This window comes from Pseudomonas sp. IT-P176, from assembly GCF_949767245.1.
Taxonomy (GTDB): domain Bacteria; phylum Pseudomonadota; class Gammaproteobacteria; order Pseudomonadales; family Pseudomonadaceae; genus Aquipseudomonas.
In genome coordinates, this window is the sequence record NZ_CATKPN010000058.1 from 1 (window position 1) to 43426 (window position 43426).

Here is a 43426-nt window from a genome sequence, read left to right on the forward strand (position 1 = left end):
GCGAGGTGCCGAGTGGTGGGGAAAGAGCGTTTTGCTTACTTTTGCGCTGTTCAAAAGTGAGCCGCCGTCAGGCGGAACCATAAGCCGCCCCGACCCCACCAACGGATATGCCCACAAAGCCAAGATCAAAAGATCGCAACCTTCAGCAGCTGCCAAAGGTTACCGATTCCAGAGGTCCAGCATCACACCAGACGAGCAAGCATCTCCTTGGCTTCGCCCTTCTGTCCGTCGTTGCCCTCGCTGAGGACCTCACCGAGAATATCCCGCGCGCCGTCCTTGTCGCCCATGTCGATGTAGGCCTGGGCCAGGTCCAGCTTGGTAGCGACTTCATCGGTGCCCGACAGGAAGTCGAACTCCGGTTCGTCGTTGTCCATCGCCAGCGCCGCGTCTTCGGCGGTGAAGCTCGGCTCGCCGATAGGCGGATGTTCGAGATCCTCGGCAAAACGGTCCAGTTCAGCGTGAACATCATCCAGGTCGGTGATGAAGTCATCCGATGTGGCGGGTGCATCCATCTCATCAGCCAGGGACAGGTCGAAATCCGCCGGCAACTCCAGGTCGTCAGGCGTCACTTCGGCTACCGCCGGCTCCTCGCTTACGGCCAGGTCCTGGGGCTCATCGTCCAGGCCCAGGACCGCGGCGTCCTCAGCCAGGACCGACTCCGGTACATCGCCAGCCAGGTCCAGGTCGAAATCCGCCAGGTCGGCCGGGCTTTGCGGCGCCTCAGCCGGCGACTCGAAACTCAGATCGTCGTCCAGCGGGAAGTCTTCCAGCTCGGCAACCGGTTCGGTCGCGACCACGGCCGGCGACACCGCCTCCAGTTCATCCAGACTGAGATCGAAGGCAGCATCGAGGTCGTCATCCAGCGCAACTTCTGCTGGCGCAACCGGTGCCGCAACCGGCTCCTCGGGCTGATCCAGGTCGAGATCAAAGGCGCTGTCGAAGTCATCTTCCAGCGCCGTCACTGCTGCAGCCGGCTCTACTTGCGGGGCGGCCTGTGGTGCGTCCAGATCGAGGTCGAAGGCACTGTCGAAATCATCGTCCAGCGCCGGTTCTTCAGCGCTCGGCGCAGGTTCTTGCGGCTCGTCCAGCAGCAGGTCCTTGACGTACTGCGCATCCAGCTCGGCCGCTACCGCCGCGGCAGCGATACCACCGACTGCAGCGACCGCCGCCATGGCCGGGAAGCGGCTCTTGAGCTCTTCGACTTGTGCAAAGTTCTTGCCATTGGCAACCAGCTGGCGCTCCTGCACCACGAACGCATCGCGATCGCCCTGCATGCCGTGGACTTCCATCAGCTTGAGGCGCAGCTCGCTGCGTTGTGGCTCTTGCTTGATGCCTTCCTCGAGCAGGCTGGCGGCCTGGTTCAGGCGCCCCTCATCGATATGGGCCTGGGCATGACCCAGCACGTCGTCCGCCCGCTCGCCGGCCGGCGCCACCAATGGCGCGGCAATCGGCGTGGTCATTACCACCGGGGTAACAACTGCCGCAACGACCGGCGCTGGCGTCGGCGCGGTGGCCAACTTGGCAGTCGGGGCCGGTTCTTCGAGGCCTTCGAAACTGCTCTCCGGCAGATCCAGGTCTTCGTTGAAATCCGATTCCTCGGCCAACGCACGCGCCATGCGCACATGCTTCTCGGCTTCCTGCTGCGCCTTGCGCCGGCGGGCCAGCAGCAACAGCAGCAACGCCAGGACAATCGCGCCACCCCCGATCAGCCCCATCAACAGCGGGCTGGTCAGCAGCTCGTTGTAGGTTTGCTCAGGTGTCGTCTTGACAGGTGTTTCGCCAGGGGCGGCAGTCGGTACAGCGTCAGTCACTGCAGGCGCAGTGGCCGGTACGGACTCAGCAGGCAGCGCCTCGGACGCAGCCGCCTCAGGCGTCGCGCCGCCTTCAGCCTGCAACTTGGCCAGTTGATTGTTCTTCAGTTCGATCAAGCGTTGCAGCTTGTCCATCTGGCTTTGCAGGTCGGCCACGCGGCTTTTCAGCTCGGCATTGTCGCGCCGGGTGGTGTCCAGGCTTTCCTGGGTCACCGCCAGTTTGTTACTGATGCCCTTGCTGTCGCCGACCGCGCCTTTACCGGTGTTTTTGCCCGACTCGGCCGAGACCAGGCTCAAGCTGTCGCGGGCCGCACCCTGCGCCGCGGCAGCATCAGGTGCACGACCGGTGGCATCCAGTTGCTGGGCCTGGGTCCGTGGCACATACCGACGGCCCTGGCGCCAGGCCTTGTTCTGCGCAGCCACTTCGGCAATGGCCTGGGTCTGCGGCAACTGGGTGATTTGCGTGGCATCCGGCAGGCGCAGGACCTGGCCGGCCTTCAAGCGGTTGATGTTGCCATCGATGAACGCATCGGGGTTCAACGCCTGGATTGCCAGCATGGTCTGCTGGATCGAACCGCCGTTGCGTGCCTTGGCGGCGATTTCCCAGAGGGTGTCGCGGGCCACGGTGGTGTGTTGTGCTGTCGCCCCGGTGACTGGCGCATTGATCGCCGGCGCGGCTTGCCCGGCAGCCTCGGCCGTTTGCGGCGAGAACTTGGACGGGTCGAGCAGCACGCTGTAGTCGCGCAGCAGGCGGCCGTTGGGCCACATCACCTGGACCAGGAACTTGACCATGGGTTCGGACAATGGCTGACTGGAGGTCACCCGCAGAATGCTCTTGCCATTGGCATTGAGCACCGGGGTAAAGGTCAGGTCATTGAGGAACGCCTGGCGATCCACGCCGGCCTTGGCGAAGTCATCGGCTGAGGCCAGGCTCGGCACCACTTCGGCCACCGTCAGGTCCTTGACATCGAGCAACTCGATCTCGGCCACCAACGGTTGGTTCAGGGTCGACTTCAGGGTCAGTTCCCCGAGCCCAAGGGCATGCGCCATACCGGAGGACAGCGCCGAGGCGGCCGCTATTGCTAACACCAGTTTGCGAACTTGAACCATAGCCTCATCCTTTGTTTGAACATTCCTCGGCCAGCGAGAAGGTGTTGTTTGTCGCTGCCACAAGGCATTGCGCACAGGCCTCGGATGAGGCTGTACGCGATTATTTCACTGACACGCCAGGGAGCCCCCGCAGGCGCTCCGCTTGCAAGCATAGCGCTCAGCTAGAATCATTCTGAAAATTGTTGCCAAGTATCTTTTACACAAGGGCTTTTATCAACAACTCGGCCACTTGCACCGCGTTGAGCGCTGCGCCTTTGCGCACGTTATCTGACGTCAGCCACAAATTAAGTTCCGTCGGGTCGTCGACCCCGCTGCGAACCCGACCGACGTAGACCACGTCCTGGCCAACCGCATCGCCGACTGGAGTCGGGTAATCGCCCGCCTCCACCAGCTCGACACCCTCGGCAACCTCCAGCGCAGCGTTCACCGCCGCCAGGTCAACCGGCTTGGCCGACGCCAGGGTCACGCTAAAGCTATCGCCAAAAAACACCGGGGCTTGAACGCAGGTTACGGAAATTTTCAATGCAGGCTGTCCGAGGACTGCACGCAGTTCGTGGACCAGGCGTTTTTCCAGCAGGGTGTGGCCTTGCGCATCCGGCGTGCCGACCTGTGCCAGCAGGTTGAATGCCATCTGCCGATCAAAAAAGCGCGGCTCCAATGGACGCACATTCAACAGCTCGGCGGTCTGCCGGGCCAACTCGGTCACCGCCTCGCGGCCCTGGGTGGACACAGCCAGGCTGGCGGTCAGGGTCACGCGCTGCACATCCAGCAGTTCGCGCAACGGCGCGAGCACCACTGCCAGGGTGGTGGCCGAGGCGCTCGGGCTGCTGACCTGGAACGGTTTTTTCAGGCTGGCCAGCACTTGGGCATTGGCCTCCGGCACCACCTGGGGCGCCTGCTCGGCCGGCAAGGCACCTGACAGATCGATCAGCGAGCAGCCGGCTGCCGTCGCACGCGGGGCAAAGCTCAAGGTGACCGCTGGGCCTGCGGCGAAGAACACCAGCTGGACTTTGCTGAAATCAAACTCATCGACCTCCCGCACCCGCACGTTCTTGCCACGAAACGGTACCGAATGCCCGGCCGATTCGCTGCTGGCGAGCAGGTGCAGGTTAGCGATCGGGAAGTCGCGTTCTTCGAGAATCTGGACGAGGGTTTCGCCGACAGTACCGGTGGCGCCGACAACGGCGATATCAAAGGACTGGCTCATGGTTCTACCTCAGGCGAAACGGGGGGAGCGGCACTTTACCGGGTGGGTGGCGCACAGGCAATTATGCAGTGTCTGTATCGACTCCATCGCGGGCAAGCCCGCTCCCACAGGGTTCAACGCATGCCCGCGATGACGGACTTTCGGTCGGCAAAAAAAACCCGCGCCTCTCGCAAGGCACGGGTTCTTTCACAACTTCAACCGATCAACGTTCCAGCAGGATCCGCAGCATGCGCCGCAGCGGTTCGGCCGCGCCCCACAGCAACTGGTCGCCGACGGTGAACGCGCCCAGGTACTGGGTGCCCATGTTGAGCTTGCGCAGACGGCCAACCGGTACATTCAGGGTGCCGGTGACCTTGGTCGGGCTCAGCTCCTGCATGCTGCTGTCGCGGTTGTTCGGCACCAGCTTGACCCATGGGTTGTGCTGGCTGATCAAGCCTTCGATATCGGCGATCGGCACGTCTTTGTTCAGCTTGATGGTCAGCGCCTGGCTGTGGCAGCGCATGGCGCCGATCCGCACGCAGATACCGTCCACCGGGATCGGGCTCTTGAAGCGACCAAGGATCTTGTTGGTCTCGGCCTGGGCCTTCCACTCTTCACGGCTCTGGCCGTTCGGCAGTTCCTTGTCGATCCACGGGATCAGGCTGCCGGCCAGTGGTACACCGAAGTTCTCGGTCGGATAGGCGTCGCTGCGCATGGCTTCGGCCACGCGGCGGTCGATGTCGAGGATGGCGCTGGCCGGGTTGGCCAGTTCATCGGCAACCGCGGCGTGGGTCGCGCCCATCTGCTTGATCAGCTCACGCATGTTCTGCGCGCCGGCACCGGAGGCCGCCTGGTAGGTCATGGCGCTCATCCACTCCACCAGACCGGCTTCGAACAGGCCACCCAGGCCCATCAGCATCAGGCTGACGGTGCAGTTGCCGCCGATGTAGTTCTTGGTGCCCGCATCCAGCTGCTGGTCGATGACCTTGCGGTTGACCGGGTCCAGCACGATGACCGCGTCATCCTGCATGCGCAGGCTGGAAGCGGCATCGATCCAGTAGCCCTGCCAACCGGCTTCACGCAGCTTGGGGAAGACTTCGCTGGTGTAGTCGCCACCCTGGCAGGTCAGAATCACGTCGAGGGTCTTGAGCTCTTCAATGCTGTAAGCATCTTTGAGCGGAGCAATATCCTTGCCCACGGACGGGCCTTGGCCACCGACATTGGAAGTGGTGAAAAACACTGGCTCAATGAGATCGAAATCCTGCTCTTCCCGCATCCGCTGCATGAGCACGGAACCGACCATACCGCGCCAACCGATCAGACCTACACGTTTCATCGCAACTACACCTTTTACAAAAAGTGGGCTCGCTTGCCGGCATCAGCAACAAGCGGGGCCCGAGAGATTACAGATTCCGCAGCGCCGCGACTACTGCGTCGCCCATTTCCTGCGTTCCGACTTTGGTGCAACCGGTCGACCAGATGTCGCCAGTGCGCAAGCCCTGGTCCAGGACCAGGCTGACCGCCTGCTCGATGGCAGCGGCCGCCGCTTGCTGGTTGAAGCTGTAGCGCAGCATCATCGACACCGACAAAATGGTCGCCAGCGGGTTGGCAATGCCAAGGCCTGCGATGTCCGGCGCCGAGCCGTGGCAAGGCTCGTACATGCCCTTGTTGTGGGTGTCCAGGGACGCCGACGGCAGCATGCCGATGGAGCCGGTAAGCATCGAGGCCTGGTCGGACAGGATGTCGCCGAACATGTTGTCGGTAACGATCACGTCGAACTGCTTGGGTGCACGCACCAGTTGCATGGCGGCGTTGTCGACGTACATGTGGCTCAGTTCGACCTCAGGGTAATCCTTGGCCACCTGCTCGACCACTTCACGCCACAGTTGGCTGGACGCCAGCACGTTGGCCTTGTCCACTGAACACAGCTTCTTGCCACGGACCATGGCCATGTCAAAACCGACACGGGCAATCCGGCGGATTTCGCTTTCGCTGTACGGCAGGGTGTCGTAGGACTGGCGCTCGCCGTTTTCCAGGGTGCGGGTGCCGCGTGGCGCGCCGAAGTAGATGCCGCCGGTCAGTTCGCGAACGATCAGGATGTCCAGGCCGGCAACGATTTCCGGCTTCAGGCTGGAAGCCTCGGCCAGTTGCGGGTAAAGGATCGCCGGACGCAGGTTACCGAACAGGCCCAGTTGCGCACGAATTTTCAGCAGGCCGCGCTCAGGGCGGATGTCACGCTCGATGGTGTCCCATTTCGGGCCGCCCACGGCGCCCAGCAGTACCGCGTCGGCCGCGCGCGCGCGCTCCAGGGTTTCGTCCGCCAGCGGTACGCCGTGCTTGTCGATGGCCGCGCCGCCGATCACGTCGTGGCTCAGTTCCAGGCCCAGGGCGAACTTGTCGCTGGCCAGCTCCAGCACCTTGACCGCTTCGGCCATGATTTCCGGACCAATACCGTCGCCTGGGAGAATCAGAATCTGCTTGCTCATGGGTTCCTCATGTCATCAGTCGGCGCGCCATACGAGGCACGCCCGGAAAAATTCTAGCGTTCGGCCATCAACACCAGCACGTCGGTGCTGAACGAACCGTCGGCTTCGATCTGGAAATACTCGCGCACTTCGCTACCCATTGCCTGCTGCAGCTCGCGGATCGCCCCGCGCATCACTTCAGGGGTGCGCATGCGCTCGACCCAGGAGCTGTATTCCAGGCGCAGCCGTTGACGGCTGGTGCTACGGGCAAACAACCCCGCCTCACTGACCTGGCGCAACCACTCGCCGGCGGAATAATCGCGCACATGGCTGGTGTCGCGCAGCACTTCGACGCTCTGCAGGTAAGTGTCGAACAACGGGCTACCCGGCGACAAGACATCAATGAACGCCGCCACCCCGCCCGGCTTCAAAACCCGCCGCACTTCGCGCAGGGCCAGGCCGAGATCGCTCCAATGGTGCGCCGAATACCGGCTGAAGACGAAGTCGAATTCAGCATCGGCGAACGGCAACCGCTCGGCGGCGCCCAGGACTGTCGATACGTTGCTCAAGCCACGCTCAACCGCAGCACCGGCGACCACATCGAGCATCTGCTGCGACAGGTCGTAGGCCACCACTTCCTTGACCAGCGCCGCCACATGAAAACTCACATGCCCGGCGCCGCAGCCCAGGTCCAGTACCCGCGCATCACCGCGCCCTGCCACTTCGCCCTGGAGCAGCGCGAACTCAGTGCCCTGGGCGTGCACGGCACTGCTCAGGTAGGCCGCAGCCTGTTCACCGAATTGCTTTTGTACGACTTGGGTGTGCTGGGTGGTGCTGGTCATGGGGACTTCCTTTTAGGCGGTTAGCCTTGTGGTGCCTGATCTGACCTGATCGCGGGCGAGCCCGCTCCCACAGGTTTTGTGACAGTGCAAATCACTGTGGGAGCGGGCTTGCCCGCGATCAGGGCGACACTACCTACCTGAATCTCGGTTCAATCACGCGTCACGAAACAACCACGGCTGGCTCGCCCGGTGCTTGGCCTCAAACGTGGCAATCGCCTCGTGGTCCTGCAAGGTCAGGCCGATGTCATCCAGGCCATTGAGCAGGCAGTGCTTGCGAAAGGCGTCGATCTCGAAGTTCAGCACCTTGCCGTCGGGACGGGTCACGGTCTGGGCCTGCAGGTCGACCTGTAACTGATAGCCCGGCGTGCTTTCCACCTGCTGGAACAGTTCGTCGACTTCAGCGTCGCTCAAGATGATCGGCAACAAGCCGTTCTTGAAGCTGTTGTTGAAGAAGATATCGGCGTAGCTCGGCGCGATGATGCTGCGAAAGCCGTACTCTTCCAGGGCCCACGGCGCATGCTCGCGGCTCGAGCCGCAACCGAAGTTCTCACGGGCCAGCAACACGCTGGCGCCCTGGTAACGTTCGGCGTTGAGCACGAAGTCCTTGTTCAGCGGACGCTTGGAGTTGTCCTGGTACGGCTGCCCGACATCGAGGTAGCGCCACTCGTCGAACAGGTTCGGACCAAAACCGGTGCGCTTGATCGACTTCAAGAATTGCTTGGGAATGATCTGGTCGGTGTCGACGTTGGCACGATCCAGAGGCGCGACAAGACCAGTGTGCTGGGTAAAAGCTTTCATGCTGCGCTCCTTCAGATCAATTCGCGGACGTCAATGAAACGGCCGTTGACAGCGGCCGCGGCGGCCATCGCCGGGCTTACCAGGTGAGTACGACCACCGGCGCCCTGACGGCCTTCGAAGTTACGGTTGGAGGTGGACGCACAATGCTCGCCACTTTCCAAACGGTCCGGGTTCATCGCCAGGCACATCGAGCAACCAGGCTCACGCCATTCGAAACCGGCCTCGAGGAAAATCTTGTCCAGGCCTTCCGATTCCGCCTGGGCCTTCACCAGCCCCGAACCCGGGACCACGATGGCTTGCTTGATGGTCGAGGCCACCTTGCGGCCCTTGGCGATCACGGCTGCCGCGCGCAAGTCTTCGATCCGCGAGTTGGTGCAGGAGCCAATGAACACGCGGTCCAGCTGAATGTCGGTGATCGCCTGGTTGGCGGTCAAACCCATGTACTTCAAGGCGCGGACGATGGAATCGCGTTTGACCAGGTCCATTTCCTTGGCCGGATCCGGCACGTTCTGATCAACCGCCAGTACCATCTCAGGCGAGGTGCCCCAGCTGACTTGTGGCTTGATCTGGGTCGCGTCGAGCTCAACGATGGTGTCGAACTTGGCATCGGCGTCCGACACCAGGTCTTTCCACGCTTCGACCGCCAAGTCCCATTCCGCGCCTTTCGGGGCGAAAGGACGGCCCTTGACGTACGCCACGGTTTTTTCGTCGGCGGCTACCAGGCCCACACGGGCACCGGCTTCGATGGACATGTTGCAGATGGTCATGCGGCCCTCAACGGACAGGTCACGAATCGCGCTACCGGCAAATTCGATCGCATGGCCATTACCGCCGGCGGTGCCGATCTTGCCGATCACGGCGAGCACGATGTCCTTGGCAGTCACGCCAAACGGCAAGGTGCCTTCGACGGACACCAGCATGTTCTTCATTTTCTTGGCGACCAGGCACTGGGTGGCGAGCACGTGCTCGACCTCGGAGGTGCCGATGCCGTGGGCCAGGGCACCAAAGGCACCGTGGGTCGAGGTATGGGAGTCGCCGCAGACCACGGTCATGCCCGGCAAGGTGGCGCCCTGCTCCGGGCCGATGACGTGGACGATGCCCTGGCGCACGTCGTTCATCTTGAATTCGACGATGCCGTATTCGTCACAGTTGTCGTCGAGGGTCTGAACCTGCAAACGCGAGACCTGGTCGACAATCGCCTCGATGCCGCCCTTGCGCTCCGGGGTGGTCGGTACGTTGTGGTCCGGGGTCGCGATGTTGGCATCGATGCGCCAAGGCTTGCGCCCGGCCAGACGCAGGCCTTCAAAGGCTTGCGGCGAGGTCACTTCGTGAATGATGTGACGATCGATATAGATCAGCGCCGAACCATCGTCGCGCTGCTTGACCAAATGCGAATCCCAGAGCTTGTCGTAGAGCGTTTTGCCGGCCATCAGACGTTTCCTCATCAGCTTGTTTCTATGCCCTGGGCCTTGAGCGACTCAATAACCCCTTGGCTTGTGAGGTCGATCCTATGGGGTTACATTAAATAACTCAAATTCATATTTTTTATGCTTTGGATAACCAACTGGAATACGAACATGGACCTGGCCAACCTCAATGCTTTTATTGCCATTGCCGAGACCGGCAGCTTCTCCGGGGCCGGTGAACGCCTGCACCTGACCCAGCCGGCCATCAGCAAACGCATCGCCGGCCTGGAGCAACAGCTCAAGGTGCGCCTGTTTGATCGCCTGGGTCGCGAAGTGGGCCTGACCGAAGCCGGGCGCGCCCTGCTGCCGCGGGCCTACCAGATCCTCAACGTGCTGGATGACACCCGCCGCGCCCTGACCAACCTGACCGGCGAGGTCACCGGCCGCCTGACCCTGGCCACCAGTCACCACATCGGCCTGCATCGCTTGCCCCCCTTATTAAGGGCGTTCACCCGCCAATACCCCGAGGTGGCGCTGGACATCCAGTTCCTCGACTCGGAAGTGGCCTATGAGGAAATTCTCCACGGCCGCGCCGAACTGGCAGTGATTACCCTGGCCCCGGAACCCCACACCCTGGTCAAGGCCACCCCGGTCTGGGACGACCCGCTGGATTTCGTGGTGGCCCCCGAGCATTCGCTGATCAGCAATGGCGCGGTCAGCCTGGCCGACATCGCCCTGCACCCGGCGGTCTTCCCCGGCGGCAACACCTTCACCCATCACATCGTCCAGCGCCTGTTCGAGGCCCAGGGACTGACGCCGAACATCGCCATGAGCACCAATTACCTGGAAACCATCAAGATGATGGTGTCTATCGGCCTGGCCTGGAGCGTCCTGCCGCGCACCATGCTCGACGACCAGGTGGCGCGCATCCCATTGCCGGGCATACAACTCACTCGCCAGCTAGGCTATATCGTGCACACCGAAAGGACGTTGTCGAATGCCGCGCGGGCCTTCATGGCTTTGCTGGACGCACAGATCGATTTGCCAGGGACTGATGGCTAACTTGTGCTACTCCTATAGAGCCGCAAAACCCGTGCCTAACGCCCCATTCAGCCCAAGGCCTGCTGCCAATGCCGAAATCTGTTGACCGCCCTCGTCCCCATACGCCATTGATGCCGCGTATCCAGGCGCTTGACCCCCACACTTCGGAGCAAAGTTGGGAAAGCGCTCCGCAGTTGCTGGCGGCGCTCAACGGCGCGCGCCTGGGTGCCTGGTATTGGGACATCGAGCGCGGGCTGATCAGTTGGTCGCGGGGCACCCAGGCATTGTTCGGCTTCGACCCCCGCAAACCCTTGCCGGCCGACCTTGAATACCTCGACCTGCTGCCCGCCGAGGACCGGCCCAAGACCTTGCGTGCGTTCAATGCGGTGATCGCCGGCGCGCCCCTGGAACAAGTGATGCACCACCGCATCCGCTGGCCGGATGGCAGCCTGCACTGGCTGGAAATCAGCGGTAGCCTGCTGCCGGACAAACAGGGCCGGCCACGGATGATCGGGGTGATCCGCGAGATCACCCATCAGCGCCAGCGCGAACAGGCCCTGAGCAGTTCGGAAAAACGCTTCGCCACGCTGTTTCACCTGTGCCCCAACATGGTCTTGCTGACCCGCCAGGAAGACGGCCTGATCACCGAGGCCAACCAGTATTTCGAGAGCCTGTTCGGCTGGCCGGTACAGGACGCCATTGGTCGTACCACTCTGGAACTGGGGTTGTGGGTGCACCCCGAGCAGCGGGCCAAGCTGGTCAAGGCGACCAAGGCCAAGGGCGAACTGGTAAGCATGGAAGTGCAGTTCCGTGCCAGCAATGGGCAGATCCATGACGGCATCCTCAGCGCGCAGAAGGTCGAACTCGAAGGCCAGCCCTACCTGCTGAGCACCTTTCTCGACACCACCGAACGCAAAATCGCCGAAGACGCGCTCAAGGACAGCCAGGAGCGCCTGGACCTGGCCCTGGATTCCGCCCAACTGGGCACCTGGGACTGGCACATCCCCAGCGGCATGCTCTATGGCTCGGCGCGGGCCGCCCAACTGCACGGGCTGGAACCCATCCCATTTCATGAATCCTTCGAGGAGTTTTTCGAAGGGGTTCCCGGCGAAGAGCGCGACAGCATGCGCGACGCCTACCGCAGCCTGCGTGAAGGTCCGGCCGGCAACTATCAACTGACTTACCGGGTGCAGTTGGCCGATGGCACCTCACGCTACCTGGAAAGCCGCGCGCGCCTGTATCGCGACGAAGACGGCCAGCCCTTGCGCATGGCCGGGACCTTGCTCGACATCACCGACCAGGTGGAGCGCGAGCAGCGCCTGGTGGCTTCCGAAGAGAAGTTCGCCACTCTGTTCCAGGTCAGCCCGGACCCGATCTGCGTGACCCGCCAGGACAGCGGCCAGTTCATCGAAATCAACAACAGCTTCACCCAGACCTTCGGTTGGACCGCCGCCGACGTGATCGGCCGCAGCGCCGACGACATCGGCCTGTGGGACGCCTCGGCGCAAAGCCTGCGGCGGATCGAACAGGTGATCCGCGAACAGGGCCTGAACAATGTGGCGATCATGGTCCAGCACAAGGACGGCCAGTCCCTGACCTGCGTGATTTCCAGCCGGCAGATCAGCGTCGGCGAACAACCGTGCATCGTCACCACCCTGCGCGACATAACCCAGCAACAGCGCTCGGAGGCCGCGCTCAAGGCCAGTGAGGAGAAATTCGCCAAGGCGTTTCACTCCAGCCCCGACGCCATCACCATCACTGAACGCGACACTGGGCGTTACCTGGAGGTCAACGACGGCTTCTGCCGCCTGACCGGCTACCGTGCCGAGGAAGTGGTCGGCAAAACCGTGTACCAGGTCGGAATCTGGGCCGAAGAAAAGCAGCGCTCGATGCTGCTGGCGGAGCTGCAACTCAAGGGGCGGGTGCACCACCTGGAAATGCTCGGGCGCAACAAGAGCGGGCAGTTGCTCACCGTCGAGGTTTCGGTGGAACCGATCACCCTCAATGAAACCGATTGCCTGCTACTGACCGCGCGGGACGTCAGCCTGCTGAAGAATGCCGAAGCGCAGATCCGTCACCTGGCCTACCACGACTCCCTGACCAACCTGCCCAACCGCGCCCTGCTGATGGACCGCCTGAGCCAGCAGATCGCCCTGCTCAAGCGCCACAACCTGCGTGGCGCGCTGCTGTTCCTCGACCTCGACCACTTCAAGCACATCAATGACTCCCTGGGCCACCCGGTGGGCGATACGGTGCTGAAGATCATCACCGCGCGCCTGGAAGCCAGCGTACGCATGGAAGACACCGTGGCCCGCCTGGGCGGTGACGAGTTCGTGGTCCTGCTCAGTGGCCTGGAAGGCTCGCGCAATGAAGTCAGCGATCAGGTCCGGGACCTGGCCGACACCCTGCGCGAGCTGCTGTCGGAGCCGATGTTCCTCGACGGCCACCGTCTGCAGGTCACGCCCAGTATCGGCGTGGCCTTGATTCCCGACCACGGCTCCACCCCGACCGACCTGCTCAAGCGCGCGGATATTGCCCTGTATCGGGCCAAGGATTCGGGGCGCAACACCACGCAGATGTACCACAACACCATGCAGAAGGCCGCCAGCGAGCGCTTGCGCATGGAAACCGACCTGCGCCTGGCCCTGTCACGGGGTGAGTTCCGGGTGCACTACCAACCCCAGGTCGATGCCCGCGGCGAGCGCATCGTCGGCGCCGAAGCGCTGGTGCGCTGGAACCACCCGCAATTGGGCGCCCAGTCGCCCAACGAGTTCATCAAGGTGCTGGAAGACAGCGGGCTGATCCTCGAAGTCGGCACCTGGATCCTCGATGAAGCCTGCCAGGCCTTCAAGCAGTTGATAGATGGGGGCAAGGTCGATCCGCTGAACTTCAGCCTGTGCGTGAACATCAGCCCGCGACAGTTCCGCCAGGCCGATTTCGTCGAGCGCATCGAGCGCAGCCTCAGCAGCCACGGCCTGCCCTGCTCGCTGCTGAAACTGGAAATCACCGAAGGCATCGTGATCCAGAACCTGGAGGACACCATCAGCAAAATGCGTCGCCTGAAAAAACTCGGCGTCAGCTTTGCCATGGACGACTTCGGCACCGGTTACTCATCGCTGACCTACCTCAAGCGCCTGCCGGTGGACACCTTGAAAATCGACCAGTCGTTCATCCGCGACGCCACCAGCGACCCCAACGACGCCGAAATCATCCGCGCCATCGTCGCCATGGCCCGCAGCCTGGGACTGGAAGTCATCGCCGAGGGCGTGGAAACCCCGGAACAGCTTGAGTTTTTGCAGGGCCTGGGCTGTCACTTGTACCAGGGCTACCTGCATAGCCGGCCGTTGCCGGTGGAGGAGTTTCAGTTGCTGTTGCAATAACCGGTGGCCAGGTCGCACTCGCCGGTTAGCTTGTCCCGCGCGGCTAGAAGCCAGAAGCCATCTACACTCACACCTCATATTTCCCGGCATTGCCTTGCCGCACGCTCCCTCGCCGAGACTCCTTGCCGTGCCCAGCATCTATCAGCTCAAACCTGCGTTTCAGAACTGCTTGCGACCGCTGGTCCGGCGCTTGTTCGCCAACGGCACCACGGCCAATCAGATCACCTTGCTGGCAGGCCTCGGTTCGGTGTTGGTGGGGGGCGCGATCAGCGCGTTTGCCCAGCACGCCTGGATGTTCGCCCTGATTCCCCTGTGGATGCTGCTGCGCATGGCCCTCAACGCCATCGACGGCATGCTCGCCCGCGAGTTCAACCAGCAATCACCGCTGGGGGCCTATCTCAATGAGCTGTGCGACGTGGTCGCCGACTGTGCACTGATCCTGCCCTTCGCCCTGATCGCCGACGTCAGCCTGCTGCTGGTAATGCTGGTCACCCTGCTTGCGGTGTTCAGCGAATACAGCGGCGTATTGGGCCCGATGATCGGTGCTTCGCGGCGTTATGACGGGCCGATGGGCAAGAGCGACCGGGCGTTGGTGCTGGGGCTCCTGGCCATGGCTATCGCCCTGGGTTGGGCCAGCGCCCCGTGGATCAACGGGGTGTTCGCGCTGATCGCGGTCCTGCTGGCCTACACCCTGTTTAACCGGGTCCGCCAGGGTCTCAAGGAAGTCCAGGAAAACGCCCCCTCAGTCTAAGGAAGCTGTCATGCGCCAAGCCCAGCACCAGACATTCACCACCCACGACGGTGTGCAACTGTTCTATCGCTACTGGCCAGGCACCCCGGCCCCCGGCGAACCGCGCAAAGCCGTGCTGCTGTTCCACCGGGGCCATGAACATTCCGCGCGCATCGCCCATCTGGCAGACGAACTGGACCTGCCTGAAGTGGATTTTTTTGCCTGGGACTCACGCGGCCATGGGCTGTCCCCGGGCGAACGCGGCGACAGCCCGAGCTTCGCCACCAGCGTGCGTGACGTGCAGACGTTCTGCGATCACCTGCAGGCGACCTACCAGATCGCCGAGTCGGACATGGCCGTGATTGCCCAGAGCGTTGGCGCGGTGATAGTCGCCACTTGGGTCCACGACTACGCCCCACGCATCCGCGCACTGGTGCTGGCGTCGCCGGCGTTCAAAGTAAAGCTCTACGTACCCTTCGCCCGCCAGGGGCTGGCCCTGATGCGGCGGTTTCGCGGTAACTTCTTCGTCAACAGCTACGTCAAGGCACGCTTTCTCAGCCATGACCCAGAACGGGTGGCCTCCTACGACAGCGACCCGCTGATCACCAAAGCCATTTCAGTGAATGTACTGCTCGGCCTGTATGACGCCGCCGAGCGCGTGGTGGCCGATGCCCAGGCGATTCAGGTGCCCACCCAGCTCCTGATCTCTGGTGCCGACTTCGTGGTACATCGCCATCCACAGGAGCAGTTCTTCGAGCGCCTGGGCAGTCTGCACAAGGAAAAACACATCCTGCCGGGCTTCTTCCACGACACCCTCGGCGAGCAGCGTCGCGCTATCGCCGTCGCCAGTGCCCGGCGCTTCATAGTGCAGAACTTCCAGCAACCGCTCGCACGCCCTTCGCTGCTGACTGCCGACCGCCTGGGCCTGACGTGCGCCGAATCGGAAGCCCTGGCCGCGCCCTTGCCGCACAACTCCCTGCGCGACCGCTACTGGCGCATGACCCGCGCCAGCATGCGTTTGGGCAGTCGACTGTCGAGCGGGGTCAAGCTGGGTTTCGACACCGGTTTCGACTCCGGCAGCACCCTGGACTACGTCTACCGCAACACCCCCACTGGCACCTCTGCGATCGGGCGGATGATCGACCGCAATTACCTGGAGTCGATCGGCTGGCGCGGCATTCGCCAGCGCAAACTGCATGTCGAGGAACTGCTGCGCCAGGCGATCGCCCAACTGCGCGAGCAAGGCAGCGCGGTGCGGATCGTCGACATCGCCGCCGGTCACGGACGCTACATTCTCGAAGCCTTGCAGGGGGTTACCCCGCTGCCCGAATCAATACTGTTGCGTGACTACAGCGACATCAACGTGCGCGACGGCAGTGCGTTGATCCGCGAGAAGGGCCTGGAAAACATCGCCCGTTTCATCAAGGCCGATGCCTTCGACCGCGCCGACCTGGCGGCCCTCGACCCGCAACCGACCCTCGCCGTGGTGTCCGGCCTGTATGAACTGTTCGCCGACAACCAGATGGTCGGCGGCTCCCTTGCGGGCCTGGCGGACGCGGTGCCCGTCGGCGGATACCTGGTCTACACCGGCCAACCCTGGCACCCGCAACTGGAACTGATTGCCCGCGCCCTGACCAGCCACCGCGAAGGCCAGGCCTGGGTCATGCGCCGCCGCAGCCAGGCAGAAATGGACCAGTTGGTGGAAGCCGCAGGTTTTCGCAAAATCACCCAGCGGGTCGATGAGTGGGGCATCTTCAGCGTCGCCCTGGCCCAGCGCGTGCAGGCATGAGCAACGCCATCACCGGGCAGCGTGAACCCGGCTTGTTGAAGCCCGCGGTGCTCTGGCTGCTGGTGTTGGCACCGTTGTTTTTTGCCACCTACGGCTTTGCCACCTGGGCTACTACCCAGCGCGGCGAAGTAGGCAGCCTGGTATTTGGTTGGGAAAACCACATGCCGTTCTGGGCGTGGACCATCGTGCCCTATTGGTCGATCGACCTACTGTATGGCCTGTCGTTGCTGCTACCCGACACTCGCCAGGAGCTCAAGCGCCATGCGTTGCGCCTGCTGACCGCGCAATTGATCGCGGTCAGTTGTTTTCTGCTGTGGCCATTACGCTTCACCTTCGAACGGCCCGAACTCGATGGGGTTTTCGGCTGGCTGTTCGAGGTCCTGGCCGGCTTCGACAAACCGTTCAATCAGGCTCCCTCCCTGCACATTGCCCTGCTGGTGGTGTTATGGACCTGCTACCAGCGACATCTATCGGGCCTCTGGCGCGGGTTGATGCATGTCTGGTTTGGCCTGATCGGGGTGTCGGTGCTGACCACCTACCAGCATCACTTCATCGATTTGCCCACGGGCGCCTTGCTCGGCTGGCTGTGTGTCTGGCTGTGGCCGCTGGATCGCCCGAGTCCGCTGTGCAGTGCCCGGCTGGCCCGCGACAGCCAACGCTGGAAACTCAGCCTGTGCTACCTGGCAGGTGCCGGGATCTTGGGTCTCTTGGCCTGGCGCATCGGTGGCGGCGGGTTGTGGTTGCTCTGGCCGGCGCTGGCCTTGCTGTTGGTCGCGCTGAATTACGCGGTGCTGGACGCCAATGGTTTTCAAAAGCGCGCCGAAGGGCGCCTGAGCTGGGCCGCACGCTGGTTGTTGGCGCCCTACCTGGCCGCGGCCTGGCTCAACTCACGCGGGTGGACGCGCCACCATCCGCAGCCCGACCTTGTGCTCGATGGCGTGTGGCTGGGGCGGATGCCGACCCGCCGGGAACTGCAGGACAGCCCGTTCAAGGCGGTGCTCGACCTGTGTGCCGAGTTGTCGCTGGACCCGGCAAACCTGGCCTACCGCTCGCTGCCCGTGCTCGACCTGACCGCCCCCACCACCGCGCAATGCCTGGAAGCCGCGCAGGCCATCGAAGACCTGCGCCAGCACGGTCCGCTGCTGGTCTGTTGCGCCCTCGGTTATTCACGCAGTGCCACTGCGGTGGCCGCCTGGCTGTTGCGCAGCGGCAGGGCTGCCAACCTCGATCAAGCGCTCCTGCAACTGCAACGAGCCCGCCCGGGCATCGTCCTGCGCCAGGCCCACCGAGTCGCCCTGACACCCTTGTGCTTGAGCACGGAGCCTGCCCATGACCACTGACATGGAACTGCATACGACCGCCAGCCTGCTGCGCCGCGGGGCCTCCCTGGATCAACTGTCCACCGGCCTCGCGCTGGTCGGCGCCTTGCTGGGCTTGAGCCAGTATCTGTTGGCCAGCCCCGGTGTCTGGGCGGTGCTGTGCAGTGCCGCCCTGCTGGTACTGGGCGTGCTGCAAAAATACTGGGCCGTGCGGGTCGCGCTCGACGCGGAACTGTTCCAGCGCATAGCCGACGGCAATCAACCCCTGCCCCTGCGTACCGAGGCCCTGGATCACGCCCTCGCCGCCCTCGGCCTGCAACCTGCCGCGCGGGGTGGTCGCCTGTGGAGCGAACGTACCGGCGGCGCCCTCAACCTGCTTCGGCGCCAGGCCCTGCTGGTGGCGGTGCAGGTGCTGCTGACACTGGGCTTCATCCTGGCCGGCCCCTGGCTGGCCTTCGCTGAATAAGGAACTTTCATGCTCGAACCCTTGGTCGCCACCCTCATCACCTCCGCGGCACGCACCATTACCGGCGCCCGTAGCCTGTGGCTCGGTTGCGCGCCGCAAGCGGTGCAGCGCATCTACTTCGCCAACCACAGCAGCCATGGCGACTTCGTGCTGCTCTGGGCCTCGCTGCCCCCGGCCCTGCGCAAAATGACCCGGCCGGTGGCGGGCGCCGATTACTGGCAAACCACCCCGCTGCGCCGCTACATCATCAATCGTGTGTTCAATGGCGTGCTGGTCGAGCGTGAGCGCAAGGAACCGACTGACAACCCCTTGCTGCCGATGCTCGAGGCCTTGGCCAACGGCGACTCACTGATCATCTTCCCCGAGGGCACACGTAACCTCGCGGACGGCCTGCTGCCGTTCAAAAGCGGGATCTATCACTTGGCCAAAGCACACCCCGAGGTCGAGCTGGTGCCGGTGTGGATCGCCAACCTCAACCGCGTCATGCCCAAGGGCCGGTTCCTGCCGCTGCCCTTGCTATGCACCACCCGTTTTGGCGCGGCGCTGACCCTCGATATTGATGAAAGCAAAGAACAGTTTCTCCAGCGCAGCCGTGCAGCGCTGCTGGACCTGGCTGAGGAGCCGGCCTGACATGGACAGACAAACCCTGATGCTGTTTGGCGGGATTGGTGCTTTCCTGCTGCTCGCCTCGCTGATCGGCTGGATCCTCAAGCTGCGCAAGCGCGGTACACCGGACCCGGTGATCGATAATCTCAACGCGCGGATCAACGCCTGGTGGGTGATGGTGGCGGTGATCGGCATCGCTTTCTGGCTCGGCACCAGCGCGGTCATCCTGCTGTTCTACGCCGTATCCTTCTACGCCCTGCGCGAGTTCATGACCCTCACCCCGACCCGGCGCAGCGACTACCCGGCCCTGGTGGCGGCCTTCTACCTGGCGCTGCCGCTGCAGTACCTGCTGATTTATTTCGACTGGTACGGGCTGTTCTCGATCTTCATTCCGGTCTACGTATTCCTGTTGCTGCCGATCCTCGCGTCATTGGGCGGGGACAGCACGCACTTTCTCGAGCGCGCCTCCAAGGTCCAATGGGGGCTGATGATTGCGGTGTTCTGCGTGTCCCACGTACCCGCCCTGCTGACCCTGGACATTGCTGGTTACGAGGGCCGCAACCTGCTGCTGATCGCCTACCTGGTGATCGTGGTGCAGATGTCGGACGTGTTGCAGTACGTCTGCGGCAAACTGTTTGGCAAACACAAGATCGCGCCCAACCTGTCGCCGTCCAAGACCGTCGAAGGTTTTATCGGCGGTATCCTCCTGGCTTCCGTGATCGGGGCCGCGTTGTGCTGGATTACCCCGTTCAATGCCTGGCAGTCGTTCCTGATCGCCCTGCTGATCAACCTGCTGGGGTTTGCCGGTGGCATCGTGATGTCGGCGATCAAGCGCGACCGTGGCGTCAAGGACTGGGGGCACATGATCGAAGGCCACGGCGGCATGCTCGACCGTCTGGACTCGGTGTGTTTCGCCGCGCCGATCTTCTTTCACCTGGTGCGGTATGGATGGACGTGAGTCCGGCGGCTCCTACAGACAGCCGATAAAAAAGGGCGCCATCGGCGCCCTTCTTCATTGCGGTGACTCAGTGCTGCAGTGCTGGTTTTTGCTCGCCGTTGATCGGGATGCGTTTGGCTTTCGCCTCTTCCGGCACGATGCGCAGCAGGTCGATACTCAACAGGCCATTGCGCAGGTCCGCGGCCTTGATTTCGATGTGATCGGCCAGGCGGAACGACAGTTTGAAAGCGCGCTGGGCGATGCCCTGGTGCAGGAAGGTCACGCTATCGTTGCTGTCGCGTTTGCCGCCACTGATGGTCAACACGCCTTTTTCGACTTGCAGCTCCAGGTCTTCTTCCTGGAAGCCGGCTGCCGCCACGACGATGCGGTATTGGTCGTCACCGTGTTTTTCAACATTGTAGGGTGGGTAGCTGCTGCCGGGCTCATTGCGCAGCGCAGACTCGAACAGATCGTTGAAACGATCGAAACCTACCGAAGAACGGAACAGTGGAGCCAGGGAAAATGCGGTACTCATGGTTCAAATCTCCTGAAAACAATCAGCAAGGTTTTTTGTCTCCGCGACCCGAATTCGGCATCGCGTAACCCTTAGATAGGGACCGCTGATTGCATTTCAAGAGGTTTTCTGCAGTTTTTTTCAGGCCGCCTCCGCGACCTGCAAACCCAGCAAACGCGAGACCTGGTCCAGTTCCGTCTCCCGGCGCATGAGGGTAAACAGCTCCACCGCCTCGGGATAATTGCGGGTCAACATCGCCAGCCATTGCTTCAAGCGACCCGGCGATTGGCGCGCGGTCATCTGCGCCTTGGCCTGCAGCCAGAATTCCTGGATCAACGGCAACAGCTCGGCCCAGGTCATCTCCACCACCTCTTCACCCGCCCGCGCGGCAGCGATCTGTCGCGCCAGGTCCGGGCGCGACACCAGGCCGCGACCCAGCATGATGTCTTCCACTGCGCTGATCTCGCGGCAGCGGCGCCAGTCGTCGACGCTCCAGATATCGCCATTGGCGAACACCGGCACCTTGACCACCTCCTGCACCCGCGGGATCCACTCCCAATGCGCCGGCGGCTTGTAGCCATCCATCTTGGTCCGCGCGTGCACCACGATATGCTCGGCGCCGCCTTCGGCCAGTGCGGTGGCACACACCAGCGAACCGTCCGGGCTATCGAAGCCCAGGCGCATCTTGGCGGTCACCGGAATGTGCGCCGGAACCGCACGCCGCACATGCTCGACGATCTGGTTGAGCAGCTCGGGCTCCTTGAGCAATACCGCACCGCCACGGGACTTGTTGACGGTCTTGGCCGGGCAACCGAAGTTCAGGTCGATCACCTGCGAGCCCAGCTCACAGGCCAGCGCCGCGTTTTCCGCCAGGCACACCGGATCGGAACCGAGCAATTGCACACGCAGCGGCACGCCGGCAGCGGTCTTGGCACCGGTGAGCAATTCAGGACCGAACTTGTGGAAATAGGCAGGCGTGAGCAGTTGATCGTTGATCCGGATGAACTCGGTCACGCACCAATCGATACCGCCAACCCGGGTCAGCACGTCCCGCAGGATGTTGTCGACCAACCCCTCCATGGGCGCCAAGGCAATTTGCATGGAAAACACTCAACAAAAATCGTGCGGCAGTTTAGCCGGTTTCGCCGATCAGGGCATGCCGTACCGGTGGACGGTTTCGCGGGGAGCGAAAGCAGCGGATCGAATGCAAAAAAGCACCCAAGGGTGTAACACCGATCAGCTAGGGGCAGACGGCCACTTGTGGGAGCAAGCTCCCACAAGGTGTGGGTCTATCTCATCTGACTGGCATTGCCCCAAGGGCGCCATCATTACTGTTTCGCCATTCCCACGCTTACTTACGCGCCGCCTCCCACGACTTCAGCAGTTCGGCATAACTCACGGTCTCGCCCTTGGGTTTCTCGTTGGCCAGTTTCGGTTTTGGTGCGCCCGGCTGGTCGAACCAGTATTGCGCGTCGCGTTCCGGGTTCATTTTCGGGCCGCAAACCGGTTGGACCTTGGAGCGTTCGAGGCGGGCCATGATGGCGTCCTGGTCCTTGGCCAGGCCGTCGAGGGCCTGTTGCGGGGTTTTCTCGCCACTGGCGGCTTCGGCAATGTGGCTCCACCACAGCTGGGCCAGGCGCGGGTAGTCCGGCACGTTGGTCCCGGTCGGGGTCCATTGCACGCGGGCCGGGCTGCGGTAGAACTCCACCAGGCCACCGAGCTTGGGTGCCAGGTCGGTCATGGCCTGGGAGTTGATGTCCGACTCACGAATCGGCGTCAGGCCGACGATGGTCTTTTTCAGCGACACGGTTTTTGAAGTGACGAACTGGGCATAGAGCCAGGCCGCCAGTTTCTGTTTCTCCGGCGTCGACTTCATGAACGTCCAGGACCCCACGTCCTGATAGCCCAGCTTCATGCCCTCCTCCCAATACGGTCCGCGCGGCGATGGCGCCATCCGCCATTTCGGCGTGCCGTCGGCGTTCATCACCGCCAACCCTGGCTTGGTCATGTCAGCCGTAAAGGCGGTGTACCAGAAGATCTGCTGGGCGATATTGCCCTGGGAGGGCACCGGCCCGGATTCGGAGAAGGTCATGCCGGCCGCTTCCGGTGGCGCGTAGGCCTTCATCCAGTCGACATATTTCTGTGTAGCGAACACCGCCGCCGGGCCGTTGGTATCGCCACCACGGGTCACGCTGGAGCCGACCGGGTGGCAATCCTCGACGCGAATGCCCCACTCATCCACCGGCAAGCCATTGGGCAGGCCCTTGTCGCCCCCACCGGCCATGGAGAACCAGGCATCGGTGAACCGCCAGCCCAGGGACGGGTCTTTCTTGCCGTAGTCCATGTGCCCATACACCCGCTTGCCGTCGATTTCCTTGACGTCTTCGGTGAAGAACTTGGCGATGTCCTCATAGGCCGACCAGTTCACCGGCACGCCCAGCTCATAGCCGTACTTTTCCTTGAACTTGGCCTTCAGGTCCGCCCGCTCGAACCAGTCGGCGCGAAACCAGTAGAGGTTGGCGAACTGCTGGTCGGGCAGTTGGTAGATCTTGCCGTCTGGCGCGGTGGTGAAGGAAAGACCGATGAAATCCTTGAGATCGAGGGTCGGCGAGGTGTAGTCCTTGCCTTCATTGGCCATCAGGTCGGTGATCGATTCGGTTTTGCCATAGCGAAAGTGCGTACCGATCAGGTCCGAGTCGTTGACCCAACCGTCATAGATGTTTTTGTCCGACTGCATCTGGGTCTGCAGTTTTTCCACCACGTCGCCTTCTTGCAACAGGTCGTGGGTCAGCTTGATCCCGGTGATTTCGTTGAAGGCCTTGGCCAGCACCTTGGACTCGTATTCGTGGGTGGCGATGGTTTCCGAGACCACGTTGATCTTCATTCCACGAAACGGCTCGGCGGCCTTGATGAACCACTTCAGCTCTTCCAGCTGTTGCTCGGCCGTGAGAGTCGAGGGTTTGAATTCGCTGCCAATCCATTTTTTCGCGGCGTCTTCATAGGCATCGGCCCAGGCTGCAACGCTCAACCCGCTGAGTGCCAGCATGGCTGCCACTGAAATGCTATGTCGCAGCTTATTGTTTTTCTCGAACATAGAGACCTCCTGTATTAGGTTTCGGAGCACGATTGCCGGGTGTCGGCTAGCCCCAACGCATCACGACCAACAGCCACACCAGGGACAGGCCGGTGGCCACCCAGATGCTCCAGCCGGTAGCGCCAATCACCAGCAAATGCAGGTAGGCGCTGCCGAGAAGACCGATAAACAGCCGATCACCACGGGTGGTGCTGATCGGTAAAAAGCCGCGCCGGGCGATGCTCGGCGAACGCAGTTCCCAAGTGGTCATGCCCACCAGCAGCAAGGCGATGGCGCCGAAGAACAGCGCGGTCGGCTGGGTCCAGTTCATCCACTCCATCATCAGCTCCTCACACTCGTCCCAGGGCAAAGCCCTTGGCCACATGGTTGCGTACGAACCAGATCACCAGCATGCCCGGCAGGATCGTCAGCACCCCGGCCGCCGCCAACACCCCCCAATCGATCCCCGAGGCCGACACGGTGCGGGTCATCACTGCGGCTATCGGCTTGGCATTGACCGAGGTCAGGGTGCGCGCCAGCAGCAGCTCGACCCAGGAAAACATGAAGCAGAAGAACGCCGTCACACCGATGCCCGAGCCGATCAGCGGGATGAAAATCTTGACGAAGAACTTGGGAAAACTGTAGCCGTCGATGTAGGCGGTTTCGTCGATTTCCTTCGGCACTCCGGACATGAACCCTTCGAGGATCCACACCGCCAGCGGCACGTTGAACAGGCAGTGGGCCAGGGCCACCGCGATGTGGGTGTCGAACAGGCCGATCGACGAATACAGCTGGAAGAACGGCAACAGGAAGACCGCTGGCGGCGCCATGCGGTTGGTCAGCAGCCAGAAGAACAAGTGCTTGTCGCCGAGGAACCGATAACGGGAGAACGCGTAGGCCGCTGGCAGCGCCACGCTCAGGGAAATCACCGTGTTCAGGCTCACGTAGTACAACGAGTTGAGGTAGCCGGTGTACCAGCTCGGGTCGGTGAAGATCACTTTGTAGTTGGCCAGGGTGAAGTCCTGGGGAAACAGGGTCAGGCCACCGAGGATTTCCGTGTTGCTCTTGAACGACATGTTCAGCAACCAGTAGATCGGCACCAGCAGGAACAGGATGTAGAGCAACAGAGGCAGCAGCTTGGTCTTGCTCATGTCGGGCCTCAGCGGTTGGCGTCGGAGTGGGTCATGGCGGTGTAGAACAGCCAGGACACCAGCAGGATGATCAGGAAGTACACCAGCGAGAAGGCCGCCGCCGGCCCCAGGTCGAACTGGCCGATCGCCATCTGGGTCAGGGTCTGGCTGAGGAAGGTGGTGGCGTTGCCAGGCCCACCACCGGTGAGCACGAACGGCTCGGTGTAGATCATGAAGCTGTCCATGAAACGCAGCATCACCGCGATCAGCAGCACACTCTTGAGCTTGGGCAACTGGATGTGGCGAAACACCGCCCAACTCGATGCCCGGTCGATCCGGGCGGCCTGGTAGTAGACATCCGGGATCGCCCGCAGACCGGAGAAACACAACAGGGCCACCAGCGAGGTCCAGTGCCAGACATCCATCACCAACACCGTGACCCAGGCATCCATGGTGTTGGCCGCGTAGTTGTAGCTGATGCCCATGGCGTTGAGGGTCGAGCCCAGCAGGCCGATGTCGGCGCGGCCGAAAATCTGCCAGATGGTGCCGACCACGTTCCATGGAATCAGCAGCGGGATTGCCAGGATGATCAGCACCAGCGACGACCAGCGGCCCTTGGTCGGCATGGTCAGGGCGATGCCGATGCCCAGCGGGATCTCGATCAGCAGCACGCAGGTGGAATAGATGAACTGGCGCAGCAGCGAGTCGTGCAGCCGTGGGTCCAGCAGCACCTGTTTGTACCAGTCGGCTCCGACGAAGTAGCGGCTGGACTGGTCGAAGATGTCCTGCACCGAATAGTTGACCACGGTCATCATCGGGATCACCGCACTGAACGCCACCAGCAGGAACACCGGCAGCACCAGCCACCACGCCTTGTTGTTCTGCACCTTGTTCATGGCTGCCCCTCGTTGCTGGCGTGCATGGGCAGCAGATATTCATCGGCGTAGACCATCAGCCACTGCGCCGGAAAGCTGATATAGGCGGTGCCCTGGGGCACCGGCTTGTCTTCGGCCAGGCGCACTTTGAGCGGCACGCCGCCCAGGTTCAGGGTCATGATCTTGTAGGTGCCCAGGTCCTCGACATGCACCACCGTCGCTTGCATTGCCTCATCGAAGGGCTCGTCCCAGACATGCACGAACTCCGGGCGGATGCCAACCTTCAGCGATTTGCCGGCGGCCTCGGCGATGCGCTGCTGCAGGCCTTCGGACAACGGCAAGTCGATGTCAGCGAAACCCACGCCCCCGGGACGTGGGCTGACCTCGATCAGGTTCATCCCCGGGCTGCCGATGAAATAACCGACGAAGGTATGGCTCGGTCGCTCGAACAGCTCGCGCGGGGTACCGAACTGGACGATCTGCCCGCCGTACATCACCGCGATCTTGTCGGCGAAAGTCGAGGCCTCGAGTTGATCGTGAGTGACGTAGACCATGGTGATGTTGAATTGCTCGTGGATCTGCTTGAGCTTGCGCCGCAGCTTCCACTTAAGGTGCGGATCGATCACCGTCAACGGCTCGTCGAACAGGATCGCCGACACGTCGTCACGCACCAGCCCGCGGCCCATGGAGACTTTCTGTTTTTCGTCGGCGCTGAGGTTGCGCGCCTTTTTCCCCAGCAGCGCCTGCAGGTCGAGGACCTCGGCGATTTCCTGGACCTTGCTGTGTACCCGGGCCTCGGCCATGCCTTGATTGCGCAGGGGAAAAGCCAGGTTATCGAACACCGTCATGGTGTCGTAGACCACCGGAAACTGGAAAACCTGAGCGATGTTGCGCTTCTCCGGGGTCAGTTGGTTGACCACCTTGTTGTCGAACAGCACCTGCCCTTCGGAGGGGCTGAGCAGGCCGGAAATGATGTTGAGCAAGGTCGACTTGCCGCATCCGGAAGGCCCGAGCAAGGCGTAGGCCCCGCCCTGCTCCCAGACATGGTTCATCTCACGGATCGCGTAGTCTTCAGGCCCCGCCGGGGTGCGGGTGTAGCTGTGGGCGAGGTTGTGCAAGTGAATTTCGGCCATCAGGCAACCCTCGCGACACGCCGGCCGGGCGCCTGCAGCAGGCGTCCCTGGCCGTCGAAGACAAACAGTTTGTGGGTCGGGATGTAGATGCGGATCGGCGCATCGACGTCGTACTCGTGCACCCCGGGCAAGTGCAGCACCAGCAGGAAGTGTTCGTTGCGCACATGCAGGAAGGTTTCCGAACCGCTGATTTCCGCCACTTCGACGGTCACCGCCAGTTCCAGGTCGTCGTCGTTGCTCGGCACCAGGGAAATATGGCTGGGGCGCACGCCAAAGCGGAACTCACCTTCACCCACCGGACGCAAGTCGACGTTCAGCGGGAAGTGCACAAAATTGGCGAAGCTGACTTCGTTGCCGGCGATGCGCCCCGGCATCAGGTTGATCGGTGGCTCGGAGAACAGTTCGGCGGCCAGCACGGTCTGCGGCTGATGATAGACCTCGGCGGTCTTGCCGCTCTGGATCACCCGCCCCTCGTGCAGGATGGTGGTGGTGCCGCCCAGGGCCAGCGCCTCGTTGGGTTCGGTGGTAGCGTAGATGGCGATGGTATGGCGCGCCTGGAACAACTCGCGCATTTCCTGGCGCAGCTCTTCGCGCAGCTTGTAGTCGAGGTTGACCAGGGGTTCGTCGAACAGGATCAGTTCAGCATCCTTGACCAGCGCCCGGGCCATGGCGGTGCGCTGCTGCTGGCCGCCCGACAACTCCAGCGGATAACGCTTGAGGAACTTGTCGATGCGCAGCATCTGCGCGGTCTCGTGCACCTTGCTCTGGATCAGCTCGGCCGAGACCCCGGCTTGGCGCAAGGGCGAGGCGATGTTCTCGAACACGGTCATGGTCGGGTAGTTGATGAACTGTTGATAGACCATCGACACGTTGCGCAGACGCACCGGGCGCTGGGTGACATCGACCCCGTTCATCAGGAGACGCCCGCTGTCCGGCTTGTCGAGACCGGCCATCAAGCGCATCAGGCTGGTCTTGCCCGACAGCGTGCGGCCCAGCAGGACGTTGAACGACCCGGGCTCGAAGTGCAGGTTGGCATCATCGATCCAGACTTGGCCCTCGACGGTGCGGCTGACATGCTCCAGCGTTAATGACATGGCTCGGCCTTTTTCTTATTGGAGTCAAGCGACCGAGGTGACAGAGCGACATTCGTGCCAGAAATTCCAAAGGCTTGATCTGCCTGGGCTTTGACGAAAAAGAACAGGATGATGGGTTCGCGCCTGAACAGAAATGAACAACTTCACCTGCGCAATTGAACAGTTGCCGAGTTGACTTTGAACAATTGTGAACAACACTCAATCGATTACGTCATTGCGTTCGTCCATAACAAAAACAATAAATGTTTGCCCAGGGACTGCCTGCCATGCCCGCGCTTGCCTCGCCCTTGCCCCACGACGCCATCATCCAGGACTCCTGGCGCCGCTGCCGCGCCTTCGGCCTGCAACATCAAAGCCCCCCGGCCTTCGACCAGCTCCCCGCCGCCGGCATCGCACGTCTGCTGGAAAGCCAGCACTCCCTGGTGCAGACCACCCACCAGGAAGTGCTGCCCTACTATGAGAACATCCTCAGCAACTCCAACTGCCTGATCATGCTGGCCGACAATCAGGGCCAAGTGCTGACCTCATGGGGTACCCAACGCTTTATCGAGCCGAGCCTGAGCCGTGGCTTCAACGCCGGTGCCAGTTGGCGTGAGCAATCCAGCGGCACCAACGCCATCGGTACCGCCCTGGCCTGCGAACAGGCCGTGCATATCGCCCACGATGAGCACTTTCTCAAGGCCAACCGCTTCATGACCGGCTCCGCCGCACCGATTTTCGATGCCGAGCGGCGGCTGATCGCCGTGCTCGATGTATCCAGCGACAGCTACCTGCCCCCGGACCACACCCTGGGCATGGTCAAGATGATGAGCCAGACCGTGGAAAACCGGCTGATCCTCAATCTGTTCAAGGGTGAACACTTCCAGTTGGTGTTCAACACCGGGCTGAACAACCTCGACAGCCAATGGGCCGGCCTGCTGATTTTTGATGAAAGCGGTCAGGTGCTCTCGGCCAATCGGCGCGCGGACAATCTGCTGGGCATCAGCTTGTCGCGAGTCAGCATCGACAGTCTGTTCCAGGTCTCGTTGCTGGAGTTGCTCAACCAGCCCGACGGTCTGCCCTTTGCCCTGCAGGCGGCCGGGCGCAATCGTTTCCATTGCCTGCTCAAGCGGCCGTTGCAGCGCCCGGTGCAGGCCCGGGTGTTTGCCCAAGCCCCCCTCCCCGCGCCACAGCCCATCAGCCTCGGCACCCTGCACTTTGGCGACAGTCGCGTGGAAAAGGCCGTGCGCCAGGCCGAGCGCCTGTTGGAAAAAGACATTCCCTTGTTGATTCACGGCGAAACCGGGGTGGGCAAGGAAGTCTTCGTCAAGGCCCTGCACCAGGCGAGCTCACGCAGCAAACAGGCGTTTATCGCCGTCAACTGCGCAGCGATCCCCGCCGAACTGGTGGAATCCGAGCTGTTTGGCTATGAAAAAGGTGCCTTCACCGGCGCCAATCAGAAAGGCAGCATCGGCCTGATCCGCAAGGCCGACAAAGGCACCTTGTTTCTCGATGAAATCGGCGACATGCCACTGCCGACCCAGGCCCGGCTGCTACGCGTGCTGCAGGAGCGTTATGTGCAGCCGGTGGGCAGCAGTGAACTGTTCGCGGTGGATATCCGCATCATCTCGGCCACCAACCGTTCATTGCGCGAGCAGGTGCAACTGGGGCGCTTTCGCGAGGACCTGTATTACCGCATCGGCGGCCTGACTCTGGAACTGCCACCGCTGCGCGAGCGCAGCGATAAGCAGGCGCTGTTCAAGTGTCTCTGGGAACAGCACCGCGAGGCGCTCCAGTGGGCCGGCTTGAGCCCGGAGGTACTGGCCCTGTTCGAACGCCATCCATGGCCTGGCAATCTGCGCCAGGTCAGCAGCGTGATCCAGGTGGCCCTGGCCATGGCCGAAGACCAACCGGTGCGGCCGGAGCATTTACCGGACGATTTTTTTGTCGACCTGGAGATGGAGCCGCTTGAGACGCCCGAGACTTTGGCGGTGGACTTGAATGATGCCGAGGATTTGAATCGGCAGTTGCAGGCAGTTGGGGGGAATATTTCGCATTTGGCACGGCGGTTGGGGGTTAGTCGCAATACCCTCTATAAAAGGTTGCGCCAGTGCGAGAGCTGACCGCTGCGCGGTCAATCGCGAGCAGGCTCGCTCCCACAGTGGTTCTGGGGTGCTCGCGGATTTTGCATGCGCCGAAGTCAATTTGTGGAAGCTGGCTTCGGCGCGATTTAGCAATGAAGCAACCAGGTGATTCTCAACTGTATGCGTTGATAAACCAGGTGATCATCGGGATAGCCACAATGTCGATCAGCACGGCACCGCACAGCGGCACGATGATGAAGGCTTTGTACGAGAACACTTTGTAATGGTCACAAATGGCGCCCATGTTGGCCACTGCATTGGGCGTCGCGCCCAGCCCGTGCCCCATGAAGCCTGCGCACAAGACTGCCGCGTCGTAGTTGCGGCCAAACAGGCGGAACAGGACGAACACGCACAGCAGAATCATGATCACCACCTGCACCACCAGAATCACCAGCAGCGGCAAGCCAAGCTTCTCCAGCTCCCAAAACTTCAGACTCATCATTGCCATGGTCAGGAACATGCCCAGGCACACATCGCCGATAGTGCTGACGGCATGGTCGGGCATCTCGATAACCTGAGCACGGTCATTGAGGTTGCGCAGGATGATCGCGACGAACATGGCACCCACATAGCTCGGCAACACGATACCCAGATGCTGTTGCAAGCTGGAGCCCAGCCAGAACCCAAGCACCATGATCACCACAATGCAGGTCAACAAGCGCAACAAGGTGGCAGCATCCAGCGCGGGCTGCGGGGTGTGGACCACTTCTTCGAACGCCTTGAGGCTGCCAACGGCTTCGGCCTTGACTACGAGTTTGTTGCGCTCGATCAACCAGCGCGCCAGCGGGCTACCCAACAAGCCGCCTGCCACCATGCCAAAGGTTGCAGCTGCCAGCGCTGCAGTGGTCGCACCGACCGCACCGAGGTTTTCAGCAATCGGCCCGAAAGCTGCCGCCGCACCAAAACCGCCTTCCAGTGACACCGCGCCGGCCATGATCCCCAGCAACGGGTCGATGCCCAGCAGCTTGGCGACACTGACACCCACCACGTTTTGCACCAGCGCCAGGCCCCAGCACGCACCCAGGTAGATAAACAGCAATTTGCCGCCCTTGCGCAGCAAACCCAGGCTACCACCCAAACCGACAGTGGTGAAAAACGCCACCATCAGCGGGGTTTGCAGGCTGGTGTCGAGGGTCAGGTTGAGCAGTTGCTGATCACGTAACAGCCAGATCACCAAGGCAAAACCAAAACCACCAATCACCGGTGCAGGAACACACAGGTGACGCAGCCAGTAGCTACGTTTTTTCAGTTGGGCACCCAGGCCCAGCAGGAGCAAAGCGAGAGCGAGGGTGCTCAGCGCATCCAGTTCGAATGTCAGCATGGCGAATTTCTCTTTTTCTTATGATTCAACAAGCGGTTTCAGGGATTTACGGAAAAACTTAATCGATCAGGCTGGCGAGCAGACGCGCGCCAATGCGGGCGGTTCGATTGTCGATATCCAGGCCGGGGTTGAGTTCGGCGATGTCGGCCATGCGCAATTTGCCGCTGGCCTTGGCATGACGTATCAGGTGCTCGACGATCTGCATGTCCACGCCATGGGCAGACGGCGCACTGACACCGGGCGCCTGGCTGGCGGGCAGGACATCAAGGCAGATGGTCATGTAGAGGTGATCGACGTCTTGCAAGAACTCATCGATCAGCGCTTCGCAGGCGGGTATGTCCCAGCTGTTCATTTGCCGGTCGAGGCGGTAACGCACATTCAGTCGCTGCGCCTGCTCAAACAGCGCCTGGGTGTTGTTCATCTGGCTGACACCCAGGCAGCAATAGGTGAACGGCATCTGCGCACGCTGGCAGTACTCGGCTATCTGGCGAAAAGGGGTACCCGAACTGCTTTGTTCACCATGGCGCAGATCAAAGTGGGCATCAAAGTTGAGAACGCCGATCCGCGCATGCGGGGTGGCCTGGCGCAGGTGATCGGCCAGGCCGCTAAAGCTGGCAAAGGCGATTTCATGGCCGCCACCCAACCCCAACGGCAAATGCCCCTGGTTGAGCATATAGCTGACGTGGTGAGCGTAAATCTGCTGCGCGCCTTCGAGGTTGCTGTCGGTGCAGCTCACATCGCCCGCGTCATACAGCGGCGCACGGCCGTGCCACGCCAGGTTGGTCAGCGCCTTGCGCAGTGCTGACGGGCCAAGACGGGCGCCGGTGCGTCCTTGATTACGTTTGACGCCTTCATCACAGGCCAGTCCAATCAGTGCTGCACCCGCAGACTGACCCTCGCAGAAGGGCTTGACCCATTGATGCCAGCGCAGCGCAGCCTGCCCTTCGCCAGCGTCGATACGACCTGTCCACAGGGGTATGTCAGAAACAGCAGTCATGCTTGAAATTCCAGTCAAATTCAGTCGAGCCGGGCGCTCAGGCGCAGGGCCACGTCCTGGGTCCAGCGGATCAGGCGTTCACTGCGGGTGTGCGCCCGGAAGGCAGGAGCCATGAGGCTGATGGCGCCGTGCAGGCGATTTCGGCTGTCGAGCAACGGCGCGCTGATACCCCAAATGCCGTCGTCGATTTCACTCACACTCACGGCATAACCGGCAGCGCGGATATCGGCAAAACTGCGTTGGTACGTGGCGACGTCCTCGCTTTCGACGCCTTGCGCCAAAAGAGCCGACAGGCTTTGCGCCTCATCCATATAGGCCAACAGCACTCTCGCCGACGCACCGACCAACAGCGGCTGGGCCAGCCCTTTTTGGTAGCAGCAACGCAGCGGTTGCGGGCTGTCGACCAGTTCGATGCAAATCGCCTGGCCATTGCTGGGCACCATTAACGCCACGCTTTCCTGGCTTTGCTCGGCCAGGCGCTTGAGTTCCGGCTTGGCGAGGGTCACCAGCACGGCTTCGCGGTCGAATTTCTTGGCCAGTTGCAAACAAGTTGGCCCCGGCAAATAGCGACCCTGACCGTTCTCTTCGGCAAGCCCCCAGCGCAGCAGGGTCTTGAGATGGCGATAAGTGCTGCTGAGCGGCTGTGCCAGTTGCTCGGACAGTTCTTTGGCGGAGATCGCCTCGCCGGATTGCCCCAGGGTGACGAGGATTTGCAGCAAGCGATCAGTGGGCGTGTTGTAGTTCATATCGGCCTCATGCTCTTGCGGGCATGGTGCACCGAGTTTTCCATTAACTGAAACCAGATTCCCACTGAGTGGGAAAAAACCCGCAAATAACGATCAGTGGTCAGCCCTTAGCCTCACGGATGATCTGCCGAATCGATGGCTTGCGATGCCGGTCAAAACAAAACCCGCACTAGGCGGGTTTGGTTTGTAGCAGCGCAGCAGTCAGTCAGCCAGACGCCAGGTCGTACCACCCTTGCCGTCTTCCAGCACCACGCCCATGGCGGTGAGCTGGTCGCGGATGCGGTCGGATTCGGCCCAGTCTTTAGCGGCACGAGCCGCCAGGCGCGCGGCGATCAAGCCATCGACTGCAGCCGCATCCACCCGTCCTTCGGCGCCAGCCTGCAGGAAGTCATCGGCCTCAAGCTGCAACACACCCAGCACGCTGGCCAGTTCTTTCAAGCGCGCTGCCAGGCCGGCCGCCGCATCGAGATCGCTCTCACGCAGGCGGTTGATCTCGCGCACCATCTCGAACAGCACCGCGCAGGCTTCCGGCGTGCCGAAGTCGTCGTTCATCACCTGGGTGAACCGCTCGACAAAGGCTTCGCCACCGGCCGGCGCCACCTTCGGCAGGCCTTTCAATGCGTGGTAGAAACGCTCCAGGGCGCCCTTGGCGTCCTTGAGGTTGTCTTCCGAGTAGTTGATGGCGCTGCGGTAGTGGCTCGACACCAGCAGGTAACGCACGACTTCCGGGTGGTACTTTTCCAGCACATCGCGGATGGTGAAGAAGTTGTTCAAGGACTTGGACATCTTCTCGCCATTGATCCGAATCATCCCGCAATGCATCCACGCGTTGGCGTAGGTCTTGCCGGTGGCCGCTTCGCTCTGGGCGATTTCGTTCTCGTGGTGCGGGAACTCCAGGTCGCTGCCGCCACCATGAATGTCGAAGGTCTCGCCCAGGCAGCAGGTGGACATCACCGAGCACTCGATGTGCCAGCCCGGACGCCCAGCGCCCCACGGCGACTCCCAACTCGGCTCGCCCGGCTTGACGCCCTTCCACAGCACGAAATCCAGGGGATCGTCCTTGGCTTCGTCGACCTCGATCCGCGCACCGATGCGCAGGTCTTCGATCTTCTTGCGCGACAGCTTACCGTAGCCCATGAACTTGCCGACGCGGTAGTACACGTCGCCATTGCCCGGGGCGTAGGCGTAACCCTTGTCGATCAGGGTCTGGATCATCGCGTGCATGCCCGGAATGTGATCCGTGGCGCGCGGCTCCATGTCCGGCTTCTGGATGTTCAGGCGCGCTTCGTCTTCGTGCATCGCCGCGATCATGCGCTCGGTCAAGGCTTCGAACGACTCACCGTTCTCATTGGCCCGATTGATGATCTTGTCGTCGATGTCGGTGATGTTGCGCACGTAGGTCAGGTCGTACCCGCTGAACCGCAACCAGCGGGTCACCAGGTCGAACGCGACCATGCTGCGGCCGTGGCCGAGGTGGCAGTAGTCGTACACGGTCATGCCGCACACGTACATGCGCACCTTGTTGCCATCGAGCGGCTTGAAGACTTCTTTGCTCTTGGTGAGCGTGTTGTAGATCGTTAGCACGTTAGTTCCTTGACTGAATCACTGACCCCAGGAGTCGCGCAGGGTCACGGTACGGTTGAATACCGGAGCGCCCGGTTTCGAGTCCTTGATATCCGCGCAGAAGTAACCTTCGCGCTCGAACTGGAAACGGTCTTCCGGCTGTGCATCGCCCAGCGAAGGCTCGGCACGACAACCGGTGAGGACTTGCAGTGAGTCAGGGTTGATGTTGTCCAGGAAACTGGCGCTGTCTTCGGCCTTCTCAGGGTTGGCCGAGCGGAACAGGCGATCGTACAGGCGCACTTCGCACTCGATGCTGGCAGCCGCCGGCACCCAATGCACCACACCCTTGACCTTGCGGCCTTCAGGGTTCTTGCCCAGGGTGTCTGGATCGTAGGAGCAGCGCAGCTCGACGATATTGCCGTCGGCATCCTTGATCGCTTCGTCGGCGCGGATCACGTAGCTGCCACGCAGGCGCACTTCGCCGTTCGGTTCCAGGCGCTTGTAGCCTTTTGGCGGCTCTTCCATGAAGTCATCGCGGTCGATGTAGATTTCACGGGCGAACGGCAGCTTGCGCACGCCCAGCTCTTCTTTCTGCGGATGACGCGGCAGTTCGAGGTTTTCGACCTGGTCTTGCGGATAGTTGGTGATCACCACCTTCAACGGACGCAACACGCACATGGCGCGCGGGGCGTTCGCGTCGAGATCCTGACGGATGCTGAATTCCAGCATGCCGAAGTCGACCACGCCATCGGAACGGTTGGTGCCAACCATGTCGCAGAAGTTGCGGATCGACGCCGGGGTGTAGCCGCGACGACGGAAGCCCGACAGCGTCGACATACGCGGGTCATCCCAGCCATGTACGTGCTTTTCATCGACCAGTTGCTTGAGCTTGCGCTTGCTGGTGATGGTGTAGTTCAGGTTCAGGCGGCTGAATTCGTACTGGCGCGGCTTGGCCGGCACCGGCAGCGCGTCCAGGAACCACTCGTACAGCGGACGATGGCTTTCGAACTCCAGGGTGCAGATCGAGTGGGTGATGCCTTCGATGGCATCCGACTGACCGTGGGTGAAGTCATAGTTGGGGTAGATGCACCACTTGTCACCGGTCTGGTGGTGGTGGGCATGACGGATGCGGTACATGATCGGGTCGCGCAGGTTCATGTTCGGCGAGGCCATGTCGATCTTGGCCCGCAGCACCCGTGCACCGTCCTGAAACTCACCGGCTTTCATGCGGGCGAACAGGTCGAGGTTTTCTTCCACGCTGCGCTCACGGAACGGGCTGTTCTTGCCCGGCTCGGTCAGGCTGCCGCGGTATTCCTTGGCCTGCTCAGGGGTCAGGTCGTCGACATAGGCCTTGCCCGCCTTGATCAGCTCGACCGCCCAGTCGTGCAACTGGTCGAAATACTGCGAGGCATAGCGCACTTCACCGGACCACTGGAAACCCAGCCACTTGACGTCGCTTTCGATGGCATCGATGTATTCCTGGTCTTCCTTGGCCGGGTTGGTGTCGTCGAAACGCAGGTGCGTGACGCCACCGAATTCCTGGGCCAGGCCGAAGTTCACACAGATCGACTTGGCGTGACCGATGTGCAGGTAACCATTGGGCTCTGGCGGAAAACGGGTGACGATCTGCGTGTGCTTACCCGAGTCCAGGTCCGCCTGGATGATCGGGCGCAGGAAGTTGACCGGCACGGCTGGGCCGTTCTTGGAATTCGAGGCAGGGTCGACAGTGGGCTTGCTCATAGGATCCTTGGGCGTACAAGTGCGTGGCCTACATGCAGGCCGAACAAAACAAAGCCGCTATCATAGCCGATGCGGTCAAGTGCCTGACAGAGCAGGCCGGAAAACTGCTGCTTTTAATCGAACCCAGATGAAAAAACAGCCTCGAAATTCGCGCCCGGCACGCTAAACTGCGCACCTTGGCCGACGCTGGCCAAACCGGTTGGGGGCCGTGCGGCCCCGAAACCCACGAATTCCTTAAAGAGTAGCGATCATGACTCAAGTCAAACTGACCACCAACCACGGCGACATCGTCCTGGACCTGAACGCCGAGAAAGCCCCGATCACCGTGGCCAACTTCATCGAGTACGTTAAGGCCGGTCACTACACCAACACCGTGTTCCACCGTGTAATCGGCAACTTCATGATCCAGGGCGGTGGTTTCGAGCCAGGCATGAAGGAAAAGAAAGACAAGCGTCCAAGCATCCAGAACGAAGCGGACAACGGTCTTTCCAACGACAAGTACACCGTGGCCATGGCTCGCACCATGGAGCCGCATTCGGCTTCCGCGCAGTTCTTCATCAACGTGGCGGACAACAGCTTCCTCAACCACAGCGGCAAGAACGTGCAGGGCTGGGGCTACGCGGTGTTCGCCAAAGTGACTGCCGGCACTGACGTTGTCGACAAGATCAAGGGTGTTTCCACCACCATGAAGTCCGGCCACCAGGACGTTCCAGCAGAAGACGTGATCATCGAGAAAGCCGAGATCATTGAGTGATACTGCTGATTTCAGACTTACATCTGGAAGAGGAGCGCCCGGACATCACCCGGGCGTTTCTGGATTTGCTCGCCACCCGTGCCCGCACGGCCAGTGCGCTGTACATACTGGGCGACTTTTTCGAGGCCTGGATCGGCGACGACGCCATGAGCCCCTTCCAACGCTCCATCTGCCAAGCCCTGCGCAACTTGAGCGACAGCGGCACGGCCATCTTTCTGATGCACGGCAATCGCGACTTCCTGTTGGGCAAGGCTTTCTGCAAAGCAGCCGGCTGTACCCTGCTAAAAGACCCGAGTGTGGTGCAACTCGCGGGTGAACCGGTGCTGCTGATGCACGGCGACAGCCTGTGTACCCGCGACATCGGCTACATGAAACTGCGACGTTACCTGCGCAACCCGCTGACGCTGTTCATCCTGCGCCACCTGCCCCTGCGCACCCGCCACGCGCTGGCGCGCAAGTTGCGAAGCGAAAGCCGCGCGCAGACCCGCATGAAAGCCAACGACATCGTCGACGTGACCCCCGAGGAAATCCCGCGGATCATGCAGCAATACGGGGTAAAAACCCTGATCCACGGCCACACGCACCGTCCCGCCATCCACAAGCTGCAAATTGGCGACCTGGCAGCCAAGCGCATTGTGCTGGGTGACTGGGACCGTCAAGGCTGGGCATTGCAGGTGGACGACCAGGGATTCCAACTGGCCGCGTTCGACTTCCCGGTGGCTGCCTTGCCACAGCTGTAGGAGCGAGCTTGCTCGCGATAGCAGTGGCTCAGGCCCCATCGCGAGCAAGCTCGCTGCCACATCTATGGATAACCCCCTACAAGCAGGTCGCCAAAGCCGCCAACCGACGCGTGGCAACCCAGCTATCTTGTACCACGTAATACTTCAACACCCCGCCCTGCACATCGATAAACGACTCAGCCGACCGGGTATAAACAGTAAACCCACCACCGTCCCCCGGCTCCAGGTAACCGCTGGCATCCACCCCAAACACTGCCTCATCCTGCCAGGCAAACTGCACACACTGGGCAACCACCAGATCAGCCTTGTTCGAAGCGAGCGTCTTGTAGGGGCTCTGGGTGCGGGCCTGGTTCATCGTCGATCCCGCACACCCGGCCAGTAACAGCCCCGCCAGTGCCACCAGACAAATACGCATCGTGCTTCCTTAAATAGGTAAAACGGCGACTCTATCACTCCACACCGCCGTCTCGAAGTGCAAAGGCTCTGCTTTACTTCGAGATAAGGCGCGACAGGCCACGGTTATTCACGCACCCTGTCGCGCCATTATGGGCGCCCTGCGCCACGTACTCTTTCTGGAAAACCAATGACCCCCAACGCCGAGCTGTACAAACCGTCCACCGACTACGCCGACAAACTGATCAGCCAGATCGGCCAGACCCCCTCCTGGATTGCCAAGCGCATTGGCGTGACCGACAAACGCATCCGCTACATTCTCGACGGCGAACGCACGGTAAAGGGCGAGACCACGCCGATCCAGATGACCTACACCGAACAATTTGCCCTCGAGTGCCTGGCAGCCGAGGCCAAGGCCAACCGCAAGAAGACTTCCTGACCCGGATCAAGGCCCGGCCCGGTACCGCGCGCATACTTTCATTTTGACCAGGATGATTCATGGCCTCGATCGAATCGCAACACGAACTGGCGCTGCAACGTTTTCTCAATGCCCATCCGGCACTGCGCGAAGAACTGGACCACCTCAATCCGCTGGCTGCCCAGGCCAAAGGCGAGAGCATGGAGCAGTTTCGCAGCGAACACCTGCACCAAGCCTACGAAGCCGAGGCCGAGCGCCTGGGCCTGTTTGCCTGGGAACTGACCTTACAGTTGACCGCCGCTACCCCCGAGGACTTCGCCGCCCAACGGCTGGAAGTGCACAAGGAGGTGGCGCAGATGGCCGGCATGGACTGGCAGGAGTACTGCGAACTGCACGGCCTCGAGCGTTAGCCGATGCTGCCTTCCCCACCCCATCGCGCACCCACCAGCGGGCTGTTGCACGTGCAGAAATGGCGCGGCCGGGTCGGCCTGTGCCTGGTGGCGAGCCTGTCGGTCCTGGCGGGCATGACCGACGCCATCGGCTTCATGGCCACCGGCGACTTTGTTTCCTTCATGAGCGGCAACACCACCCGGCTGGCGGTGGCGATCAGCGCCAGTGACTGGCTACTGACCCTGCACCTGTCAGTGCTGGTGCTGATGTTTATCGTCGGCAACGCCTTGGGCGTGATCGTCAGTCGCATCGGTCGGCGCCGCGCCCTGCCCTTGATGCTGAGTATCGCCGCCCTGCTGTGCGCCGCTGCGGCCTGGCCATTCGAAACGCAATTCCCGGCATTGCTGGCGGCCATTCTGGCCATGGGCATGCTCAATGCCGCCGTGGAGCAGGTCAACGGCCTGCCGATTGGCCTGACTTACGTTACCGGCGCCCTGTCACGCTTCGGCCGTGGCCTGGGGCGCTGGATGCTGGGCGAGCGGCGCACGGGCTGGCGCGTGCAGTTGATCCCCTGGGCCGGGATGTTTGCCGGTGCCGTGCTGGGGGCGATCCTGGAGCAACGGTTCGGCCTGCAAGCGCTGTACGCCAGCGGCTTGTTGGCGGCCGTGCTGGGCATTGTCTCGCTGAAGATTCCGCGCCGCTGGCAACTGGGCTACATGCCACGCTGAATCGCCCTTCGCCGCACCGCCGATAAAGCATTATCATGGCCGCAGATTTATCGTCAGAGTTCGCCATGAAGTTCGCCATCGCGCTGTTTTCTGCCCCTCACGCGCCCTCCTCGCGCCGCGCCCTGCTGTTCGCCCAGGCTGCGCTGGCCGGCGGGCACCAGATCGTACGGCTGTTTTTCTATCAGGACGGCGTCTACAACGCTTCGAGCAGCGTCGTCACCCCGCAGGATGAGCAGGACGTCGCCCAGCAGTGGCGCACCTTCGTCAGTGCGCACCAGCTCGATGGCGTGGTGTGCATCGCCGCCGCCCTGAGACGCGGTGTACTGGACGAGACCGAGGCCAAGCGCTATCAGCGCAGCGCGATCGATGTCGACGCGCCGTGGCAGTTGTCCGGCCTCGGTCAACTGCACGACGCGGTGCAAGACGCCGATCGCCTGATTTGCTTTGGAGGGCCATGAGCCATGCCTAAATCCCTGTTGATTATCAGCCGCCAGGCCCCCTGGTCTGGCCCCGGTGCCCGTGAAGCACTGGACATCGTGCTGGCCGGCGGCGCCTTCGACCTGCCCATCGGCCTGCTGTTTCTGGATGATGGCGTGTTCCAGCTGGCCAGCCAGCAGAATGCCAAGGCCATCCAGCAGAAAGACCTCAGCGCCAACCTGCAAGCCCTTGGCCTGTTCGGTGTCGAAGACCTCTACGTCTGCGCCGACAGTGCCCACGCACGTGGCTTGCAGGCGCAGGACTTGAGCCTCGAAGAACTGCAGCTATTGGCCGCCGGGCAGATCTCGGCCGTTATTGACCGCTATGACCAGGTTATTACCCTCTGATGTCGACTTTGCATGTGTTGTCTCATTCGCCTTTCTCCGACAACCGGCTGGACAGTTGCCTGCGCTTGCTCAGCGGCAACGATGGCCTGCTGCTCACAGGGGACGCGGTCTATGCCCTACAACCCGGCACCACACCGTGCAATCAGTTACAGCAACGGGCTGACAGCCCGCAGCTGTTTGTCCTGGAAGAAGACGTCCAGGCTCGCGGCTTGCCGGTGCCGCAGTGGATCAAGTCCATTGACTACCCGGCCTTCGTCGAACTGTCGATAACCTACGACAAGGTCAACAGCTGGTTATGAACACGCTGACCGTGGGTACACGCCAGATAGAACTGGACAAAGACGGCTATCTGCTCGACCTGGCGGACTGGTCGGCGCAAGTCGCCGACGCGCTGGCGGCCACCGAAGAGCTGCAACTGAGCGCCGAACACTGGGAAATCCTCGAGCTGCTGCGCGGTTTCTACCAGGAGTTCCAGCTATCACCGGCAACTCGCCCGCTGATCAAATACACCGCGCTCAAGCTGGGACCGGACAAGGGCAACAGCCTGCACCTGAACCGCCTGTTCAAAGGCACTCCCGCCAAACTCGCCGCCAAGCTGGCGGGCCTGCCCAAACCGACGAATTGTCTATGACCGATTTCGCCCCACTGCTTACCGAAACGCCCGCCGAACACCCATTTGCCCCCTTCGTGCGCATCCTCGGCAAAGGCAAGCGCGGCGCGCGCAGCCTGACCCGCGAGGAAGCCCGCGAAGCCATGGGCATGCTGCTCGACGACAAGGTCGAGGACACCCAGCTCGGCGCCTTCCTCATGCTGTTGCGGCACAAGGAAGAGAGCCCGCAAGAACTGGCGGGCTTCACCGAAGCCCTGCGCGAGCGCCTGCACGCCCCGCCCTTGGCGGTCGATCTCGACTGGCCGACCTACGCCGGCAAGAAGCGGCACCTGCCGTGGTACCTGCTGGCAGCCAAGTGCCTGGCCCAGAACGGCGTGCGCATCTTCATGCATGGCGGTGGCGCACACACTGCCGGGCGCCTGTACAGCGAGCAACTGCTCGGCGAATTGAACATTGCGTTGTGCCGCAACTGGCAGCAAGTCGGTACGGCACTGGACAACGCTGGCCTGGCGTTCATGCCGCTGATGGACTGGGCGCCGCAACTGCAGAAGATGATCGACCTGCGCAACACGCTCGGCCTGCGCTCACCGATTCATTCGCTGGCGCGGATCCTTAACCCGCTGGGCGCGCGCTGCGGCCTGCAAAGCATTTTCCATCCGGGCTATCAGGCTGTGCATCGCGATGCCAGCGGCTTGCTCGGTGACACGGCGATTGTGGTCAAGGGCGATGGCGGTGAAATCGAGATCAACCCGGATGCCGACAGCCATCTGTACGGCACTGCCGGCGGCGAGAGCTGGGACGAAGAATGGCCACAGCTGTCGGCGCAACGTCACGTCAAGCCGGCCTCGCTGGATATCGAGCATCTGAAAGCGGTGTGGCGCGGCGATGTAGTCGACAGCTATCCGCAAATGGCCCTGATTTCGACCATGGCCCTGGCCCTGCGCGGTCTTGGCCAACCCCGTGAGCAAGCATTTGAAACCGCCGAAAAATACTGGGCTGCTCGCGACAAATCGATTTAACCGATCATTGGCGCCCGATCTTTGCGCTTTTTGTTCGAACTCATCGGAATAGACTCGGCTCCAACGATTATTGGTTTGCGGAGTCTTGATCATGGGTTTACTCGTTGATGGCCACTGGCAGGACCAGTGGTACGAAAGCAGCAAAGACGGGGCGTTCCAGCGCGAACAGGCGAAACGCCGCAACTGGGTCACGACTGACGGCCAGCCCGGCCCCAGCGGCGAAGGCGGCTTTAGCGCTGAAGCCGGGCGTTATCACCTCTACGTTTCGCTCGCCTGTCCGTGGGCACATCGCACGCTGATCTTGCGCAAACTCAAAGGCCTGGAAGGCCTGATCGACGTTTCGGTGGTCAGTTGGCTGATGCTGGAAAACGGCTGGACCTTCGACACTGCGCTCGGATCAACCGGCGACAAACTCGATCACTTCGACTTCATGCACCAGCGCTATACAGCCGACACGCCCGACTACACCGGCCGCGTCACCGTGCCGCTACTGTGGGACAAAAAGCTCAAACGCATCGTCAGCAATGAATCGGCCGAGATCATCCGCATGTTCAACAGCGCGTTCGATGACTTGACCGGCAATGACCTGGACTTCTACCCGGCACCGCTGCACGGCGAGATCGATGCGCTGAATGAGCGGATCTATCCGGCCGTGAACAATGGCGTGTATCGCGCAGGGTTTGCCACCTCGCAACAGGCATATGCAGAGGCGTTTGATGAGGTGTTTGCCGAGCTCGATCACCTGGAGCGTGTCTTGGGCGCAAACCGCTATCTGGCGGGGGAGTACCTGACTGAAGCGGATGTGCGCTTGTTCACTACGATGATCCGGTTCGATGCGGTGTATCACGGCCACTTCAAGTGCAACCTGCGTCGGATAGCCGATTACCCGAACCTGTCGAACTGGCTACACGAACTGTATCAATGGCCGGGGATTGCCGAGACTGTGGACTTTACCCACATCAAGAATCACTACTACGCCAGCCACAAGACCATCAATCCGACGGGGGTGGTACCAAAAGGACCGCAACAGGATTTCAACGCGGCCCATGATCGGCAGCGCTTGAGTGGCCAGGGGGTTTGGCGTAAGGCCTGATGTTGCGGGGCTTTTGAAGGCCCTATCTCGGCATAGGTATCTACACAACGTTGTAGCGGCCTCTGGGGGGGGGTTGGATTAGGCGGAGTACATATCCATTCTTGCGATAATGGCTGATATGGGTTCCGCTTTTACAGCGGCTCACTTTTGAACAGCGCAAAAGTAAGCAAAACGCTTTTACCCCACCACTCGGTGCCTCGCTTAGGCTCGGCATGCCCGTACTCCGACATTGATTTGGGGGGTCGCCGCAATGGGCCATCCC

41 protein-coding genes are annotated in these 43426 nt (G+C 61.8%); 20 read left to right on the plus strand and 21 right to left on the minus strand.

The genetic code is table 11. The annotated features are described in order from the left end of the window. Positions 1-182 precede the first annotated feature (182 nt). The 7 genes from ACM6IP_RS17875 to leuC all read right to left on the minus strand — a co-directional run bounded on the left by ACM6IP_RS17875 (position 183) and on the right by leuC (position 9642). The gene (locus ACM6IP_RS17875) at positions 183-2921 is read right to left on the minus strand and encodes a FimV/HubP family polar landmark protein (RefSeq protein WP_414861982.1); all 2739 of its coding nucleotides are present in this window, start codon (positions 2919-2921) and stop codon (positions 183-185) included. A 196-nt stretch (positions 2922-3117) separates the two neighbouring features. Further along, positions 3118-4128, minus strand: a complete 1011-nt coding sequence (locus ACM6IP_RS17880) for an aspartate-semialdehyde dehydrogenase (RefSeq protein WP_159996879.1) — start codon at positions 4126-4128, stop codon at positions 3118-3120. Positions 4129-4330: 202 nt separating this feature from the next. Then, complete coding sequence (asd, locus tag ACM6IP_RS17885) at positions 4331-5443, minus strand: aspartate-semialdehyde dehydrogenase (RefSeq protein WP_414861983.1); 1113 nt, start codon at positions 5441-5443, stop codon at positions 4331-4333. Between the two features lie 67 nt (positions 5444-5510). Next, on the minus strand, positions 5511-6593 hold the full coding sequence (gene leuB, locus ACM6IP_RS17890) for a 3-isopropylmalate dehydrogenase (RefSeq protein ID WP_095171324.1): 1083 nt from the start codon (positions 6591-6593) through the stop codon (positions 5511-5513). 53 nt (positions 6594-6646) lie between these two features. Next, positions 6647-7414: a class I SAM-dependent methyltransferase gene (locus tag ACM6IP_RS17895; RefSeq protein WP_414861984.1), complete on the minus strand. Its 768-nt coding sequence runs from the start codon at positions 7412-7414 to the stop codon at positions 6647-6649. Between the two features lie 153 nt (positions 7415-7567). Continuing rightward, the gene (gene leuD / locus ACM6IP_RS17900) at positions 7568-8212 is read right to left on the minus strand and encodes a 3-isopropylmalate dehydratase small subunit (RefSeq protein WP_095171328.1); all 645 of its coding nucleotides are present in this window, start codon (positions 8210-8212) and stop codon (positions 7568-7570) included. An 11-nt stretch (positions 8213-8223) separates the two neighbouring features. Next, on the minus strand, positions 8224-9642 hold the full coding sequence (leuC, locus tag ACM6IP_RS17905) for a 3-isopropylmalate dehydratase large subunit (protein WP_159996883.1): 1419 nt from the start codon (positions 9640-9642) through the stop codon (positions 8224-8226). A gap of 147 nt (positions 9643-9789) precedes the next feature. On the opposite strand from leuC, the gene ACM6IP_RS17910 reads away from it, so the two are divergent. From ACM6IP_RS17910 to ACM6IP_RS17945, 8 genes are all read left to right on the plus strand, one after another. After that, on the plus strand, positions 9790-10680 hold the full coding sequence (locus tag ACM6IP_RS17910; protein ID WP_095171332.1) for a LysR family transcriptional regulator: 891 nt from the start codon (positions 9790-9792) through the stop codon (positions 10678-10680). Between the two features lie 68 nt (positions 10681-10748). Next, positions 10749-14039: a PAS domain S-box protein gene (locus tag ACM6IP_RS17915; protein ID WP_414861985.1), complete on the plus strand. Its 3291-nt coding sequence runs from the start codon at positions 10749-10751 to the stop codon at positions 14037-14039. Between the two features lie 127 nt (positions 14040-14166). Beyond that, complete coding sequence (locus ACM6IP_RS17920) at positions 14167-14790, plus strand: CDP-alcohol phosphatidyltransferase family protein (RefSeq protein ID WP_414861986.1); 624 nt, start codon at positions 14167-14169, stop codon at positions 14788-14790. A gap of 10 nt (positions 14791-14800) precedes the next feature. Next, entirely contained in the window at positions 14801-16558 is a 1758-nt protein-coding gene (locus ACM6IP_RS17925; protein ID WP_414861987.1) for a bifunctional alpha/beta hydrolase/class I SAM-dependent methyltransferase, read from the plus strand. Beyond that, on the plus strand, positions 16555-17898 hold the full coding sequence (locus ACM6IP_RS17930) for a phosphatase PAP2/dual specificity phosphatase family protein (RefSeq protein ID WP_414861988.1): 1344 nt from the start codon (positions 16555-16557) through the stop codon (positions 17896-17898). Before ACM6IP_RS17925 ends, ACM6IP_RS17930 begins: the two co-directional genes overlap by 4 nt. Then, positions 17888-18343 (plus strand): hypothetical protein, encoded by a 456-nt coding sequence (locus ACM6IP_RS17935; protein ID WP_095171341.1) that lies wholly within the window; start codon positions 17888-17890, stop codon positions 18341-18343. Before ACM6IP_RS17930 ends, ACM6IP_RS17935 begins: the two co-directional genes overlap by 11 nt. A gap of 9 nt (positions 18344-18352) precedes the next feature. Beyond that, positions 18353-18973: a lysophospholipid acyltransferase family protein gene (locus tag ACM6IP_RS17940; protein WP_414861989.1), complete on the plus strand. Its 621-nt coding sequence runs from the start codon at positions 18353-18355 to the stop codon at positions 18971-18973. 1 nt (position 18974) lies between these two features. After that, entirely contained in the window at positions 18975-19907 is a 933-nt protein-coding gene (locus ACM6IP_RS17945) for a phosphatidate cytidylyltransferase (RefSeq protein ID WP_159996893.1), read from the plus strand. Positions 19908-19974: 67 nt separating this feature from the next. On the opposite strand, the gene ACM6IP_RS17950 is transcribed toward ACM6IP_RS17945, so the two are convergent. The 8 genes from ACM6IP_RS17950 to ACM6IP_RS17985 all read right to left on the minus strand — a co-directional run bounded on the left by ACM6IP_RS17950 (position 19975) and on the right by ACM6IP_RS17985 (position 27705). Beyond that, positions 19975-20421 (minus strand): Hsp20 family protein, encoded by a 447-nt coding sequence (locus ACM6IP_RS17950; protein ID WP_095171347.1) that lies wholly within the window; start codon positions 20419-20421, stop codon positions 19975-19977. 120 nt (positions 20422-20541) lie between these two features. Next, complete coding sequence (locus tag ACM6IP_RS17955) at positions 20542-21501, minus strand: tRNA dihydrouridine synthase (RefSeq protein WP_414861990.1); 960 nt, start codon at positions 21499-21501, stop codon at positions 20542-20544. Between the two features lie 250 nt (positions 21502-21751). Continuing rightward, on the minus strand, positions 21752-23494 hold the full coding sequence (locus ACM6IP_RS17960) for an extracellular solute-binding protein (protein WP_095171352.1): 1743 nt from the start codon (positions 23492-23494) through the stop codon (positions 21752-21754). Between the two features lie 46 nt (positions 23495-23540). Further along, on the minus strand, positions 23541-23813 hold the full coding sequence (locus tag ACM6IP_RS17965; RefSeq protein ID WP_095171353.1) for a DUF2160 domain-containing protein: 273 nt from the start codon (positions 23811-23813) through the stop codon (positions 23541-23543). 10 nt (positions 23814-23823) lie between these two features. Continuing rightward, on the minus strand, positions 23824-24624 hold the full coding sequence (locus ACM6IP_RS17970; protein WP_095171355.1) for a carbohydrate ABC transporter permease: 801 nt from the start codon (positions 24622-24624) through the stop codon (positions 23824-23826). Positions 24625-24632: 8 nt separating this feature from the next. Then, a complete protein-coding gene (locus ACM6IP_RS17975) occupies positions 24633-25499 on the minus strand; it encodes a carbohydrate ABC transporter permease (RefSeq protein ID WP_095171356.1) in 867 nt (288 codons plus the stop codon). Beyond that, a complete protein-coding gene (locus ACM6IP_RS17980) occupies positions 25496-26611 on the minus strand; it encodes an ABC transporter ATP-binding protein (RefSeq protein WP_095171359.1) in 1116 nt (371 codons plus the stop codon). The genes ACM6IP_RS17975 and ACM6IP_RS17980 overlap by 4 nt, the downstream gene beginning before the upstream one ends. Next, complete coding sequence (locus tag ACM6IP_RS17985) at positions 26611-27705, minus strand: ABC transporter ATP-binding protein (RefSeq protein ID WP_095171361.1); 1095 nt, start codon at positions 27703-27705, stop codon at positions 26611-26613. Before ACM6IP_RS17985 ends, ACM6IP_RS17980 begins: the two co-directional genes overlap by 1 nt. 266 nt (positions 27706-27971) lie before the next feature. Here ACM6IP_RS17985 and ACM6IP_RS17990 point away from each other — a divergent pair, with 266 nt between their 5' ends. Next, positions 27972-29807, plus strand: a complete 1836-nt coding sequence (locus ACM6IP_RS17990) for a sigma-54-dependent Fis family transcriptional regulator (RefSeq protein ID WP_414861991.1) — start codon at positions 27972-27974, stop codon at positions 29805-29807. Positions 29808-29940: 133 nt separating this feature from the next. Here ACM6IP_RS17990 and gltS read toward each other — a convergent pair whose 3' ends face one another. The 5 genes from gltS to ACM6IP_RS18015 form a co-directional block, all read right to left on the minus strand. After that, on the minus strand, positions 29941-31149 hold the full coding sequence (gene gltS, locus ACM6IP_RS17995; protein WP_095171363.1) for a sodium/glutamate symporter: 1209 nt from the start codon (positions 31147-31149) through the stop codon (positions 29941-29943). 58 nt (positions 31150-31207) lie between these two features. After that, positions 31208-32146: a formimidoylglutamase gene (hutG, locus tag ACM6IP_RS18000; RefSeq protein WP_414861992.1), complete on the minus strand. Its 939-nt coding sequence runs from the start codon at positions 32144-32146 to the stop codon at positions 31208-31210. Between the two features lie 20 nt (positions 32147-32166). Then, complete coding sequence (locus ACM6IP_RS18005) at positions 32167-32892, minus strand: IclR family transcriptional regulator (protein WP_414861993.1); 726 nt, start codon at positions 32890-32892, stop codon at positions 32167-32169. Positions 32893-33093: 201 nt separating this feature from the next. Beyond that, positions 33094-34476: a cysteine--tRNA ligase gene (gene cysS / locus ACM6IP_RS18010; RefSeq protein ID WP_159996908.1), complete on the minus strand. Its 1383-nt coding sequence runs from the start codon at positions 34474-34476 to the stop codon at positions 33094-33096. Positions 34477-34494: 18 nt separating this feature from the next. Continuing rightward, a complete protein-coding gene (locus ACM6IP_RS18015) occupies positions 34495-36195 on the minus strand; it encodes a glutamine--tRNA ligase/YqeY domain fusion protein (RefSeq protein WP_095171370.1) in 1701 nt (566 codons plus the stop codon). A 250-nt stretch (positions 36196-36445) separates the two neighbouring features. Here ACM6IP_RS18015 and ACM6IP_RS18020 point away from each other — a divergent pair, with 250 nt between their 5' ends. Both ACM6IP_RS18020 and lpxH read left to right on the plus strand, forming a co-directional pair. Then, positions 36446-36949 (plus strand): peptidylprolyl isomerase, encoded by a 504-nt coding sequence (locus ACM6IP_RS18020; protein ID WP_095171372.1) that lies wholly within the window; start codon positions 36446-36448, stop codon positions 36947-36949. Further along, positions 36946-37689 carry a UDP-2,3-diacylglucosamine diphosphatase gene (gene lpxH, locus ACM6IP_RS18025; RefSeq protein ID WP_095171374.1) on the plus strand — a complete coding sequence of 248 codons (744 nt, stop codon included), beginning with the start codon at positions 36946-36948 and terminating at the stop codon, positions 37687-37689. Before ACM6IP_RS18020 ends, lpxH begins: the two co-directional genes overlap by 4 nt. Positions 37690-37765: 76 nt before the next feature. Here lpxH and ACM6IP_RS18030 read toward each other — a convergent pair whose 3' ends face one another. Continuing rightward, on the minus strand, positions 37766-38104 hold the full coding sequence (locus ACM6IP_RS18030) for a hypothetical protein (protein ID WP_095171376.1): 339 nt from the start codon (positions 38102-38104) through the stop codon (positions 37766-37768). 168 nt (positions 38105-38272) lie between these two features. On the opposite strand from ACM6IP_RS18030, the gene ACM6IP_RS18035 reads away from it, so the two are divergent. From ACM6IP_RS18035 to ACM6IP_RS18075, 9 genes are all read left to right on the plus strand, one after another. Further along, positions 38273-38521 (plus strand): hypothetical protein, encoded by a 249-nt coding sequence (locus ACM6IP_RS18035; RefSeq protein ID WP_095171377.1) that lies wholly within the window; start codon positions 38273-38275, stop codon positions 38519-38521. Between the two features lie 59 nt (positions 38522-38580). Beyond that, positions 38581-38910 carry a DUF6388 family protein gene (locus ACM6IP_RS18040; protein WP_159996912.1) on the plus strand — a complete coding sequence of 110 codons (330 nt, stop codon included), beginning with the start codon at positions 38581-38583 and terminating at the stop codon, positions 38908-38910. 3 nt (positions 38911-38913) lie between these two features. Then, the gene (locus ACM6IP_RS18045; protein ID WP_095171381.1) at positions 38914-39618 is read left to right on the plus strand and encodes a YoaK family protein; all 705 of its coding nucleotides are present in this window, start codon (positions 38914-38916) and stop codon (positions 39616-39618) included. Positions 39619-39683: 65 nt separating this feature from the next. Continuing rightward, on the plus strand, positions 39684-40076 hold the full coding sequence (tusD, locus tag ACM6IP_RS18050) for a sulfurtransferase complex subunit TusD (RefSeq protein WP_401130954.1): 393 nt from the start codon (positions 39684-39686) through the stop codon (positions 40074-40076). 3 nt (positions 40077-40079) lie between these two features. Beyond that, on the plus strand, positions 40080-40442 hold the full coding sequence (gene tusC / locus ACM6IP_RS18055) for a sulfurtransferase complex subunit TusC (protein WP_401130952.1): 363 nt from the start codon (positions 40080-40082) through the stop codon (positions 40440-40442). Continuing rightward, the gene (tusB, locus tag ACM6IP_RS18060) at positions 40442-40741 is read left to right on the plus strand and encodes a sulfurtransferase complex subunit TusB (RefSeq protein WP_414861994.1); all 300 of its coding nucleotides are present in this window, start codon (positions 40442-40444) and stop codon (positions 40739-40741) included. The genes tusC and tusB overlap by 1 nt, the downstream gene beginning before the upstream one ends. Next, positions 40738-41073: a TusE/DsrC/DsvC family sulfur relay protein gene (locus ACM6IP_RS18065; protein ID WP_159996922.1), complete on the plus strand. Its 336-nt coding sequence runs from the start codon at positions 40738-40740 to the stop codon at positions 41071-41073. Before tusB ends, ACM6IP_RS18065 begins: the two co-directional genes overlap by 4 nt. Continuing rightward, positions 41070-42071 carry a glycosyl transferase family protein gene (locus tag ACM6IP_RS18070; protein ID WP_095171390.1) on the plus strand — a complete coding sequence of 334 codons (1002 nt, stop codon included), beginning with the start codon at positions 41070-41072 and terminating at the stop codon, positions 42069-42071. The genes ACM6IP_RS18065 and ACM6IP_RS18070 overlap by 4 nt, the downstream gene beginning before the upstream one ends. Before the next feature lie 91 nt (positions 42072-42162). Further along, entirely contained in the window at positions 42163-43164 is a 1002-nt protein-coding gene (locus tag ACM6IP_RS18075; RefSeq protein WP_414861995.1) for a glutathione S-transferase family protein, read from the plus strand. Positions 43165-43426 lie beyond the last annotated feature (262 nt).

Excerpts from the sequence above, each read along its gene's own strand:
- ACM6IP_RS17875 (WP_414861982.1), bottom strand. The coding sequence starts at position 2,921 with ATGGTTCAAGTTCGCAAACTGGTGTTAGCAATAGCGGCCGCCTCGGCG.
- ACM6IP_RS17880 (WP_159996879.1), bottom strand. The coding sequence starts at position 4,128 with ATGAGCCAGTCCTTTGATATCGCCGTTGTCGGCGCCACCGGTACTGTC.
- asd (WP_414861983.1), bottom strand. The coding sequence starts at position 5,443 with ATGAAACGTGTAGGTCTGATCGGTTGGCGCGGTATGGTCGGTTCCGTG.
- leuB (WP_095171324.1), bottom strand. The coding sequence starts at position 6,593 with ATGAGCAAGCAGATTCTGATTCTCCCAGGCGACGGTATTGGTCCGGAA.
- ACM6IP_RS17895 (WP_414861984.1), bottom strand. The coding sequence starts at position 7,414 with ATGACCAGCACCACCCAGCACACCCAAGTCGTACAAAAGCAATTCGGT.
- leuD (WP_095171328.1), bottom strand. The coding sequence starts at position 8,212 with ATGAAAGCTTTTACCCAGCACACTGGTCTTGTCGCGCCTCTGGATCGT.
- leuC (WP_159996883.1), bottom strand. The coding sequence starts at position 9,642 with ATGGCCGGCAAAACGCTCTACGACAAGCTCTGGGATTCGCATTTGGTC.
- ACM6IP_RS17910 (WP_095171332.1), top strand. The coding sequence starts at position 9,790 with ATGGACCTGGCCAACCTCAATGCTTTTATTGCCATTGCCGAGACCGGC.
- ACM6IP_RS17915 (WP_414861985.1), top strand. The coding sequence starts at position 10,749 with ATGCCGAAATCTGTTGACCGCCCTCGTCCCCATACGCCATTGATGCCG.
- ACM6IP_RS17925 (WP_414861987.1), top strand. The coding sequence starts at position 14,801 with ATGCGCCAAGCCCAGCACCAGACATTCACCACCCACGACGGTGTGCAA.
- ACM6IP_RS17930 (WP_414861988.1), top strand. The coding sequence starts at position 16,555 with ATGAGCAACGCCATCACCGGGCAGCGTGAACCCGGCTTGTTGAAGCCC.
- ACM6IP_RS17935 (WP_095171341.1), top strand. The coding sequence starts at position 17,888 with ATGACCACTGACATGGAACTGCATACGACCGCCAGCCTGCTGCGCCGC.
- ACM6IP_RS17940 (WP_414861989.1), top strand. The coding sequence starts at position 18,353 with ATGCTCGAACCCTTGGTCGCCACCCTCATCACCTCCGCGGCACGCACC.
- ACM6IP_RS17945 (WP_159996893.1), top strand. The coding sequence starts at position 18,975 with ATGGACAGACAAACCCTGATGCTGTTTGGCGGGATTGGTGCTTTCCTG.
- ACM6IP_RS17950 (WP_095171347.1), bottom strand. The coding sequence starts at position 20,421 with ATGAGTACCGCATTTTCCCTGGCTCCACTGTTCCGTTCTTCGGTAGGT.
- ACM6IP_RS17955 (WP_414861990.1), bottom strand. The coding sequence starts at position 21,501 with ATGCAAATTGCCTTGGCGCCCATGGAGGGGTTGGTCGACAACATCCTG.
- ACM6IP_RS17960 (WP_095171352.1), bottom strand. The coding sequence starts at position 23,494 with ATGTTCGAGAAAAACAATAAGCTGCGACATAGCATTTCAGTGGCAGCC.
- ACM6IP_RS17965 (WP_095171353.1), bottom strand. The coding sequence starts at position 23,813 with ATGGAGTGGATGAACTGGACCCAGCCGACCGCGCTGTTCTTCGGCGCC.
- ACM6IP_RS17970 (WP_095171355.1), bottom strand. The coding sequence starts at position 24,624 with ATGAGCAAGACCAAGCTGCTGCCTCTGTTGCTCTACATCCTGTTCCTG.
- ACM6IP_RS17975 (WP_095171356.1), bottom strand. The coding sequence starts at position 25,499 with ATGAACAAGGTGCAGAACAACAAGGCGTGGTGGCTGGTGCTGCCGGTG.
- ACM6IP_RS17980 (WP_095171359.1), bottom strand. The coding sequence starts at position 26,611 with ATGGCCGAAATTCACTTGCACAACCTCGCCCACAGCTACACCCGCACC.
- ACM6IP_RS17985 (WP_095171361.1), bottom strand. The coding sequence starts at position 27,705 with ATGTCATTAACGCTGGAGCATGTCAGCCGCACCGTCGAGGGCCAAGTC.
- ACM6IP_RS17990 (WP_414861991.1), top strand. The coding sequence starts at position 27,972 with ATGCCCGCGCTTGCCTCGCCCTTGCCCCACGACGCCATCATCCAGGAC.
- gltS (WP_095171363.1), bottom strand. The coding sequence starts at position 31,149 with ATGCTGACATTCGAACTGGATGCGCTGAGCACCCTCGCTCTCGCTTTG.
- hutG (WP_414861992.1), bottom strand. The coding sequence starts at position 32,146 with ATGACTGCTGTTTCTGACATACCCCTGTGGACAGGTCGTATCGACGCT.
- ACM6IP_RS18005 (WP_414861993.1), bottom strand. The coding sequence starts at position 32,892 with ATGAACTACAACACGCCCACTGATCGCTTGCTGCAAATCCTCGTCACC.
- ACM6IP_RS18015 (WP_095171370.1), bottom strand. The coding sequence starts at position 36,195 with ATGAGCAAGCCCACTGTCGACCCTGCCTCGAATTCCAAGAACGGCCCA.
- ACM6IP_RS18020 (WP_095171372.1), top strand. The coding sequence starts at position 36,446 with ATGACTCAAGTCAAACTGACCACCAACCACGGCGACATCGTCCTGGAC.
- ACM6IP_RS18030 (WP_095171376.1), bottom strand. The coding sequence starts at position 38,104 with ATGCGTATTTGTCTGGTGGCACTGGCGGGGCTGTTACTGGCCGGGTGT.
- ACM6IP_RS18035 (WP_095171377.1), top strand. The coding sequence starts at position 38,273 with ATGACCCCCAACGCCGAGCTGTACAAACCGTCCACCGACTACGCCGAC.
- ACM6IP_RS18040 (WP_159996912.1), top strand. The coding sequence starts at position 38,581 with ATGGCCTCGATCGAATCGCAACACGAACTGGCGCTGCAACGTTTTCTC.
- ACM6IP_RS18045 (WP_095171381.1), top strand. The coding sequence starts at position 38,914 with ATGCTGCCTTCCCCACCCCATCGCGCACCCACCAGCGGGCTGTTGCAC.
- tusD (WP_401130954.1), top strand. The coding sequence starts at position 39,684 with ATGAAGTTCGCCATCGCGCTGTTTTCTGCCCCTCACGCGCCCTCCTCG.
- tusC (WP_401130952.1), top strand. The coding sequence starts at position 40,080 with ATGCCTAAATCCCTGTTGATTATCAGCCGCCAGGCCCCCTGGTCTGGC.
- tusB (WP_414861994.1), top strand. The coding sequence starts at position 40,442 with ATGTCGACTTTGCATGTGTTGTCTCATTCGCCTTTCTCCGACAACCGG.
- ACM6IP_RS18065 (WP_159996922.1), top strand. The coding sequence starts at position 40,738 with ATGAACACGCTGACCGTGGGTACACGCCAGATAGAACTGGACAAAGAC.
- ACM6IP_RS18070 (WP_095171390.1), top strand. The coding sequence starts at position 41,070 with ATGACCGATTTCGCCCCACTGCTTACCGAAACGCCCGCCGAACACCCA.
- ACM6IP_RS18075 (WP_414861995.1), top strand. The coding sequence starts at position 42,163 with ATGGGTTTACTCGTTGATGGCCACTGGCAGGACCAGTGGTACGAAAGC.